The sequence below is a fragment of the Candidatus Woesearchaeota archaeon genome, assembly GCA_021734105.1.
Lineage (GTDB): Archaea > Nanobdellota > Nanobdellia > Woesearchaeales > SKGA01 > SKGA01.
The window spans coordinates 57,672-101,732 of record JAIPJP010000001.1 but is presented as its reverse complement, the minus strand read 5'-3'; the positions used below and the strand labels follow the sequence as shown (position 1 = coordinate 101,732).

Annotated in this window: 35 protein-coding genes (1 of these 35 cut by a window edge); 17 read left to right on the top strand and 18 right to left on the bottom strand. The window is 36.6% G+C overall.

The genetic code is table 11. From position 1 onward, the window contains the following. Positions 1-164: 164 nt before the first annotated feature. The gene (locus K9M74_00410) at positions 165-1,106 is read left to right on the top strand and encodes a DUF362 domain-containing protein (protein MCF7798345.1); all 942 of its coding nucleotides are present in this window, start codon (positions 165-167) and stop codon (positions 1,104-1,106) included. 98 nt (positions 1,107-1,204) lie between these two features. Next, the gene (locus K9M74_00405) at positions 1,205-1,399 is read left to right on the top strand and encodes a cold shock domain-containing protein (GenBank protein MCF7798344.1); all 195 of its coding nucleotides are present in this window, start codon (positions 1,205-1,207) and stop codon (positions 1,397-1,399) included. 234 nt (positions 1,400-1,633) lie between these two features. Here K9M74_00405 and K9M74_00400 read toward each other — a convergent pair whose 3' ends face one another. From K9M74_00400 to K9M74_00385, 4 genes are all read right to left on the bottom strand, one after another. Beyond that, a complete protein-coding gene (locus K9M74_00400; protein MCF7798343.1) occupies positions 1,634-3,262 on the bottom strand; it encodes a DEAD/DEAH box helicase in 1,629 nt (542 codons plus the stop codon). A gap of 373 nt (positions 3,263-3,635) precedes the next feature. Next, the gene (locus K9M74_00395; GenBank protein ID MCF7798342.1) at positions 3,636-4,664 is read right to left on the bottom strand and encodes a hypothetical protein; all 1,029 of its coding nucleotides are present in this window, start codon (positions 4,662-4,664) and stop codon (positions 3,636-3,638) included. Between the two features lie 36 nt (positions 4,665-4,700). Then, a complete protein-coding gene (locus K9M74_00390; protein MCF7798341.1) occupies positions 4,701-5,396 on the bottom strand; it encodes a hypothetical protein in 696 nt (231 codons plus the stop codon). A 7-nt stretch (positions 5,397-5,403) separates the two neighbouring features. Next, on the bottom strand, positions 5,404-6,054 hold the full coding sequence (locus K9M74_00385) for a hypothetical protein (protein MCF7798340.1): 651 nt from the start codon (positions 6,052-6,054) through the stop codon (positions 5,404-5,406). Positions 6,055-6,374: 320 nt separating this feature from the next. Between K9M74_00385 and K9M74_00380 the strand changes: the two genes are divergently transcribed. Together K9M74_00380 and K9M74_00375 are read left to right on the top strand one after the other, a co-directional pair. After that, a complete protein-coding gene (locus K9M74_00380; GenBank protein MCF7798339.1) occupies positions 6,375-6,746 on the top strand; it encodes a hypothetical protein in 372 nt (123 codons plus the stop codon). A 326-nt stretch (positions 6,747-7,072) separates the two neighbouring features. After that, on the top strand, positions 7,073-8,059 hold the full coding sequence (locus K9M74_00375) for a phosphatidate cytidylyltransferase (protein MCF7798338.1): 987 nt from the start codon (positions 7,073-7,075) through the stop codon (positions 8,057-8,059). A 455-nt stretch (positions 8,060-8,514) separates the two neighbouring features. Here K9M74_00375 and K9M74_00370 read toward each other — a convergent pair whose 3' ends face one another. Together K9M74_00370 and radC are read right to left on the bottom strand one after the other, a co-directional pair. Further along, complete coding sequence (locus K9M74_00370) at positions 8,515-9,228, bottom strand: type II toxin-antitoxin system RelE/ParE family toxin (GenBank protein MCF7798337.1); 714 nt, start codon at positions 9,226-9,228, stop codon at positions 8,515-8,517. Continuing rightward, entirely contained in the window at positions 9,225-9,893 is a 669-nt protein-coding gene (gene radC / locus K9M74_00365; protein ID MCF7798336.1) for a DNA repair protein RadC, read from the bottom strand. The genes K9M74_00370 and radC overlap by 4 nt, the downstream gene beginning before the upstream one ends. A gap of 458 nt (positions 9,894-10,351) precedes the next feature. Here radC and K9M74_00360 point away from each other — a divergent pair, with 458 nt between their 5' ends. From K9M74_00360 to K9M74_00340, 5 genes are all read left to right on the top strand, one after another. Further along, a complete protein-coding gene (locus K9M74_00360; protein ID MCF7798335.1) occupies positions 10,352-11,512 on the top strand; it encodes a Fic family protein in 1,161 nt (386 codons plus the stop codon). Positions 11,513-11,660: 148 nt separating this feature from the next. Next, the gene (locus K9M74_00355; GenBank protein MCF7798334.1) at positions 11,661-13,130 is read left to right on the top strand and encodes a DUF2779 domain-containing protein; all 1,470 of its coding nucleotides are present in this window, start codon (positions 11,661-11,663) and stop codon (positions 13,128-13,130) included. Next, a complete protein-coding gene (locus tag K9M74_00350) occupies positions 13,127-13,309 on the top strand; it encodes a hypothetical protein (protein MCF7798333.1) in 183 nt (60 codons plus the stop codon). The genes K9M74_00355 and K9M74_00350 overlap by 4 nt, the downstream gene beginning before the upstream one ends. A gap of 60 nt (positions 13,310-13,369) precedes the next feature. Further along, the gene (locus K9M74_00345) at positions 13,370-13,657 is read left to right on the top strand and encodes a hypothetical protein (GenBank protein ID MCF7798332.1); all 288 of its coding nucleotides are present in this window, start codon (positions 13,370-13,372) and stop codon (positions 13,655-13,657) included. A 201-nt stretch (positions 13,658-13,858) separates the two neighbouring features. Next, on the top strand, positions 13,859-14,023 hold the full coding sequence (locus tag K9M74_00340) for a hypothetical protein (GenBank protein ID MCF7798331.1): 165 nt from the start codon (positions 13,859-13,861) through the stop codon (positions 14,021-14,023). 39 nt (positions 14,024-14,062) lie between these two features. Here the strand turns inward: K9M74_00340 and K9M74_00335 are convergent, their stop codons facing one another. Both K9M74_00335 and K9M74_00330 read right to left on the bottom strand, forming a co-directional pair. Continuing rightward, complete coding sequence (locus tag K9M74_00335) at positions 14,063-14,941, bottom strand: NUDIX domain-containing protein (GenBank protein ID MCF7798330.1); 879 nt, start codon at positions 14,939-14,941, stop codon at positions 14,063-14,065. 47 nt (positions 14,942-14,988) lie between these two features. Beyond that, positions 14,989-15,303 (bottom strand): hypothetical protein, encoded by a 315-nt coding sequence (locus K9M74_00330; GenBank protein ID MCF7798329.1) that lies wholly within the window; start codon positions 15,301-15,303, stop codon positions 14,989-14,991. 198 nt (positions 15,304-15,501) lie between these two features. On the opposite strand from K9M74_00330, the gene K9M74_00325 reads away from it, so the two are divergent. Beyond that, positions 15,502-16,248, top strand: coding sequence for a hypothetical protein (locus K9M74_00325; GenBank protein MCF7798328.1), 747 nt, complete (start codon positions 15,502-15,504; stop codon positions 16,246-16,248). A 35-nt stretch (positions 16,249-16,283) separates the two neighbouring features. Here the strand turns inward: K9M74_00325 and metG are convergent, their stop codons facing one another. The 3 genes from metG to K9M74_00310 form a co-directional block, all read right to left on the bottom strand. Next, positions 16,284-18,593, bottom strand: a complete 2,310-nt coding sequence (metG, locus tag K9M74_00320; GenBank protein ID MCF7798327.1) for a methionine--tRNA ligase — start codon at positions 18,591-18,593, stop codon at positions 16,284-16,286. Between the two features lie 245 nt (positions 18,594-18,838). Continuing rightward, positions 18,839-19,075 (bottom strand): hypothetical protein, encoded by a 237-nt coding sequence (locus K9M74_00315; GenBank protein MCF7798326.1) that lies wholly within the window; start codon positions 19,073-19,075, stop codon positions 18,839-18,841. 16 nt (positions 19,076-19,091) lie between these two features. Further along, positions 19,092-20,081 carry a 50S ribosome-binding GTPase gene (locus tag K9M74_00310; protein ID MCF7798325.1) on the bottom strand — a complete coding sequence of 330 codons (990 nt, stop codon included), beginning with the start codon at positions 20,079-20,081 and terminating at the stop codon, positions 19,092-19,094. A gap of 54 nt (positions 20,082-20,135) precedes the next feature. Between K9M74_00310 and K9M74_00305 the strand changes: the two genes are divergently transcribed. Next, the gene (locus K9M74_00305; GenBank protein ID MCF7798324.1) at positions 20,136-20,660 is read left to right on the top strand and encodes a class I SAM-dependent methyltransferase; all 525 of its coding nucleotides are present in this window, start codon (positions 20,136-20,138) and stop codon (positions 20,658-20,660) included. A 211-nt stretch (positions 20,661-20,871) separates the two neighbouring features. On the opposite strand, the gene K9M74_00300 is transcribed toward K9M74_00305, so the two are convergent. After that, on the bottom strand, positions 20,872-21,585 hold the full coding sequence (locus K9M74_00300) for a hypothetical protein (GenBank protein MCF7798323.1): 714 nt from the start codon (positions 21,583-21,585) through the stop codon (positions 20,872-20,874). 210 nt (positions 21,586-21,795) lie between these two features. Between K9M74_00300 and K9M74_00295 the strand changes: the two genes are divergently transcribed. After that, positions 21,796-22,347 carry a cysteine hydrolase gene (locus K9M74_00295; GenBank protein MCF7798322.1) on the top strand — a complete coding sequence of 184 codons (552 nt, stop codon included), beginning with the start codon at positions 21,796-21,798 and terminating at the stop codon, positions 22,345-22,347. Here the strand turns inward: K9M74_00295 and K9M74_00290 are convergent. After that, a complete protein-coding gene (locus K9M74_00290; GenBank protein MCF7798321.1) occupies positions 22,344-25,070 on the bottom strand; it encodes a cation-transporting P-type ATPase in 2,727 nt (908 codons plus the stop codon). The two genes, K9M74_00295 and K9M74_00290, sit on opposite strands and share 4 nt — an antisense overlap. Positions 25,071-25,162: 92 nt before the next feature. On the opposite strand from K9M74_00290, the gene K9M74_00285 reads away from it, so the two are divergent. Next, positions 25,163-27,043, top strand: coding sequence for a hypothetical protein (locus K9M74_00285; protein MCF7798320.1), 1,881 nt, complete (start codon positions 25,163-25,165; stop codon positions 27,041-27,043). A gap of 23 nt (positions 27,044-27,066) precedes the next feature. Here the strand turns inward: K9M74_00285 and K9M74_00280 are convergent, their stop codons facing one another. Together K9M74_00280 and K9M74_00275 are read right to left on the bottom strand one after the other, a co-directional pair. Beyond that, positions 27,067-27,561 (bottom strand): CBS domain-containing protein, encoded by a 495-nt coding sequence (locus K9M74_00280; GenBank protein ID MCF7798319.1) that lies wholly within the window; start codon positions 27,559-27,561, stop codon positions 27,067-27,069. A gap of 214 nt (positions 27,562-27,775) precedes the next feature. After that, complete coding sequence (locus tag K9M74_00275; protein MCF7798318.1) at positions 27,776-29,791, bottom strand: nucleotidyltransferase domain-containing protein; 2,016 nt, start codon at positions 29,789-29,791, stop codon at positions 27,776-27,778. Between the two features lie 251 nt (positions 29,792-30,042). Here K9M74_00275 and K9M74_00270 point away from each other — a divergent pair, with 251 nt between their 5' ends. After that, positions 30,043-30,942 (top strand): hypothetical protein, encoded by a 900-nt coding sequence (locus tag K9M74_00270; GenBank protein ID MCF7798317.1) that lies wholly within the window; start codon positions 30,043-30,045, stop codon positions 30,940-30,942. A gap of 116 nt (positions 30,943-31,058) precedes the next feature. Here K9M74_00270 and K9M74_00265 read toward each other — a convergent pair whose 3' ends face one another. Continuing rightward, entirely contained in the window at positions 31,059-33,386 is a 2,328-nt protein-coding gene (locus K9M74_00265) for a hypothetical protein (protein ID MCF7798316.1), read from the bottom strand. A gap of 35 nt (positions 33,387-33,421) precedes the next feature. Then, positions 33,422-37,648 (bottom strand): hypothetical protein, encoded by a 4,227-nt coding sequence (locus K9M74_00260; protein ID MCF7798315.1) that lies wholly within the window; start codon positions 37,646-37,648, stop codon positions 33,422-33,424. 237 nt (positions 37,649-37,885) lie between these two features. Here K9M74_00260 and K9M74_00255 point away from each other — a divergent pair, with 237 nt between their 5' ends. Continuing rightward, positions 37,886-38,569 (top strand): 2-(3-amino-3-carboxypropyl)histidine synthase subunit, encoded by a 684-nt coding sequence (locus K9M74_00255; protein MCF7798314.1) that lies wholly within the window; start codon positions 37,886-37,888, stop codon positions 38,567-38,569. 131 nt (positions 38,570-38,700) lie between these two features. Here K9M74_00255 and K9M74_00250 read toward each other — a convergent pair whose 3' ends face one another. Next, positions 38,701-39,756: a hypothetical protein gene (locus tag K9M74_00250; protein ID MCF7798313.1), complete on the bottom strand. Its 1,056-nt coding sequence runs from the start codon at positions 39,754-39,756 to the stop codon at positions 38,701-38,703. Between the two features lie 423 nt (positions 39,757-40,179). On the opposite strand from K9M74_00250, the gene K9M74_00245 reads away from it, so the two are divergent. Then, positions 40,180-42,222, top strand: a complete 2,043-nt coding sequence (locus K9M74_00245; GenBank protein ID MCF7798312.1) for a T9SS type A sorting domain-containing protein — start codon at positions 40,180-40,182, stop codon at positions 42,220-42,222. Positions 42,223-42,257: 35 nt separating this feature from the next. Then, a protein-coding gene (locus tag K9M74_00240) for a hypothetical protein (protein ID MCF7798311.1) crosses the window boundary here: on the top strand, positions 42,258-44,061 show its 5' portion. The gene runs 857 nt beyond the window's last position; the window shows 1,804 of its 2,661 coding nt (coding positions 1-1,804); its start codon is at positions 42,258-42,260; its stop codon lies off the right edge, out of view.

Genomic DNA, 44,061 nt, shown 5'->3' with positions numbered 1-44,061 from the left:
AAAAGAGCATGACAGCATGAGCAACACTTGTGTTGCGAGTTCATTTGTTGATAAATTCTTTTGAGCAGAGCGAGAATAATTCTTCGCAGTATACAAATGTATTCCTTTCCGGACAAAGCCTAAAGAACAAAAACATTAAAAAGAATGACGCAGTACATATTTTTGTGGAATTTGCAAAAGAACTTACACCAACATTTCTTAGAACCCTTAAAAAAACACTCGCAGAAGAATTTAAAGATGCACAAACTATAGCGATTAAAATTCATTTCGGCGAAGTCGGCAATAGTAATGCGCTTAAACCAAAAGATGTGCAACCATTTACCGAGCTTCTTAGCGAGATGGGTAAAGAATTTTTCTTATACGATACATCCGTAGCTTATCCTGGACCGAGAAGCAACCCGCTAACCCATAAAGCATTAGCACTTGCAAAAGGCTGGGGAAAACTAGGAAAAATTTCTCTTGGCGACGATATTATTAAAGAAAAAGGAGCTTATATGACTTATGAAGTAGCAAAAAAACTTGCTGATGCTGATGGTGTCTTAGTTATTTCTCATGTGAAAGGACATACATGCACAGGATTTGGCGGCGCGATAAAAAATCTAGGCATGGGCGCGCTCTCTAAACAAAGCAAACGAGCAATACATAATGGCGGTAAGCCAAAACAAGAAGGAACGTGCACCGCATGTAAGGCCTGCGAAAAAGCATGTCCTGCGCACAGCATTAGAGTTCTAGATAAACCAAAAGTAGGCCTGTGCTATGGTTGTAGTGACTGCGGATATGTATGCCCAACAGGGTATATGGCGCCAAAAACGGAGTTTTTTGACAAAACCCTTGCAGATGGAGCGCTTGCTGCAGAAAAACATTTTAAAACAAAATATTACATCAATATTATCAAAGGGATTAGTAAACTTTGTGATTGCGTACCAACATCAGGTAAGAAACTTGCAAAAGATGCAGGATACCTGCATGATGGAAATATGGCTGCAATAGACAGAAAAAGTCACGAAATTCTCTTTAAACAAGAAGGAAAAGACGTTTTTAAAGAAGCAAATCTAAAAAGTGGCTTAGTGCATATAGAAGCCTGCGAACAGCTCCAAAATGCGTAAAATACCTTCAAAAAGAGTTTAATTTATATACTCTGAGTGTTTTTTAAGTGATAATCAAGGGAGAAATCCGTTGATAATAAAATGAGAGTAAAATTAAAATGAAAGGAAAAGTAAAATTTTTTAACGTAAGTAAAGGCTTTGGCTTTATTGTAGGCGAAGACGACAAAGAGTATTTTGTACATATGACCGGTTTAACACCTGGTATGAAACTAAACGAAAACGACGAAGTAAATTTTGAAGTAGTGGAAGGCGAACGAGGCCCAAAGGCTGAAAACGTCACACTAGTAGAATAAATCATACTCATACAGTATTCTTAGTTTACCACATTTTTTTTATTTTTTTTGTTTTACCTTCTAGTATTATTATACTATTGTAGATTGAATTACAACAGTTTCTTAAAAGTCCTTATTCTTCTTAGATAAAGTGTTGTACTGAACAAAAAAATTGCTCAGCAATTATCAAACGAACATTTTTCAAAAAGTAGAAAAAGCAAATAAACAAAAAAAAGAAGTAGAAAATAAAAAAAATTATCGTTGCGTGGTTCGTTGCCGACTTTTACCAGCACCGCGCGCACCGCCTCGATTGTTAAAAGAAGTTTTTGGTTTATCATTTGTTCGAAAACGACTACTTCCACGATTACCTTCGCGAGGACCATCTCGACCACCAAATTTATTTCCACGAGGTCTAGAACTACTGCCTTCGCTGCCTTCTCTTGGTTTATGGCTACTAAATTGTTTCTTAGGAGCAGAACTGCCAAAGCTGCTTCTTGGTTTATCGCCAAAGTTACTTCTAGGTCTATCACTACCACCTTCACGAGAACGATTACCAAAGCTACTTCGAGGTTTATCACCAAAACTGCTTCTAGATCTATCACTACCGCCTTCACGAGAACGACTACCAAAGTTACCTCTTGGTCTGTCATTTCCAGAGTCGCTACCAAAACGTCGTCGAGGACTTTCGTCTCGAGACTCTCGTTGACCATAGCTTCGTCTTTCTGGACGCTCACGAGCGCGACTATCCCCTCGGTCATATTGTCGAGGACCACGATGCTCTGGCTTTCTATCAGAACGAGTCATATCGGTTTTCACTTGGTCAATGAATGGTTTTTCCAATTTTGTTACTTCAAAATCATTCTCATACAAGACTCTTGAAAAGTTAGGATGATCTCGTTGCGATAATAAATTTACTACGCGACCTTCTTTTCCAGCTCGAGCTGTACGACCAATACGATGCACGTACGATTTTCCGTCAGCAGGAATATCATAATTGTAGACGTGCGTTACTTGCGGAATATCAAGACCACGAGCTGCAACATCAGTGCATACTAACACATCTGCTTTTTCACCATGAAATGAATCTAAAACACCGCTTCGTCTGTTTTGGGTTAAACCGCCGTGAATTGCCATAGCAGATATTCCTTGTTTTTTCAAATTCTTCTCAACCACGTCAACCATACGACGAGAGTTACAAAAAATCATGATAAGACCTGAGGTTCTCTCTTTTTTAAGCAAGTGAACGAGTAGTGAAAACTTTAAGGGTCCTGCAACTTCATAATAGACTTGCGTTAATTTTTTTGGATCAACATGCTCGATTGCTGAAATCTTTACCGGATCATGCATGAATTTTTTAGCTAGACTTGTAATTTCAGGATGAAGCGTTGCTGAAAAAAGTAAGGTTTGCTTCTCTTTAGGACATTGACCCATAATCTTTTTTACATCATCAATAAAACCCATGTCAAGCATTCTATCAGCTTCATCTAAAACAAGATGTTTTAATTTGCTAAAGTTAATATTACCGCGTTCCATGTGATCAAGAATTCTTCCTGGTGTTCCAACAATAATATCGCATTTTGCTAATGCTTGTTCTTGAGGTCCATAAGAGACACCACCATAAATAACACCAACTTTAAGTTTTTTCCAACGAGAAAAAATTTTGAGTGCTTCTGAGATTTGCTCAGCAAGTTCACGAGTTGGTGCTAAGACTAATGCTTGCATGCCATGACCAGATTCAGAGTTTTGAATAATACCAGCACCAAATGCTAACGTCTTTCCAGACCCAGTAGCACTGCCACCCATAACATCTTTACCTTCGACAACTAGAGGAATAGTCTTTAACTGAATCTCAGTTGGCTGTGTGAAATGTTGTTCTTTAATCATCTTGAGCATGCCTTCAGCAAGCCCTAAATTGTCAAAATTACTATTTTCTGTACTCATTTTGTTTACTATACGTTAGAAAAAGTTAACTCAGTTCTTGTCAAGGAGCGTTACGTTACGCACAAAAACCATCTGGTTTTTGGTGCAAAGAAGACCAAAGGACTTCTTGCACACAAATCCGCAATAAGGATTTGTTGCGCCCTAGAAATATAAGAATATATTTCTATGACTTTCTCACCAATCATAAATATTGTGTTTTTCTTTTTTTTCACTTATGCTGGAATGCAACGCTCTGGCAACTCATAAGTGACCATAAACACATACTATGCGTATACTAAACGTAAGAAAACAGGTTTGCTTTATAAATGTCGCTGTTTTATGTTTCAAATAAACTATCAACAGCTTGTGCTAGCTCCTTATTTGTCAACGTGCCATTTGGCGCTTTTTCTTTGTACTCATGATGCAATATAGTAAGATACTCTTTAGCTTCATTTCGAGAATATAGTTCTACATTAGAACCAACAAAACTATTTTTTTTATCATCAAAAAGCACACAAGGATAATTTTCCTTTACGCCGAGTCTATATGAAGGAACTTGTAATGAATACACCAACTCATTTGTTTTTGCATCATACTCAAATTCTTCGAAATCACCTACGTGTAATTCTTTTGGTTTTTTAAAAAAAGAACTAAAATATCCTTTTGTGATAAACACTGCATCATCAGGAGCTTGTGTGATGGTTTCATAAAGTTTTTTGAGTTCAGCTTCAATTCTAGGAAAAGAAGTTTCCTTTGGAATAGTATTAGTATACCACGCAAAATCTGCATCTCGCCACAACGCATGAGTGTATTGCTCAAAAAAAGCAGCTTGAAACTCTTCTACGGATTGCAAGGGTTGGCGCTCTTTAACACTGCCTAAAAGACTAGCATGAAAAAAAAGTTTTGCAAAATCAGCAACATCATATACCATTGTTTCCATAAGAGAACGTGAATGTTTTTCTTCGTAGGTGAAATGACCAAGATTGACCGAGGCCAATTTTTTTATCCATCTATCAGCATCTTCTAAATGCGTAATTGTTGCTTCTAATTGTGCTACACGCTCTTTAGCCTCAGCAAGAGAGGTAAATTTACCGCCTTCTTGAACAATTTCTTCATAAAAGCGAAGTGAACTAGATTCATCATATACTAGATATCTTCTATGGGCTTCAAATTCAGCTATAAGTTCTTGTCTTGCCTGCGCAAGCGATGGTGAAAGAAATGCGGAAGAACATCCCTTACTATCAGTCATAAAATTCCACGCAACGCTGAGTAAAGGCTCTTCTAAGGAAAGCGCAAGAATATCTTCAAGCGTCATATTGGGAAAATCAGCAGTTGCTGCTGTTGGAAACGGCCAAGGAGTATTCATCAAAAGAGAAGAATGAAACAAGCATTATAAATCTTATCACTCATACATCATTTTTTCAATTTGCTTAAATTTAGGCCAATTTACACAAGAATATAACTCACTAAAAAATTTATAGGTTTGTTTATACACTAGCGCAGGAGAATAAAATTGTTTCTTAAGATTTTGGTGTGCTCGCCTATTATATTTTTTAAATGTAGAAAAAGAAAGATCTTCGCTTTGCTCAATAAAATCAAAAAAATCTTCTAAAGCATTTAATACTTTAACATTATAACGTGCGCTAAACAACTCATGTAATAATTCCTTTTTAGTAGACTCATCACTAACTATTCCAACATCACTACTGTCTACAACTAAGTTATTATTGTTATAAGTTACAAACGCATCAATCGTTGACTTGCACCCATTTAAATTATTCTTTTTACCATTAATTTTTTCCTTAGAAAGAGACTTTTTAGTAGATTCATTACTTCTGTCAGAAGAAGAAAAACTATGTTCTAGTCCATTTGTAACCATATAATCTGTATAAGCATTTAAACCCTTAACAAGATTAACACAATATTGATAGGGACCTAAATAAGTTCTTATTGTTGTTTTCTGAGTATAACTAAAAAAAGTAACATATTTTTTCTTAGAAGGTAAATTTTTTATAAAATAAAATTTCGCAAATTCAATTAACCAAGATTTTTGTGTTGGAGATAAGTTAGGATACACAGTTGAAATATCTTTCCACAAATGTTCGTTAGATACGTAAAAAGGTATTTTTTTTATCTGGCGAGACGAGAATATCATTACCGAAGTTATTTGAATGATGCGTTTCTTTTTTAGTAAGACCTTCTTGTTTAATAGTTTTATGAAATAATTCTATCACCTCATCAATTACAGCGGGATTACTCGTTTGAATTCCCGATAACGTTAAAGGTTTAAAAATTTCTTTAGTACATTTAACAAATTTTAACACGCTAGAAAACGAAGGTAAGGTAGTGAGTAATTTCAAAGCATGATCATACCCGTCAAAAAAATTTAAAAAGTCACGTACGCCCATATCAACAAGAAAAGAATGAAAATTGTTCTTTGAAGGATTTTCTTCTTTTGCAAACCAATTTGCAAACAATTCTAATCTTTGTCGATGTTGTAGAGTGAACTGCCCATATTGTTCTGTAATTTCAGAAGCTAAATGCCGTCCTAAAACAACTTTTGAAACACTTTCTTCAAGAGGAGTCTCTGATATTCTTAAACTGAATTGATTATTGGCAATAAACTCCGTAATTTCATCTGAATGCATGGTTTTGTCAAAAAAGGCACGATAGGAACTTTTGCGCGTACTAACATCTTCTTCAAAGAAAAAGTTATCTGCGAAAACGTCATCTAACGAACAATTGTTCTTACCCATACAGAATCAAAATAATCAAGTATTTATAAAAATAAGTATTTAACAACTCAAGAAAAGGCTTTGCTTCATAGATAATATTTTTGCTTTAAAAAGAAATCATTTTCTCTACTCAAAATAATTATTTTTCCTCTAGACTAAATAACAAACAGCCAAATTTTACATAGCCAAAAAAAACAGCTGAACAAGTTTATTTTATCCACATAGCATAAATTTTTTTCCTTTGTTTATCTTAAGAAATCTTCAAGGCAGTATACCTCAACTATTCTAAACAGCTCCTAAGAAAGAGAATATTTAAAAAGTATTTTCAAAAAATAACTACTATGCCGCAAAAAAAGCGAAAACAAAAAATGTATCCTGTTCGAAAAAGAATATTTTTTGAAGGAATAATTTCAGGTTTATTTGTTGGCATGAGTGCTGTTTCTGGATTAACTATTGATCCATCAGACTTAACAGTTAGTATCCTTAATCAAGTATGCTCAAGAAAGGGGGGAGAATTTAATTGTAGCAAACTTGTTGCGGGAGCATCCCTTCTTTTCTTACTTTTATCTATATTCACACTTGGTCTTGAAATTCATAAACTCAAAAAACCAGTTATTTTTGCGAAATGGAGAATAATGCCTTGGGTGGAAGGACTCATTATTTATATTGTAGGAATACTTATCGCCTTTACAACAATAATTATTATTTTTTAAAAAGGTTTTACCTACAAAATCATAAGAACTGTCTTTAACAATATAGTTTTTTCTTGAAAATTAATTTTTGCTATGTTTTGATTACTTCGTGCTAAGTACATAACTTATAAACCCTTATATACTATAAGGTGAAGTGTTAAATAAGATATTCTAAGCAAGTCTATCTATGAACCACGTCATAATCAAACAACTCAACAAAATTATTGTTCGAAGCATAAAACAACTTATCATAATACTTATAGGACGAATATTACAGGCAAGTTGCAAGCGTATAAAAAGACAAATACGCAAACTTATAAAACGCCTTACATTTAGAAATTCACAAAATGATTGATCCCTTAGATATTATCACCGAATTCACGCCAGACTTTGCTATAGCATACGGTTCTGGAGCCATGGAACAACAAAACTATTCCATGAAACGAGGACCCATGATAGATTTTATCTTTGGTGTGCAAGAAGTAGCACAGTGGCATCTGCATAACATGGGACGACGACCACAAGATTACTCGTTATGGGCAAAACAACACGGCATAAACGCAGTAGAACAATTACAAGAAGAGTATACTGGCATCTATTACAACCCTTTTGTAAAATTTGAAGACAAGCTCATTAAGTACGGTGTTATCAGCGAAGAAGCACTCATTAAAGATTTAACAGAATGGAATTCACTCTATGTCGCAGGACGCATGCATAAACCATTTCTTAGCATAAAAACAAACGAGCTTGTTAATCAAGCACAAGAAAAAAATTTAGCACACGCAGTGAATACTGCGCTACTCGTTTTACCTGAAGCATTTAGCTACGAAGATTTATTCTTAACCATTGCAGGTTTATCGTATCACAAAGATAATCGCATGAAATTTGCAGAAAACAAAAATAAAGTACAACATATTGTAGAAAAAAATTATGATGCGTTTTACAAGCAATATATCCCCCTACTTAGCAATTACGATGTGAGTATCACTAATGAGATAATCCGACAAGACAAAAGTCCACAAACACTACAACACCTACTCTTAGAACTCCCCCAAGAACTCAAAAGACGCGTCAGCATAAAAACAACACTTTACCCAACAACATATCTACAAAACGAGAAATTAGCAACGCCAGACGAAATAGCAACAATTGTTCTAGAAAGCATAGGAACTATTGTGTATACAGCAAGCAAAGCACAAACCAAGAAAGGAATAAAAACAGCAGGCATACCTAAAGCAGTACGCTACGGCCTAGCAAAAGTTGGGAAAGGAATGAAATCAAAAATAGCAAAAGACATGCGACTTGCAAAGCGTGTAGAACGGCAATGGAAATAGCTCCCTGAAGCAAAGAAAGAAGAGTTGCGCTAGAGTTTGACGGACATGAGTTTATTAATTCCTAGAAATCTTTTGGACATCTACACAAAAACAGTATCCTCATAAATTTTCTTAAAATCATCCTCTAATAAAGACATATAGCCAACATATGTTAAAGAACATTTCTCCAACAACCACCTGATACCAGCAAACAAAGACATACGTAAAACATTGTCGCAGATAAAAAAACACGAGGTCGTTCGGATGGAAGGGTATCTTATTAGCGCAGAAAGCGAACGCTTACTACCCTGGACGTCAAGCCTGACCCGAGACGATACAGGCTGTGAAATCTTCTACGTGGAGAAAGTCTCCAGGATAGGAAAAGTTTATTGATGAAAATAAATAAAGAACCACCAGCACCATTATTCTGCACTTATGGCATGCAACGATATTCTTGGTAACACCACACCCTCATTTTACGAAGCAGTTTGATTTTCTGCAACAACAATAATAGTTTGTCTTAGTTCTTTGTAGGGTTCTAAGTTTTCCCATAAATCTTCAACTCTTTGAATAAACCTAGGTTCATCATCGCACAACGTATTTACTTCAGGATTAGCTTTAATGGCAGCACAATCATAAGCGAAAACTTCAATAGTGTATTCGCCTGGTTCTCTAAATGAAGTATAACCACTTCCCCCAGAACCTTTGCCTGCGCTAAATGCTCGAATAGTTTGCGCGTAAGGTGCAACTAGCTTTTTTCCATAAACCATTTGAGAAGACATATAATGTTCACCCTGTGAATATTTTCCAACAACAAGCCAGCCATCAGAAGATTTTTCATCCGGACAATCAATGTATAACTTACCATTGACTTGATCTTCTAACGTATACGTGTCTTGAAGATTGTCAAAGGTGAAGACGCAGTCACCTCCAGCTGCAGCGATGTCTTCTGGAACTTCTTGTGTTTTTTTATTACCACAATCCACCAATATCACCTTTTCATCATAAATAACATAATACACGCGATAACCCTTACTTTTTAACTCTCTGATAAATACATAACTCAACGGCCTCCCTTTAGTCGGATTATCTTTTAACTCCGCAATCTTCTTTTTAAACACATTTTTGACTTGAGGAGGAAATAATTTCTCAAATTTATCAGTAAACGATTTTGGCTCAATAATCTTCACAAATATCCCTCGTTGCTAAAACTAAAAAACCCCTCAGTTCCAATAATAATATGATCTAAAACAGTAATAGCTAACAATTTCCCTGCCTTTACGAGTATTTGAGTTACTTCTTTATCATTTTCAGAAGGTTCTGGATTTCCACTTGGATGATTGTGAACTACTATTACAGAATTAGCACTTTCTTTGATAGCTGATTTAAAGACTTCTCTTGGATGTATCAAAGAGCTGTTTAACGTACCAACAGACACTATTTCATCTTTAATCACTTTATTTTTAGAATCTAAATGCAAAATCATAAAATGTTCTTTATCTGCTCCTGCTAATTTAACAGAACAATACTCATACACATCTTTAGCAGATTTAATAGACTTACCATTTTGTTTAGATAAATTATGTCGTTTATTAAACTCAAATAACGCAAGAATCTGAGAAGCTTTAGCCACGCCTATACCGTTAATCTCTTGTAATTCATGTAAACTACAACATGAAAGCTTATTAAATCCATATTTAGAAATCAACCGATGCGACATATCAATAACATTTTCGTTTCTAGTTCCTTTCTGTAAAATAACAGCTAATAATTCAGCATCTGAAAGTACAACAGCACCTTCTCGTTGCATTCGCTCACGAGGACGATTTTCCAAAGAAATATCTTTTAATCGCATAAAGAAACAAGTCAAACAACCAATTAAAAAGCTCTTCTGCAGTAAATTCGAAGAATTTTCGGAAAGAAAAACCAAAAGACACTACGAAGAGTGCCGCTACCCTGGTTTGCCCTTCAGGACTTTAACCTGACGAACTCCCCAGCAGTTGGTTTGAATAAAAAGAGATTAGAAACTATTTAAGCTTTTTTGAGGGTTAAAAGCACTTAAATCTCACTAGACAATCTCTCGTAACGTATTTAAAAAATAGTACATCCTTAAAATCATTCAAAGAATGGCTTGCTCAATCAAGATGTGACTGAGTACAAACGAAAATTATAAAGGGATTTATAAAGGAACTTATAATAAAGCAACATGATCAACTTCGATTTATAATAAACGATGTAACTATAAGGGCGTTTATAAAGGAACTTATAATAAAGCAAACATTTATAAGGTGAAATTATAATACATAATCAACAATGAACGAAAAAGATTTTACTTCAGAAAGAGCGGGAAAAGCCGTTTGGGAGCCTCAAGGAGCATATTTTCGATTCGAACCACGCTTTTTACCTTTAGAATTTGAAGAACAAAAGGCATTAAGTTTCCAAGCTCAAAAAACAAGTCTAGCATTAGGGAGACTTGATGGACTAACAAAAAAATTCTCCGAACAAGAAATCAGTCTTTTCATGCTTCCGTTTATGATTAAAGAAGCACAACTTAGTTCAGAAATAGAAGGTACTCGTTCAACAATTTCAGATGTCTTTAAAGGAGAGAAAATTAAAGAACAAAATCTAGAAAAAAGACTAGATAACGAAGAAATTAGAAATTATCAAGAAGCACTGCTTCAGGCGTTAAAAACCAATGAAACAAAATTTTCAGAAGAGCTAATCAAAGAAATTCATAAAAAATTGTTGCAAGGCGTTCGAGGAGAGGATAAAGAACCAGGAAACTATAAGGAAAAACAAAACGCAATTGGAAAACGAGAGGACACCTTTGACTCGGCAAAATTTGTTCCGGCATCACCTGAAACAACACATCATTTAATGAAAAATTTAATTGAATATATGAATTCTGACGAAGATGTTATTCCATTATATAAAATAGCCCTTACTCATTATCAATTTGAAGCAATCCATCCATTTAGAGATGGTAATGGTAGAATTGGACGAATGTTTATAGTATTACAACTTTGCAAAGAAAAAATAATTAGTCAACCATTACTTTATATTAGCGAGTATTTAACAAGAAACAAAGATAGATATATCGAAGCACTCTACGAAGTTAGTGCAAAAGGAAAAATAGAAGACTGGTTAATATTTATCCTTAAAGCTCTAGAAGTGCAAGCAGAAAAATCATTTGAACTACTTAATAAAATAGACACATATAAGCAAGAACTTCATCAAAAAATTCAAGGATTTTCTCAAAGCCCAAAAATGCACGCAATAATTGATTCTTTATTTAAACAACCATTCTTTACAGTAGAAGATATAAGAGTCATATTAGAATCAACACAACCAACTGCATGGAATTTAGTACAAAAACTCATAGAAGCAAATATAGCTGAAGAAGTTGGCTCAGAAGGTAGGAAAAAAGTTTACGTTGCAGGAAAAATCATAGATTTACTTGAGGGAAAAATATGAAATTCGTAGTTGAACAAAGTATTAAAAAGTTTTGAACTACTGTAAAGGTCAGACTACAAAGTAGTTTATGATTCAAATAAGTATCCAAATTAAATTAAGAAGCATCATTAATAAAAAAATACAAAACAAATGTACAATAACCAACAAAATGACTCAAATAACCCTCACGAAATCACTTTATGTTACTGGCGTGTTTTGTCCTCGCTTGTTTTGGATGAAGCTCAATAGGCCTCGGCTCTTGCCTGAGACAGGCATTGATGGCGAGCTTCGGATGGCAGAGGGGCAGGTTGTTGGAGAGATGGCAACCTCGATGTGGCCAGATGGCATCATGCTACGCAATTATGATCAGGAAGCAAACGCTGCGAAGACCAAAGAATTGCTTGCCTCGGGGAAGCGAGTACCACTCTTTGAAGCGGGCTTTGCTGCCGTTGTTGAAGACACTCCTTGCTTTGCGCGAGTAGACATCCTTGTTCCTGTCGGGAAAGATAGTTGGGACTTGTATGAAGTCAAGTCATCAACAAGAGTAAAAGATGAACATTTGCATGACGTGGCGTTTCAAGCTCGCGTCTTAACCCAGAACGGACTACATCTTAATAGGATTCATATCGTGCACATCAACTCAGACTATATTCGAGGACCACAAACACAACCCATCGACGTAGCAGCATTTCTAGAAGTCGAAGACGTCACCGATAGATTAGCACCAGTATATGATGACGCTGAACATTTCATCCCCTTCCTTAAAGACTTACTGACGCAAAAACAATACCCAGAAACCATTTGCGAAAAACCACGAGACTGCGATGCCTGCAGTCAAGTCCTACCAGCACACTCCGTCTTTGAACTCGTAAGCCTACGCAATCAAAAAGCAAAAGCATTATGGGGCAATGGCTACAAACTTATAGAAAAAATCCCTAGAGAAACAAAACTATCCAGAAAACAAGCACTCCAAAGCGTTGCAGTTATGACCGGTCAAGCACACCTAGAAGAAGACGTTATTAACGAATTCTTATCTTCATTAACATTTCCACTCCATCACGTAGACTTTGAAACGTTTAACACCGGCATACCAAAATACGAAGGAACTAAACCCTACCAACAAATACCCTTCCAATATTCTTTAATAATACAACAAAACAATGGAGAAACTAAACACGTTGAATTTATTGCTGAGCCTGAACTTGATCCAAGACCAGCATTTTTAGCAAGTCTGAAAGCTGCACTTGCTAACACCTCTGGAACCATCCTCGCATTTAACGCACCATTTGAAATACGAATCTTACAAGAACTCATGAAAGCATATCCAGAACACGAAGCATGGATAACTGATGTATTAAGTAGATTTAAAGACTTAGCAGAACCATTTCGCAGCTTCGCCTACTACCATCCTGATCAGCACGGCAGTTACTCCATAAAAGCATTACTTCCTGTACTCACCAACACCTCCTACGAAGGCATGGACATAGCAGGAGGAGGCGTTGCCAGCGCATCGTTCTTAGCGTTAGACAACGCAACAGATGAGGATGCACAAGCCATTAGAACAGCACTCCTTGCCTACTGCAAGCAAGACACGCAGAGCATGATAGATGTTTTAGACGCGCTAAAAAAATTATCATGAAATACAACATCTCATTTGAAATACAAGGTGAAGCTAAAGCATATCTTGAGCATCTTCGAGCAATAGTAAGCGAAGCATTTGACGTGCACCGAGCCTTACTTCGAGCGCCACCACCACACCTCACACTCAAATATAGTTTTCATGCAACACCAGAACAACTCGTTAAAAAAACCAGCTGAGTGTTTTTTGAACGATTTCCGGAATCTTTATAAGAGCTTTACTACTTTTACGTGGCTATCATGGAACCAGAAACACTCACAGCAATTATTGCAGGCAGCATAGGTGCTGTATATACAGTCGGAAAAGGAATAGAAACTATGCATTCATATTATAATGCAAAACAAAAATATAAACAACTTCCATTACAAGACCAAGAAAATATATCTCGGCCAACCCTTAAAAACACCATTAACTACATCCTACAAACAAGCTTTCCAGAAAACCCTAGCGCAGGATTTAATGCATATAAAAACTCAATAATCGGTCAAATTGACGCCGCATATGAGGGGAAAAGAACCTCTGCGTAAAATTAGTTTTTATTTTTTGTATTTATTTCTTTAGTTCTTTTTGCAAGGCAGCAATAAATTAGTTTCAAACACCACCACCCATATACTTTTAAGTGTAAAAAAAGCAATAGTAACAGTTAAAAATATTTCTTGTCCACACCTTCATAAAATTTTTAAGGCTTAACCACTATCACCTTATTAACCAAAGGGGAGGTGTTATGTATGAAAAAATATCCAGAAAATATGGAAGAATTTATGGACCAACCTCTTTATGAAGAAGAAGAATGGAACATCTATAATGCAGATGTTGTTGAAGAAATGCTTGAAGCAGACGGTATCGAGCCACATGAAGAGGGATTTATTAAAGGCTACGTCGAAGCTGAATAATACAAATAATAACTAAAGAGGTGAAACTCACGGAGGTGATTACTTTGCCGCTTTACTTTTTTTCTTTTTCTTTTTTTCAGCAAACCACTCTTGCGCAAGATGCACTAATTCTTGACCAATAAAACCCCATTTCAAATAAGTATTTAATTCATCAAGAGGAATAAACTTTCTCTCCCACACATCGCCAGTATCAGGATTAGGTGTTAACTCTTTATATTTTTTAATCATTGCAACAAAACGAAGTTGAAAAGCATCATCATCTTCCTTATCAAGAAATTCTACTTGTTGCACACCAAGAAGTGTTGGCTTTGTTATCGTAATAGAAATTTCTTCATCAACTTCGCGATGCAGAGTCTTTATGGGATCTTTACCATACTCAACAATACCACCTGGCAAAATCCATTTTCCACCATGTACCTTTTTACAACGACCAATAAGCACTTCGCCAGCATCATTTAAACATATACCATAACATTGCGTAATAGGAATATATTTTTTGAAATCAACTGTAGGATGCCACGTAAATAATACTTTTTTAAAATGAGGATCATACCACATCCCTTGCAGAATTTTCTCTTTAGCGAACTCAATACCAATAACACCAAGACGCTGCACATCAGGAGGATAATACAACGTGTTCATTTTAGCCAAATAATCTTCTTTAGAAAGCGTCTTTGCACCACCCAATTTAACAGAACCATAATAATCAAAGAGTTCGCCAAAATCTTTTCCGGAACGAATAGCTGCAATAGTAACTTTCACAAGCGAAGTCTTTTTTTCACTATCAAAAAGAACTATCGTATCGCCAACCACCAATTTTCGTCTGCGTTGATCAAATAAACGCGCTTCTACAACTTGTTTGCCCGTTATAATTCGCTTTAAAGTTTCTAAGGGCAAATGCATCTTCTGTTCTGCCATCTAATCTCGTATAAGAAATACACCTTTATAAGCTTATAGCGTCTTAACTACTCTTTCTTCTCAGTTGAAGCGCCTTTAGCATTGTTACTATCTGCTTTTGATTCAGTAGAATCTATTTTTGCTGTATTTGCTGCTTCCCCCGTTTCATTCATTTCTATTGCGTTTGCAGCTTCTTGAGCAGCCTCTGTTGCTGCTTTTTTCGCATCAACTGCTGCCGCAGCAAGATTTTCTCTTCGTTGTTCAACTGCCGCATCCATAATAGCGTGCGCTTTTGGGTCTTTCCCGCAACGTTTACATAAACCCATAAAATTAAGAAATTTAGATTGACCACATAATTTACATCTATCATACATTTTTGCCATGTTTAATATCCTCGTCTCAACACTGTATAATAGACCTAAGACGCAAGGGTTTTTAAGCGTTACGCAAGAGAAAGCACCATTTATACAGCAGGAATTGTACTTGCACTCGACGTATTTTTAACACATTTATGTCTATTTGTCACTTTATAGTAGTTATTTATAGAAAAGTTTATATATATTAAAATCAAACAATAAGGTATGAATAAGATTAATGAACCTCATCAAGTAATGTCCTTTGAAGATATGCTCAGAATTTTAGAACCTGAAACAATTTTGAGAAATGACTCTATAAGTACTATTTGCAACGGGTTTAACGAAGCGTTTGCTTGGAATATAGGATGTTCTTTTGAAGATTCTAAAAAATATCTTGATAAAACACTGTTTGAAAAAAAACTCAAAGAGTATGAAGAAGCAATTAATTCAAAACGTCCTTTTGCCGAATATGGAATTAATCCTCATAACGAAATTAAGAAATACGAGTCACTTCAAAAATTTAAAAATCAAATTGTTTTTGACTTAGGAGCAGGAGAATTTCCAGGATCAGTATATAAATTATTAAGTAAAGTAAAGGCTAAAGGATATATCGGTGTTGAAGCACTCAATTTTGAAGTCGCTAAAGAAAATTTAGAAGAGGATGTAAACTATTACAAACAAGAAAAATATTTTGACTACGAATTACCTTTACACATTATTGATTCAGATATGAAAACAGTGCTTAAAAAAATTCCAGATAATTCTGCAAGTTTTATAACATCGGGCATTGACTGGGCAATAATTACAGACGATAACTATTTCAACGAGTGTATGTCTTTAATTGCTCAAAAACTTCATCCAAAAGGAATTCATATTGACAATTGTTCAGACTTTCATTATAGAGCAAGAAGTAATCCACAAGTTAATACAGTAAAACTAGATACTCAACTTTACGCTATAACAAAAAAATAAGTACCATTTATTTATTTTAAATAAGCAACAAATACTTAACGAATTTTTCCTTCAAGTACTCCTTTATCAGCAAGGAGATGTTTACCTTCAGCAAGCAATTCTTGATTATTCATGTACGGCTTGCCGTTTTTTAATTCCATAACTAAGATAAAAAATTCTTCAATGCCAATTTGCTCTTTTGACGCGCCATTCATATCTTTAGGTAAAACCCTATCGCCTAATTGCGCATCGGGAGCCTCTATGAGCGCAACTGTTCCTTCTTTATCTTCAGCTGCTAAAAGCATACCATGACTTAGCTCGCCACGAAGCTTTGCAGGCTTAAGATTACGCACCACAACAATATGTTTTCCTTCTAGTTCTTTAGGCGTGTAATGACCGACCAAACCAGAAACAATTTGTACCGGATCGCCATCACCAAAATCAACTTTTTCAATAAACAATTTTTCAGCATTAGAATGCTTGATAACATGCACAATTTTTCCCACGCGCAAATCCAAGTCAGTCACAGATAATTGCTTAGCAGGGTTTTTATTAGCAGCAGTAACGTTCCGGGGTTCAGTAGCCATATTAGCTTTCTGTTTAGCAGCAGTAGCTTTCAGGGGTTCAGTAGCAGTAGTGATTTTCTGCGTATCAGACTTTAATTGCTTTTCTTCTTTCCCACCAGCAAATTGTGCTCGAAGTAATTCAACAGTTTCATCTTCAATTTTTTGGAAGAGAATTTCAGGAGTGCCTATCACATGATTTTGCACAGAAAGTTCGCCTGCATCAACCAGACCTTCAACATCCCAATTTAATTGTTTGAAAATCTTCTCACTCGTTTCTGGCATGAAGGGCTCTGCAAGAATTGCTAAGTCTTTTACAAAATTAATGAGAATTGCAACATCTTGTTTAGCTTTAGTTGGATCGTCATCTTTTGTTTTCCACGGCGCAGCATCTTGAAAGAAACCATTACCCATACTGCATAGTTTCATGAAGTGCGCAAGCGCATCACGAATGTTCACTTCGTCAAGCAGTTGCAAATATGTATCAATTTCAGCACGCCAATTCAAAACGCGAAGCGACGTATCACTATCAAACGCATTCTCATCAAGCGAGGAAATTTTACCCTCAAAAAATCGTTGCGTGAATGTTAGTGTGCGATTAACAAAATTACCAAAATTAGCAACGAGCTCATTATTCAAACGCTCTTGTAAACCCTTCCACGTAAACTGCGTATCGGCATTCTCAGGACGATAATAACATAAGACATAGCGAAACACATCAGCAGGAATTCCTGTTTCTTTTGCATCATTACCAAACACGCCCGTACCACGACTCTTAGAGAATTTGGTATGCTCATAGTTTAGATATTCTGTTGCATCTAAATGGTGCACCAAATTATGCTTGTTACCTGCAGCAATAAGTGTTGCTGGAAAAATAATACTGTGAAAGGGAATATTATCCTTGCCCATGAATTGATACAAATCAACATCTGCTTTTCCTGCAATCCACCAATCTTGCCAAGCATCACCGAGTAATTGCTCTGTTAAAGAAATATAACCAATAGGCGCATCAAACCACACATAGAATACTTTGTCTTTATACTGCCCGTCATATACAGACTCAGGTAAACTAATGCCCCATTTTAAGTCTCGCGTAATTGCGCGCTGTTTAAGACCCTCTTTAAACCACGCTTTGGTTGTACGAATAGCATTCTGTGTCCAAAAGCCTTTCTTGCTTTGTTCATGCACCCACGTTTCAAGTTCTGGTTGGAGCTGATCAAGCTGTAAGAATAAATGTTTCGTCTCGCGAAATTCGGGCGTCGAACCATCGGATTTACAACGAGGATTTTGTAAGTCCTGAGGATTTAATAATTTTCCGCAATGATCGCATTGATCGCCACGAGCCTCTTCATAGCCGCAATGAGGACAGGTACCTTCAATAAAGCGGTCGGCTAAAAAAGAGTTACAGATTGTGCAAAACGGTTGCGTAATCGTATCTTCTTTAATAAAACCATTCGTAAGCACGTCTTTGAATAAATCTCTAGTAATTTTAGCGTGATTCTCTTTACTCGTCCTGCCAAAGACATCAAAGGAAATGTTAAACCAGTCATAAATATCCTTATGAATTGCATAATACTTATCACAAAGTTCCTGCGGCGTGACACCATCTTCTTTTGCTTTTGTCTCCGTAGCCGTACCATGCTCATCAGCACCACAAACATAGAGCACGTGATCTTTACCGTGCTTAAGACGCATATAGCGAGCAAACACATCAGCACTTAAAGTTGAGCCGATAAGATTGCCTAAATGAGGAATATTATTCACGTAAGGAAGAGCACTTGTGATAAGGATTTTCTTTGTCATAAGACAAGAATAAAGGCAGTTGATTTATATATATTGTGGCATTGTGGCGTAAGAGGGCAGCACATAAGTATTTCTTGCTGCGCAGACCCCTTGTACGCAACGCGTAACAAAATACTACCATTCAGCACAATAATTTCTCAAAGCAACTTTTCGAAATGCGATGAATTTGTTAACGACTGCAAGGCAGCACTACATGAGTTCTTAGTAAAAAATAGTTTTGTAAAAAAAAAACGTCGAATCCTTAATTATTTCTTATCTATAACGTCTTCTTTAAATTGCAAACCTTTTAAGATAAATGAAAGAAAAATATGCGCTTCTTTTTCTGGAAGAGAAAATTCTTCTGCAAAATCAGAAACAGAAACCAATCCTTGCGGATGACTAAACATGAAATCAGCAATCTTACCTGCAGTTACTTCATCATCTAAATTATACGTAGTAACAATACGTTCAAAATCTTTTTTATGATTTAATAATTCATCCATAATACTCATCTCTTGTTTATGCAAAAAAATCTTTATGAAGTAAATACAAAGCGGCAAGTAATTGTTCTTGATTAAGGTAAAGAGGAATCTTCTTTTTGACAAATGTTTCTTGGAAATCAGTAATGACAGATGAATCCAGAATATCAGTTTTAGAAAGATAACAGAGCATCGTCTTATCTAAATCTTTTAATCGTTTGAAAAGTTTTTGTTGATCAGCAAGCGGATAGGAATCCTCTGTTAAGTCAAACACATATACTAACACATCGCCCACATATTTCATCGCTAAGAACGCTTGTTTTTCAATCTCATTCATTTTTTCTAAACGATTCAGCGCGCCAGGCGTATCAATAAATTGTATTTTTTTACCATCATCTGCACTATAACCCATATTAAGTTTTTTTGTAGTGAATGCATAACGATTAATCTCAGGTTTTGCAGGGGTGAGTTTACTTAATAGCGTTGATTTGCCCACATTTGGAAATCCTGCAATACACACGGTGAATAATCCTTCTTTAATACTAGGAAATTCCCTAAGTTGTTGTCGAGCACCATGTAACGATTGTAATTCGCCTTTAATTTGTTTTAACGAAGAACTTACTCGCCCATAATACTCGCCCATAAACATATCAACTTGATTAGCAGATGTTGCTGAACGAACAAGCCGACCATATTTTTTAGAAAGCAAAGCAAGTTGTTTTACAAACCAATCAATACTACCTAACGATTTCTTAAGTTTCTTATAATCAAGCAGTACTTTAAGAAGTTGGGTGTAAAACTCTGTTAAATTATCAAAATTAGGGTATTTGGCAATAATCGATCTAAAACTCTCACTAAGATAATCTTTAATTGTCCCTATCTTTAGGAGTGCGAGTGTTCGTGTTCTTGCTAGCGCTGACTTTTCAGATTCTTTAAGCACGTATTTTCGAGCATTGGTTCTCGCTCGCTTAAAAGCCGAGTCTAAGTACACGTCCAGCTTCTCAATTGGAGGTAAATCATTAAATGCCATATTTATAAAGGAAAAACCCATAGTATATAAATCTGTATTCCAATTATGCCCTTTATGCAAGACATACTCAACTATTTTGCAAAACTAGATACCGAAAAAAAAGAAAAAGGTACCTACGTGCACGATACAACTAAAGGTATTTTTGGCGTGAGCGATACAACAACGCTTCTTGAATTCTTTAAAAAAATTAAATTAGAAGAAGCAGAACACGTCGTTGATTTGGGTAGCGGCGATGGACGAGTAGCGATTATAGCTAGTTTTTTCACTCGGGCAAGCGGCGTAGAATTCGACCCCGCACTTATTGCAGAAAGTAAAACACATGCCAAGAAACTTAATAGCACAGCACGTTTCTTTCAGCGAGATTTTGAAGAATTTGACTTTCATGATGTTGATGTCCTATTTAGCTATGCAGACCAACCGTTCAGTGATACATTTCTTAAAAAACTACATAACGAATTTACAGGCACACTCTACGTCTATCAAGGTATTTTTCTTCCTGAAGCCAACAAAGCAAAAAAAGGTAAGACTGAATGGGTTGCGCAAACACCGTTTATTAGCTATACCTTTGGAAAGAAATAAACAAAGAAAGCAGTGCCACCTTGAAGAAAAGTTAAGCAAGACAGAAAAAAATCCTGTAAACGCAAGACGGCCTTGAAGATTTCTTTTGTTCAGCGTATTTTGTGTTGCGCAAGCAAGGCAAAATACTCACGATGAATATTAACTCATTGCGAGTTGACGAGCAACAATTCTTCGCCGTTGTTTACAAAAGTATTTTTGGACGATACACTACTCATTTAGAATAACGCTTATGCTCACGTAATTTCGCAGCCTTTGCATAATAACACTTAGCACGATTATGCTCGCCCTCATCAAACAATTTTTTTGCATGACGATGAAACCGTTTCGCACGTTGAGAGGCATTCTGCCACGGCATATCAAGAAATCTAATATTAATAAGAAGTGAAAGCAATAATACCACTATAAACACTATAACCCATTGAGCAATTGAAAAATTTTCTGCGCCAATAACTGCGCCAGTAAGTTTATTTCTAAATGATATTTTTGATTGCGGTACAACAATTTCTGCAGGCAAGGGAGATTTATTAGAAGCAACTTTTTCTACAACGACTGTTGAGGACTCAATGGAGTCTATAGATGGTTCTTCTAATAAGGATGCATCTTCGTTATCAACAGCAACAAGCGTATACACATATGTTTTTGGCGGTCCTTGCAAACTCTTCAAAGTTACTTCTAAGCTATCTTCACAAATACACTCCCACAGTTGTTTAGATTCATTAATAAGCTCACATTCATGAAGCACATATTCTTGGGTATACATTTCATGAAGTGGCGTGACCACAATATTAATAATGGAATGATTGCAGTTAGTGAATGTATACACTGGAATAGTCTGATTTTGTTGCTCTGCAAAAACAAAAGAAGATGGTGTTAAAACTAGTAGAATTATTGCACTTAAACAAACAGCCTGTAAACGCATACCCATCTCCTCTCAAAATTATGCTTTTGAAGATATTTAAATCTTTTTTAATATATATAGCTCAGTATATAAATAACATTTAAAACTATCACTTCCTAGTCAAAAAAAGTGTTATTTGCAAAGAAACAGTTATTGTTCTAGTAGGGAAAAAAGCCAGTCTAATCCAATTTGAAAGAAAGAACACTTATTTAAACTGAAATAAAATTTACTTTTTACATGAATAAGAATCATCCTGTCTGGGGAGCACTTGTTATCGATATGCAAGAAGACCTCGTCTATGGCAATAAGCACAACGTAGAAGACCCGCGAGAAGGACTCTTAAAAGAAGACCAACAACAACTTATCAACAACCACAAAGAATTTCTTACCTATCTTAGCAATTGCAGTATTCCTTTTTTTGCTGTGGAACTACGACCAAAAAAACATGGTCCCACCATAAACCCTATCAAAACATTTTTTTCAAATCAAAAACAACATATTATTCCAAAATACAGAAATAACGGATTTAGCACATTTTATTTGGAACAAACACTACAACAATTTAACCTCACACACCTTATGCTTACAGGAATTAATGCAAACGTCTGCGTGTTAGCAACAGCACAAGCAGGTAAGGAAAAAGGCTATCACCTATATACATCATGTGATCTTATAGGAAGTGAAGCTGATCAAAAACACGAACACCCAGAGGCAATAACAAACCTTGCTCAAATAGCAACTATAACCACAACAAAACAAGAATTATACGCACTTATCCAACAACATTAATACACGCCGAAGCGACCAGTCTTTCTAAAAATATACTTTCGTAATTCTTCAGTACCCAGAATAAAAAGTCCGCCAACAAGAGCAATCCACAAAAATTCTAGAGGGAACGGACCGGTTCCAAAAATCTTTTGCATAAATGGCGCGTGCATCATGAGCATTAAGACAGTAAACTGCACAACAAGACCAAGTAAGAAAATCTTATTTTTGATGAAGCCCTTATTCAATGTTGAAAGACGAATAGTGCGACAACTTCTATTATCAAAAAACTGCGTGACTAAAATTGCAGCAAAAAAACCAGTAACAGCAGAGAAATACAACGGATCAGCAACGCCGATAGGTGTGCCAAACGTCCAGCCACCACTATATAATATCATGAAGAAAACAACAAACGATGTTGCTGCCTGGACAGGACCAACAAAGCCATACGAGCGAGCGAGCATTCTTCCTGTTAAGAGTTTTGCCTTAGGATTTCGCGGAGGTAATTTCATGACATCAGCATCAGGTTTTTCCATACCCAGCGCGATAGCCGGCAAGATATCAGTAAACACATCTATTGCTAAAATTAATAGTACAGGAAGAGCCAGCGGCCAACCTAAAAGCACAAAGAAGAGGAAGGGTAAAAGTTCAGGAATATTACTTGTTAAGATATACAGAATGAATTTTTTAACATTATCAAATACTGTTCGACCAGTTTTAATTGCTTTTACAATTGTTGCAAAATTATCATCTAAAAGTACAATGTTTGCAGCATCCTTTGCAACATCAGTTCCAGCAACACCCATAGCAACACCAACATCTGCTTGCTTAAGTGCAGGCGCGTCATTCACCCCATCACCAGTAACTGCAATCATTTCACCAAGTTCTTGAAGCGCTTTAACCACGCGAAGTTTATCTTCAGGAAGTGCTCGAGCAAAAATAATAGGCTCTTTTTTGCGCAATAATTTTTTTAGCTCTGCATCAGACATTTTTCCTAACGCATCACTTTCAATAACATCATACGTATCCCCGTCCTTAATAATTTCTGTTTGGCGAGCAATAGCTTCAACAGTTAATGCTTGATCGCCCGAAATAACAATAATTCTAATACCTGCAGTATAACATTGCTCAACAGCATGCTTCACTTCTTCTCGAGGAGGATCTTGCATCGCAACAAGACCGAGATAGACATAAGTATCTTCTTCTAAACTGTTTTTATCAAGGGCATTCTTTGTAACATCTTTATAGGCAATTGCTAATAAACGCATACCACTACTGGCAAGATGATCATTATGCTGAAGAATTTTTTTCTGCAACGCAGCAGTGAGTGAAACGACTTTACCATTTACCACCAGAGAAGAACATTTATCAAGCACGATACCAGGAGAACCTTTCATAAACGCGTAAGAATTATCACCTACTTTGTTTGCTGTAATCATATATTTTTTTTCAGAATCAAAAGGAATTTCTTCTAAACGATGTTCTTCTAAAGCGTGTTTTTGCGAAAGCACCATTTCTTTTAATGCAATCTCCGTTGGATCACCCTTAGCACCATCCTTCGTCATCGTTGCATTATTACAAAAAAAAGCAGCATCAAGTAGTTTATCAAAAAACTTATCTTCAGATGCATGCAAATAACTCACATTAGATTCATCACAAAATACTTTATGTGTATCCTCAAATTCATAATAGTTGTTATCATAATACAAGGATGCAACTTTAAGTTTGTTCATCGTGAGCGTTCCTGTTTTATCCGTGCAAATGGTTGTGACGCTACCAATCGTTTCAATGGACTCGATGTCTTTTACGAGCGCTTTATTCTTTGCCATTTTTTTTGCTGCAAGTGAAAGTGTTAATGTGACTGTTGGCAAAAGACCTTCAGGAACATTTGCAACAATAATACCAATGCTAAAAATAATACTTTCCCAAACTGAGATACCTATGAGTTGCCCTATGCCAAAGAACAGAATACCAAGGCCGACAGCAATACTAGAAATTAATTTTACAAACACATTAAGTTCGCGCTTAATTTTTGAATCATGTTTTTCAACACTACTTGTGAGTTTTGCAATTTTACCCATTTCAGTAGCATCAGCTGTGCGCACCACCAGCATGCGACCAGAACCAGAATTAATCAATGTTCCTGAAAATACCATGTTGCGCGAATTAAGCATTTTATTACTTGTTTTTTCTAAACTTCTTAATTGCGGTTCGGACTCGCCTGTGAGCATGGAATGATCAACCTTTAAATCATGACATTCTATGAGTCGTCCATCAGCCGGCACCTTATCACCTTCACGCAAAATAACAATGTCACCTGGAACAATAAACCTACTTTCAATTTCTTCTTGATTTCCATCACGAAGCACCATGATTTTCTGAGGTAATAAATTCTTAAAACTCTTCATGGCCTGCTCGGCTTTGTATTCCTGAATGAACGTAAAGATAGCATTAATACACGTGACGCCAATAAGGACATAGCCAACAAATTTACTACCATCGCCAGGCGAGAAATATTCTCCTACAAAAGCAAGAAGAGCACCAAATAACAACAGCAGGGAAAAGAAGTTTTTGAATTGGAGAAAGAAACGAAAAATGAGCGGCGTTGATTTTGCCTCAGTAAGCTGATTAAACCCGTATTTTTGGCGAAGTCTTTCCACACCTTGTTCGGTTAGACCTGTTTTATCGCTTCCAAACAAGGAAAATACTGATTCAAGGCTCGCTTCATGAAAGTCATCACCACCCATATACATGCACCAGAGCCGCCTAGCCTTTTAAAATCTTAGTCTCACTGTCTGATAGCGACAAATATTTAAGCGCGGGGCGATTTTTGACCTCTATGGGGGCTGAACAAGACTTAGAACTAAAGCTAGCAGCAGCGAATAATGAGCCGTGGGACCCTGAAAAGTTTTCTCGTTTGCAATCGCAATTCGGCGAGGTGCAAGAACTTATTCTTCCAGAACAAATGCTCAGGGAACATGAAGAACAGATAAGGAATAATTTTGGCAATAATAAACTTTACCATAATCACGATATTGAACTAGAAGAAATGGAGCGTGTTGTTGATGAAACACAACTTCGCGCGCAGAAAAGTTATCAGCAAATGCTTGATGCAAAAGAAAGAACAAAAAAAGTCAAAGAAGAAAAAGGACAATTGACCTATGAGAATAACCAGCTTAAACTCAAACTTGGCCAACAAAGACCAACAGCACAAGAACAATTCAGTACAACATATTATGGAAAATTTCCTCCACAAGCAATGGATGTTGAAGAAAAAATTCTGAGCACGTATCTCCAACAACCAGAGTTAATGCAAGAACAAAGCCAGCCATGGATTAACTTGCAATGGTACCAAGAAAGTCATAAACTCATTCATCAAGCCATGATGCACATTCAAGGCAAATTAACACCTACAACACTCATTGAGCACTTAAGAAAAAAAGAAAGACTAGAAGAAGTTGGCGGAGCAAGACGCCTTAAAGAGCTTGAGAAATCAGCACAAAAACAAGATTTTGCAGCCCTACAAGATTATTTGGCAATCCTTGAGCGAAAATACTTAGGACGAGAAGTTATTCGATACGCAACCGATGTTGCAAACGCTATGTTTCAAGAAGAACCATTTATTCCCTACGCAGACCCAGAAATTACTAAGCGACAAGAACAAGTGGAAAATCTCCGTCAAAAACTAAAGCGAAACCCACCAAAACAATATCATGAGATGTCAGATATTATCAGAGAAATATCCTTCCAATTCCTTGAACTTCTTCCCTATAAAGATAGACGACGAACAAGTGTTGCCGATATTGTTGATGAAGTCAGTGAAGATTTAGAAGCATTACTCGCAAGAAAAGGAGCACCACGCATTAGCACAGGATATAAAGAACTCGATGCAGTAACACACGGCATACGAGGAAATAAACTCATCCTCTTCGGCGGTCGAGGAAAACAAGGAAAAACAACATTGTCCACAGTCATTGCAGACAATGTCGCGCAACAAACACCAGTCGTTATCTTCACCTATGAATCAACCAAAACTGAACTCGTACAAAAACTTATTGCGAAACGAGCAAAAATAGATTTAGAAAAATTTGAATATTACGATCCTGAAAAAAATAATTTTACCGCAACTGAACTCAAGCGATATCGCAAAGCAGCACAAGAAGTAAAAAAACTACCCCTCTATATTGAAGGAGGAAAACCAGACCTTAATTATCTGACTAAAGTTGTTAAACGATACAAAATACTACATCCAAATTTACAACTTGTTGTTGTTGACGGACTCCAAGCATTTGACTATGAACGAGATAAAAGTAGAGAAATTAAATCATATCATCTAGATAATGTCTTAACCACGCTGAAAAAGGATGTTGCAGAAGAATACCATATGACCGTTATTGTTAACGCACAACTCAAAGGAACTGTTGAAACATACAAAGGTAAAAAGCCACGAGGCGTTGGCGACTTCTCTGATTCTAAAAGCATTACCGAAGTTGCAGACTTAGCATTACTGTTGTATCGACCAGAACATTATTATCCAGAAAATCCTGATTTCCACGGATGGATGAATATACAACCAGTCGCCATGCGATCAGGAGATACAAAAGAAGTCCAGAAAGAGAAAATAGGTAATGAAGAACGAGAAATTATCAAACTTCGACAATTCAGACTGGGCATAGATATTAAACATGCAGATATAACTCAGTACAAAAAATCTGAGTAAAAAAAACAGCCGAATAATAATTCTTACTCAAATAAATCATCATCAAGAATTTCTTGACTAGCTAATTTCTCGATTTTAGACTGACGAGCATCTTCTTCATTACGCACACGTTCAGCCATCAAATCCATAAGCGCAGGTTCAATACGAATAATATCTTTAAGCGTAATAAAACCAACAAGCTCACCATCTTGCATAACAGGTAATTGGCGAATATCATTTGCATTGAGTTCTCGCATTGCATCATCTAACGTTGCTGTTGGAGAAATTGTAATTAAATCAGTTGACATGATGTCATCAACAAGCGTTTCTGCAGAACGCTTCATGTTTGCAGTGACGCGATACACAATATCATCAGCAGCAATAATTCCTACTGCTTGTTTATCATCCATAACCAGGACACTACTCACACTATAACGTTTCATCAGAATTGCTGCATCGGTAACAGTCTTACCTTTGCGTATGACAACAGGACGCCTCGTCATCACTTCGGAAACTTGTAGAAAATCACTCTGAACCATTGTATTTAACCCTCTGCTTAAAAGGTAGATTAACTTATTTATAAGGATTTGGAAAAAGACATCTCGGTGATAACTACGCATCCAAAACAGCCAGGAGAAACGTTTTAAACACCATCCAAAACAAGGGTTTTTATCTGTTACATAAGCAAACAATCAAAACCCTGCAAAAAGTTACTGGGTCCGGCCTGCATAACACATAACTAAATAAAAAAACCTAGGAAAGAATTATCTCGCAATCCTGACCAAAGAGGACTTTCAGCTCGTCAAAAAGCGCGATTTTCATCGGTGACTTTGGCGGAATCTTCGTTGACATTAAGACTTCTTCAAATGCTTCAAGTGTTAAATCTTCTTTGTCAATTAATTTGCCAAACTTTGTTAATTTTGCTTTAGTTACCATTCGATCTTCACTTTCTAAATCAGTAATAATAAAAATAGTATCCCCAAGCACTAACACTTCAGCAAACTGTTCACCATATTTCACCCGAAGTTTTGTTTTCTCCAGTTCAATACCACGTTTTCTTTGAATGTGATCAATAAGTAAATTCATCACTTCACGACCATCTTTAATAACGGTAATGACTTCTTGCTTAGAAAGTTTTTTTGCATCATAATCTTTTTTACCTTGACAAATCTCATCAATTTTGCGTTTTGCACTCTCAGGCAAAAAACCTTTCTTAATAACGTGTTCATCAAATAACTCTTGCACTTTTTTCTCATCAACCTTTTCAAAACCCTCAAGACGAAGCGAATCGCGCATAGCAGTTACCATAGACTCATACGTTTCAAGCACTTGTTCTTCTTGCTTGCGAGTCTCAATTTCTTTAAAGAGTTTTTCAAGACGCTGTAAGAACGCATTACTACCTTTAATTAAATCATCCATTTCTTTGCCAGTTACGTCTTTTTTAGTACCATGCTCAAATTCCTTTCGAACACGCAAAACATCCTCAAGAGTTTTCACGTATTTATCTTCAAGAAGTTTTTCTTTCTTTACGAGGATGTCACGCATGGCAATAGGCGTCTCTTTAGGTGTTGTAGGCGGAATACCATACATCATGAGAGCTGCTTGCGATGGAGTAATTAAAGCCCAGAACAAATCATCCATAACAATATCTCGAATCTTTGCTTGGATACGCTCCATGAATTGACTACCTGAACTCATAAACATATCAATTGCTTCAGGACTAGGCTTGACCCGACCCATTTGGAGAAGCTGTTTCCACGGCATGAATACACCGCGGTCATAGAACGGCACGCCATCTCGAAGGAAAGTGAAAATGGTAGGACTAGCATCTTTAATGCTTTCCCAAAAGTCAGTAAGAATATACACTTGAATATTAATTTTATTTTGAATACCGGTTGCTTGACCTGCCTCAGCACCCATACCCAGAATTATTGCGCGCAGTTTATCGCGAAGCTCAACGCGCGTCATTTTCTTTACATCAGTATCATCAATAACTACAAAAACATCAATGTCGCTTTCAGGAGTTGCTTTACCTTGCGTTAAACTTCCTGCAAGAACATATGAAACAATATATTTCTCAAACTTCTTAAGCACCATTGTTTTATGCACTTCAGAAATTTTAATTGCTGCAAGCATACCTGTGTCATATACAGATGCACCCATTGCAATCATTTGCAGCATATCATGCTTTGCATCATAACATTGTTGCCAAAGGTCAGTAAGCAAAAGTGCCTGTACAACAAGATGTTTATCAATACCACCTGCTACTTCATCAACAACTTTTTGCACCTTTTCAGCAAGCTCGTGCTTTGGCAGCTTATGAGAATCTTGATCATCAATTAACACTAACGCATTAATTCTGTCTTTGGGCGGAATATCACTTTTTGGTTGCTGCATCTCACCTTCTACATCTTCACCTTCTTGACCTTGCGGTTGTTCTTGACTAGGTGGTAGAAGCGTAATTCCCATAATGTAGCCTTCAAGGCGCACAAGAATTTTTTCTTTAAACTTATCAAGTGAAGTTTTAATTTGCTCAAGTTTTGCTTTTTGATCATCAGGAATTTGCGCGAGCACTTTATCAAGCTCAGTAGGACCGGTCGCAGCAACTTTTTGGACGGGATTGCCCTTAGCAGTTTGTTTTTTGCTGGTTGTTTTTTTTACAGACGTTTTGTTCGTAGATTTTTTAACACCTGCTTTTTGTGCAGCAGATTTTTTTATCGTTGCCTTTTTTTTCGTTGATTTTGAAGATGAAGATACGTTCTTAGCCATAATTATACCTCTCTACCTCTTTTTGAAGAAGAGTTATAAAGTTGTAAAGGCTGAAAGTCTTTATAAATATTATGCTCATAGAGAGCCACAACAGCAAACTAACACTATTTTAGTTGTTTCCATGTAGAAGTTGTGTATGAGTTAGTTATCAGTTGTTTGTCTTAAGAATACGTTTAAGATAGCATGATTTAGTTTTGCAACACATTATTAGTAACAGAAACCTTAAAAAGAAGCACCTCTAAGTCATACTTATGAAAGAAGAAGATATGTATCGCACTAAAGAACAACAAAAGCAAGCCCTTACCCAGGAAGCGACACCTCCCTCAGCCTTAACGCCAGAACAAGCAGAGCAATACAAAACAGAAGCAAACGAAATTGTTAAAGAAGTACAAGGACTCGGAGAAAAATTACAACCTCATCAAGCACATATGCACGCAAGACATATTGATGGACTTCACAAGTTATACACTGAAAAACTAGGATATAAAGGACCTGCAGATTTAGAATCAATGAAAGAATTCAAACATAATTATTTCTCAGATAAAACGAATTATCAAGAAACCATAGATTTTCTTACTGATCATCACGTGCATAACGCATTATTAACCTATGGCATGATAAAAGATAAAAAACCACTTACTCAACTTGATGAAAAAACATATACAAAACTAGTGCATAAAGCAAAAACAGAAGCACAACGACTACGCAAAGAAGACAAAGGAATGTATAACACCTTACTTAAGGAATATGCAGGCGTTACTTCAAAAAAACTCTTGCAAACAATTATCGAAAGCGAACACCAATTCATAGAAGCATATACACAACAATTACTCCCCAAAACAATGGAACAATATGTTCAAAAAATAGCAGATATACACCTCGCAGATATTATGAAAAAAATTAAACCACAACACGAACACGTCGTTCCTGAATTAAAACGTTGGAAACAACAATACGAACAAGAACGTCAAAAAATAGCCTATCAACGAGCAATGGAAGGCGATTTGGAAGAAGAAAATTATCAACTCCCCGAACAAAAAATACTTGAACCAACGCCAGGATCAGGACCCGCACAAAAAGATGCTACGCCCCAGGGTGGCAGTGGAGCACCTGTTCAAGGAGGAGCGCCTGGACCCGGACCTGGAGCATAAACTCATTCTTTAATTTAAAGCGAGAAAAAATACTGAAATGCGAGATAATAATAATAAAAAAAATCTAATTAAATAATAATACTACCAATAATATACTAATAATAATACCGCCACATTTAGATAATAGGTTCCACTAAACGCTCTTTACCCACTTGATATTCTTCAGGATCTTGATACTCTTGAAGCATAGACCAGTTTCTTGGCAACGGTTGCTCAAGCACATAGAACGTCAGTGGACGATCTGTTAATGTGTAAAGCATCGTTGGCGTTAACTCAAAGTCAAGAAACGCGCCGCCACTTGGCCACGAAGATAAATTAAGTTCAGGAAGCTCAACAACATCATTATTATCACCAAACGTAATCCAACGACCATCATCAATAGCCATTGTCGCATTAGGAATAGTAAATGATGTATCATCAATAAGATGAGCCTCAACAGAATAATTACCAGGAACTAATTCAAGATAATAATGCTCAGGAATTTCTACAGCATAGTCTTGCGTGAGATCAGCTGATGCAAGAAGTGATTCAACCACTTCATTATATACTGATTTATTAATATCGCCATTCTCATAAAGTCTTTGAACAGATGTTAATTGCAAGTCAATATCTAAAGGTACGCTTGGCGCAACGCGATACTGCAAGAAACTTAATTGCGGCACGTCTTCATCATACGGTGAAGTCTTTATTCTTTTCGTGTTAAAATACACTGATTGATTATCAGAAAGATTCGCTGCGTTAGATGCATAAGAAAATATTGTATCAGTGCCTAAATTACTTGCGCCCCCAAGTATATCAGGTGTTCTTCGCAGAATAATAACTTCTTTTTTGACAATAGGCCATAAGTCAAACTCAAAGTATTGATCAGACTTACCTTCATAATTATCATAAGGATACGATTCTCCTAAATAAGCAACAGCATCATATTTAATATAACCACCAAGCTCGCAATAGGGCATGGATGTTGTAAGAATTGCTTTTGCACCTTCTTTTTTTGTTTGCCCAAGCACATATTCATCACCACATACATAACTAATAATCACATCTTCTAAAGGCTCGCCAGTAAGTTTATCAAACGTTGCAATAGTTATTTCTTGTTCGGGACGGAATGCATAATCGCCTAAAGAAATATCAAGCGATTCTGAGAAATCAACATAGGTAAAGTTTTGATAAGCAGGCTCGTTGTTGCGCACATTAATTTCAATGGCAAATTGAAAATCATACCCTTCGCCATCAAATGCTTCAGGATCATGAATTTGAATAACTAAAGGATAAGAAATATGATATTTAAAACTATAATCTTTCAAACCAGGAATAAAACTTTTTATTACATCAAATAACGGTGTACCAGCTAATAAGTCATCAGGACGAATGAGCATAGACCCATCATTAATAGAGAAGAAAATATCCTCATACAAATAATGATGCGTAACTTCATAAGGATAAGGTGTGTTTGAGGTTGCAGGAAACATCATATCATAAATACCTTGAGCAAATAACGTATACTCACCTAAATCTTCTTTTTGATACAGGCGCTGAGCATTCTCCATATTACTAAATCTAATCAAACCCATAAAAGGCAATACGTCATATTGCATTATTTCTTTAACTTCAGGTAACACCCATAATTCCTCAGTACCAACCAATTCCATTTGAGCAACAGGAGGTAATAACTCGCTATCAATACCAGAATAATAAGAAACTAAATTCATTGTTTGTCGTTCATAATAATTGTATTCTTTTTCAAACGTAATGATTTCTTGAGCAACATCATACATACCCAAAAGATTCACATCAAAAGAAGTAATATAATCATCAACAAGTTTCACATCAGCATTGCTTTGCGAAGTAATACGCGTTGGATATGAAAGCGTGAATGTTGTTTTACCATTACCAAAAAGCACATCAGCCGATGGTTCTCCAATCATTTCTAAATTATAAACTTCATTAAGACCAACAAAATCATTAACACAGCTATCAACATGAGTAATAACATATTCTTCTAATTGTTCTTCAATACTATTATCACCAGCAAGCACGCCAAAACAGTTATCACTTGCAGGATCGCATAACGGATATTGCTTTGATTGTTCACAACCAGAAGGATTATCACAATTTGCTAAATAACGCCAAAAAGGAATGGTGTTCGGTGCAAAACTCACTGACTCACCACGATACGAAGGCTCGGCTAAAACAGGCGATACTGTTAACGCACCACCTCGCTTTCCAACGTTAACTAAAGCTTCTTTTGCTGTTTGCTCTAAACAACGCTCAATAAGCTCCATTGCAGGACGAGCTTCTAAAGATACTTCGGGCTCTTTTACACCAGGCCTATCTTCAGTTACTTGCCGACTCACAAAAAATACCAATGCTGCAGCCAATAAAATAATTGCTCCGACTATAACAAACAAAGTCACTTGTCCTCTTTTTTCTTTACCTAACATTCTTATAAACCTAAACTTTGTTAATCTTAACTTAATTAATTGTTACCCACATTAAATTGTATATCGCCATAATTTTCAAACTGAAAATTCTTGTTTAAATTAAAACCGGAATCGCCATCTGTAGTCGATCCTTCATTTTGCGCTTCGGCTAATGCTTTTTGCACATAATCTTTTGGAACAGGAGCGCCTGTATCAAAAGCAGATTCTCTACCACCATCAGCTAAGACAATGTCCCGACAATATTCTTTCTTACGAGCAAGAACACCATCTCCTGGCGGAAATGCATGTTTAAAACTAATACATAATTCATCAAATGCTTCTTTGTGAGGAACTAATTGCTTAAACTTAGCAACATCGCCATACGCAAGTTTCCTATATTTTCCATCAACAGGTTCAAAAAGGGCTTCTGAATCGCCACCAGATTTTTTGAAGAAAACCTGGTATTCGATAACATCCTCGGTTGGTTCGCTATTTGGCGGAATAACATTACCTACATAATACACCACAGTGTATAAGTACATCTCTTCTTCTTTACCATCAATAAGTGCGGGGAACTTTGTTCGCTCAACAGCTTGTGTTAACACCGGTCGACATAATTCATCATAACATTGTAATGCGCTGCCTTGCACCGCTTGATTTTGGAAAGCAGTGTATCCTCCACTACAAATAGCTTGTTTTTCATTATCAGGATATTCGGAAATAGAATTAACAACATTAACAAAACCATTATCTTCTTCAAACCAATCAGATGTTTTCATCCAATCCAACCAACCTTGTCGCATCAACAAAGAAACAGCCTGATTAACAGCAAAGTCAGACATGTAATTAAGACGTTCCTCACGAATTTTTTTATCCTCTTCTGAGAGTTTATTAGCTAAACCGGGTTTCTTTTTTGCATCTTCATACTCTTTGACAACATCTAGCAATTCAGCTTCAAGATTAAGGACTTCTGCGAGGTCATCAGGAGATCCTCCTTCCTCAACTTTTTGACGAGCTCTTGCTAAATCAGACTCCAAACGAGATATTTTACTTTGATAATTATCAGTTATGTCATTTGTAGATCTTGGCTGGAAAATTTCGCCAGCAAGATTTTCAGAGATTAATAAATTACCACCTTTAAGATCATCAAGATTAGCTTTCACACCATCAGTAGATAGAGCAGACTTAAAATCAACAAAGCTTTGATCATTACTATCATCCGTTTTATAGCCAGAAGCACCATATAATTCATTTAATAAAACATCTTGAAAAACATACGTTCTTTGCATATCCGGGGTGAAATCAAGATTCTTTTTTGTTGCTCGACCATCAGGAGTGTCTTTATATAATAACCCGGGATTAGTTGGATCATACTTGTATCCGTCTTCGGTTTCATCGAATTTAATTTTTGATTCGATAGCAGCCCATTCATCTTGAACTTCTTTATATTTTTCCCACGTTTTGGAAATATCCTTTGTTTTGTAATGAGGCTGCACTTCGTTAGGTTCGGTTTCAATTAAATTCCAGTAATAGTACAAAGGCTTTTTTGTATCCGTTTGAAAATAAGAAGTATCATAACCGCACGTTTCTAAATCACCATTACAACTTGCCGTGTTACACGTGTTAGTAACCGGAGGATAATAAAATGTATTTTGTGATTTCTCAGACTGATACATTATATCACCAAGAGATTTAGGGATTTTACAGGCAAGAACATTAATAATTTTAGCGGCCTTCCAATCGGGAAGACCATTTTCTGGAAGGCCATCATCATTTGCCCATTTTTTACAAAACGCATTATCAAAAACAATTTGCAACATTTTTGGCGCCCCGGCTTCAATCATCGCACCAGTATTCTCCAAAAGATTATCACGAATTCTTGTGTAAGGAACTGCTTCATACAATTCGCCCACAACATTCATACAAATAGAACTTGAGCGACCTTCATCACATGTGGACACATCAACACCATACAAAGATGCTTGTTTGTAACACGTTAAGGTTTCGCATTCAATCGTACGATATTTATTCACATTATAAATAACACCAGGAAGACATTTATTCATCACCGCACCAACAATACTATCTTGAGAGCTAGGCACCGTGACGCCATCAAGCAATTCTGAAGAAAAATCATTAGCAACACCTGAAAGGAAACCTTTCTTGCTAGCCGGTGAAGCCATATCAGTTAAAAAAGTATTTACCCCATCACCACCATCAGCAAACCAACCATTAGCTAAACCAACATCTTTGAATAATTCGTCATTAGAACACGTCCCAACTTCACAAGCAATACCCAAGAACTGCGAAACCTTAGGAGGCATACCTAAACTATCAAACACGCTTAGCGGCTCTGAACCAATACTATTTACAAAACTACCGCCTTTTGCAACAGCTTCTCCTGTGGGCTCATCATATAATTCAATAGTATATCCTAATGCTTCAATACCTGCGCCTGTTGCTTCAATTTGCGATAATCCTTGCGCATAACTACACCACTTAAATAATTCGGCAGTAATTTTATCAAGCGCACCTAAGGCAGTATTCCATTTTTCAACAGCTAATTCCTGCTCAATAATTTTATCAGCAAACGCTTTACCCGGCGTTCCAGTAAGCGCACTATTGCGAAGTTTAAGAGGAATTTCTATGGTGAACACTGCAGGTTCTTGATACACTTTTTCTTGACTTTGCCGCACAATAACACTCATATTACAATGCAAACTAAACTGGTCGGGAAGATTATTAACTTCTTCATTAATTTTTATTAACAGCAAACTTTTCTCATTAACGCGGCTGTTGGGATTTAAGGAGAATTTAAAATTTGCAGGCGTAATTTGCGCAACTTTTTCTTTATCAGCACTCGTAATAGTGCACATATAACTATCTGCTTCATCAATAAACGTATGAATTGCTTCAATATCGCCACCAATACTTGAACGTTGTAAGGTGTATTCTACATAGAGCGGATAGTCTAAACCATTTTCTTGCGCAAGACCAAGCGAGACTCGATTATACCCACCTGCAGATAACGGTTTTGCAACAATATCTTTAAAGAATTTTGGTGTCGGGCCAGCATCAGCGAGCACCACATCATCAACAGAAATTGTTATGGGAAGCCAAGAAGATTTTTCGCCAGAAGACAATAGAAATTTTGACGGGTGACCGGCATTATCGGTGAAATATAAATACACTTGATGATCTCCTGGTTGAATATCAGTTATTGCCCACGTACAATTAAACACGCCATTTGTTATTTCTTCGCACGTCCCCTGTTGTAAATTATTATCATTATTAAGTTCTGAAGTGTTCACAAATGCGTTAATACCAGAAATATCTTCAGTGACTAAAGACCATAAAATAATAGTTTCGCTTTTTACAGGATTTGTAAGTCGTTTGTTATGCTCTACATCAACAAACACTCCTTGTTGCTCGCGATACTGTAATGCTTCACTTGGCAATCGATGCTCACCATCAACAGTTAAAAGCTCAGTAGGTAATGCAACATCCCCTGGTGAGAACTCATCACAATAAAAAATTGTTTCAGTAACACCTGTCACGGGATTACCCGCATCATCACCACTCGGACGACCTGCACCACCACTTGTTAATTTAAAAGTAATCGGCGCGCCTGATTCGCAAGTATCATAATAATAACCATAACAAATGGCGTCTTGGCAACGAAAAACTTTACTAATACCGCTATTGCCCGTTTTATAATATATATTATTTAAGTGCATCGTACCAATGTCATTAACAACGCCAATTTGCACTTCAGTTGAAGAGCCAGAAGAAAGATAACATAACGTTCCCTCACAAAATTCTGTTTTGATATCAGAAATGTGTGGACCTTGCGCGTCCTCTAAAAACGTTATTTCACTACTAAGTTCTTGGGAGTTATCATCTAGTGTTACAAAGAAGTTTATTTGTGCAGCAAGCGAATTCATATGAATTTCAACAGTGGAATAGGTACATGCCGCCCCAAGAATAGCATCTGTTTCATTATCTTTAATACTCGTGCAAACAAAATCTACATCTTTATAAGAGGGAGAAATCATAGGATTTTCTGAGAGTGCTGAAAGATCTGCTGTGACCTGTTGTATAGCTTCATCACTAGAAAAATTCACGTGAATAGAAGCCACAATGGGATGTTTAAGCGCAATATGTTCTAAAGGATACGTAGACGTGCCTAAAGTAACCTCTAAACTAGAAATTTCAAGGGCACTGGCGAATCCTGATAAGAAGAAAAGCAGCAGAACAAACAATAATACTTGACGACCCTTCACAACCTCTCACCTATTATATAATAGTATAACCAAATTCTATTTAAAGGCGTTTATAAAAGTTTCGTCGACCAGCCCAGCTGTGCAGAGTAAGCGAAGCTGACTGGCATGCCAAAAATATTCTCTTTTTCACAGGTGAGCGGGGTCGCATGCATCTACAACTTAGCACCTAGATAAAACATAACCTTTGCAAAGAAAAAATTGTCAATATTTAAAAACAACTACCTCGTTCTTGTATTTATGGACGTCCTGCATGTTGAAGCACGATACAACAAACAAATAGCTTTACCACAAGAATTAGTACATACGCTGCCAAACCAAATCATTCTTTTTACGACCGTGCAATTTTTAGATTCGCTTCCTATTATTAAAAAACAACTTACTGATGCTGGTAAAGAAGTGTCCTTAGAAAAACCACGACATACGCCCTATGAAGGACAATTACTTGGCTGTTCTACAAACATAACACTTACACCTGATGCGCTCTATATTGGCACAGGACTTTTTCATCCCAAAGCATTGCTCTTACGAAATGATATTGCTGTGTATACCTACGATCCTATAACAGGAAAAGATGCTGTATATACTAAAGAACTTGTTCAAACTATTCGCAAAAAAGTTAAGGGAGCGTATGCAAAATTTATCATGTCCAAAAACATTGGCGTGCTTATCACTCTAAAGCTAGGACAACAAAAAGCATATATGGCAGCAAAGCTAGAAGAGCAATATCCAGATAAAACATTCTATTATTTTGTCGATAACACTATCAACCTCGCAGGACTGCTAGATTTCCCCTTCATCGATATGTATCTTAACACGATGTGTGAGCGTATGGGTTATGATGATATGGATGTAGAAGGTCTGAGCATGCTAAATTTAGAAGATTTATGGGCTCTACGCGACGGCACGCTTGAGGATATTTAGAAACATAACATTCAACAAAATAACTTCGAGTTCTAATTGAATATTTGATGGAATAAAAGAAATAAAAAATAAATAAGAAAAAAATAAGAAATAAAAAAAAAGAAAAAAAAAGAAAAAAACTTACTAAGAAGTTATTTTCCTGAAAAATTAAACACTTTGGAAAGATCGCAGTCTTCTTTGAGTTTACGTTCTTCAGGCGTCCACAAATCTCGTTTCTGCTCAGGAGCCGACTGAGAAGTAGGTTGAGAAGCAGACTCAGAATCTGACTGCGGAGCAGGTGTTTGTTGCTGAGGAAAACCCGTAGCAAGACCTTCTTGTGAAGCTGGATTTGATATTTTTTCTTGAGATAATTCTTGCGGCGCTTCAGAAGATGATTCTTGCGATGCAAGCGAAGATTCAGGCTGCAAAGACGCAGAAGAGAATTGTTGCGTAGCATATTGTGGCTGTGGCTGCGACTCCGGCTTTTGCTGCGGTGGCTGCGGTGGCTGCGGAACTGCTTGTTGCAATTCTTCTTGAGGTTGCGGCCGTGGTTGGACTTCAGCTTGCAGACGAGATGTTGTCTGCTCGCTAGAAGCCTCTAATCTCACCGATATAAAATCGTCTTTTTCCCGAGTTGGCACTTCGACCGCTTGAGGCGTGTGTGATGCGCCACTAAGATCAAAAGAATTAAGGGGTTGATTTGTATCAACACCCGGAATATTTACTTGAAAATTAGCCGCTAGATCTTCTGTTAGAGATGACGCTGGTAATTGGTCGACGCGTTCTTGTTGGTCTACCTGGTCTGATTGTTCTACTTGATTTGAGTGGTTTGGTTGATTTAGCTGGTCTAATTGTTCTGATGGTCCCGCATCATATTCAGAAACTGGCGCTGCTACTTGCGATGCAATTTCTTGTCGAGCGTCAAATTGCGGCGTTTGAAAATCAACTTGCACAGCAACTGGTTGAGGATGAATTGCCCGCGCACGTAATGCTTCAATATTATGTTGCAAAACATCATTGTTTCTTGGAGCCGTTGGTTGTAACTCGGGTAAACCGGTGTTTTCTGCTTCTACTTCAGCTTCAACTACAGAGGATACTTGCTCTACAACCTCCTCTCGCGGCGTAAAATTACGAATCATATATGTATGATTTTCTTTCTTAAAAGAATCTTGTACTTTATTGCTTGTGCCAATCATTTCTTCAGCCATTCTACGTGCCTCTGACGGGCTTGAAGCCAGATTATTACCTAAAAGGGTATTTACCAATGTCGTGAATTGTTCATTCTCCATATTTTGTGTCACCTTACGCTGTTTGTATAGAGATAAATATCTCCCAGTTTACAAAAACCACTACTAACATACTTTATGTGATATTTAAAACTTGTGTTTTGAGGGTGTTGTTCAAAATCGTTTGCCTAACTCCTTTGAAGTTTTTTTGAGTTAGGAGCTACACGAGCAAAAACAAGCAAAAACAAGCAAAAAAAAGTACTCCTAAAGCAATTTATGTAGCCCCAAACACCAGATATAGAAACGTTTATATATAATATCTCACTTCATAGTGACAACAGGGCAGTGTTCGTTGTGGAAGCGAAGAGAATAACCAAGAAAAAAAATAATAAGAGGGAGTTACACATGGTATCAACATTAAAAAATATTATTGGAGCAGCACTCATCACAGTAGGCCTTGCAACAGGAACAACAGCTCAGGCTCAAACGCTTACTTTAAACAATCCAAACGTCCAAACAACAACTGATTCGCTCATGACAGCGAATAATTTTACCGAACAAAATACACAAACCTTAGTTGGCAACGGATTTGTTAAAGACACTGATTCAACCTTATTCTACAAAAACGTCGGCGTTAATGAAACAAACATGCTACCAGGTAATGCGTATGTTGCAATCGCAGAAGATAGTGCAAAAATTAGCAACGATGCACTCGCTGGATTTGAAAACAACGAACAATTCAAACTCGCAATACTCCCCGATACCATTACTACACAAAAAGGATTACGACGAGCATTACATGAAATTGTTTTTGACAATTATACCTTTAGTGCAGTAATTAACGTTACTGACTCAGCAGGAAACCCAATACCTGTAACAAGCGCAAAACTAAATACAGGAAATAATCAACTTTTTACGCCAGAGATTACAGACAATAACATTGTCTTTAATGACTTCACAAAAAAAGTTTCATCATTTAATGCAGAATTAGAAATTCTAGCAGAAAACTACGAACCAATCAAAAAAACAATTTCCTTTGTTAAAGGAGATACCACCTTTACAGAAATAACAAATAAACTCATGGAAACATACGGCGTTAATGTCCAAGCAACGAGTGCTGAAAATGGAAATCTTATCCCGTTTAACGCAATACTACTTAATGGCACCGATACATTAGACCACGTAACTAGTGAACAAGGTCAAGCAAACATGAGTTTTACTACAGAAGCAGGAAACAACTATGATTCGCTAGTATTAACTGTAAATGGAAATCCAGATAGTTTATTTGTTGGACAAAACATTAATTTTAGCGGCGTTGCAAATGGAACCGTCGGTATTAACGCAGTACTGGATAGAATTCGAGAACACGGATTCACCGCTACATATCGTTATGCAGATGACAACCAACCAGCAGCATACATCCCTATAAAAATAAATAATGGAAACGAAATTGTTCAAAAAGTTACTGATGAAAACGGTATGATAACGCATATCCAAGAAGCACTAAATATGCCAACATATTCATTTATTCTTAATCAAAACAATCAAGGTATTGTTCCAAGTACAAATGAAATAGTAACAACTGACAACGGAGAAAGAATCGATGCAGATTCAATATTTACCATAGATAGAATACTTGGAGATTATGGTGTAAACTTTTTAGTTCGTAGCGCAGAAGATAGCGCGGCAATTCCATTTACTGTTCAATTTATTAATTCAACAACACAAGATGTTATAGGACAATATACCAGCAGTGTTGCAAATGATACCGTTTTTACTAGTTTTAACCAACCAGAAAATGAAGCTGTCGATAGTATTGATTTTAACATCATAGGAATGCCTGAAGAAAACTACCAAGCACTTGTTGCACAAGCTTTAGTTGCTAAAGGAGATACCACAGAAGTTACTGCATACCTAAATAGAAATCGACAACATGGATTCCAAGTAACGTATCTTAATAGCGCAACAAACGAGCCAATAACGAATTTACCTGTTAATATTCAAGATGGCAAAGAAACTATTCAACGAACTACCGATAGTTTTGGACAAATTAGTTATAGCGCAGATACTATTAATGTGCTTGCAAGAACATTTATTCTTGACCAACAAGATGAAAATTATGAAGCAACAACAAACGAATTATTTGTTACTGATAATGGTCAAGCAATTGATATGGACACAACCATTTTAGTGACACCCGCAACAGGAATTGAAACAAAACTTCAAAAAAATAATAAGCTACTTCCTTATCCAAACCCAGCAACACAATACGTGCAAATGGGTTTGCCAGGAGTGTATCACATCATGAACATACAAGGACAAGTCCTTAAACAAGGCGACTATCAAGTTAATGAACAAATCGATGTGACTGATTTAAACAAAGGCACATACATTATCCGTGTGCAACAAGATAACGAATCTAAAATAGGAAAATTCATTAAAGAATAAATAATTAATTGAACAACAGGAGGTTGTGATAAAAAATGAAAAATAATAAATTTCCAACAATAATGGTTTTGATGAGTTTATTATTACTAGGAATGGTAAGTGCAGCAGCAGACATTAGCGTTACTACACTTGCAGAAAACCCTTCAAATCCATTTTACACCGACGTTGCAGGTATGCTCGATATTATAGTTGAAAACGTTGGTAATGAAACATACACCGGCGGTACAAACGTACTTCTTATTGATTATGGTAATAGTAATACTGAAACAATCAATTTGCCAACACTTGCAAGCGCAGAAACTATGGCCGTGCCAAGAACACACACCTATACCGCAGCAGGAGATTACACTGTTCTTGTCTCGTATACAGGCGGTGATGAAGACGCAACTAATGATAACAAAACACTTAATCTACATATTATTGACGCAGTTAACGATATTAGTTTAGATAGCTTAACTCATGCCCCAACACAAGCAATTGAAGGACAAGATGAAATAACATTCACCCTAAGAGTAAACAATAATGGTAATCAACATTTCGCAGGCGCAGCTGACGCAATCAGTTTTGACTTTGCTGATGGTAGCGCAGTAGAAACTGCCGACATGCCAGCACTTGCTGTAGGCGAAAGCCAAAACATTATTTTTGAACATACATACAATGGCGCAGGAAGTTATGTTGCGCAAGCAGAATACACCACAAACGATGATGATTTAGCTAATAATTTAATTACTACAACTACAAGTATTGGTGCTAAAACATACAATGTGAACGCACCACAAGTTAACATCAATGTTGCTCGAGGTACAAGCGATACTACAGTTATAAGCCTTACTTCAAGTGGAAATGTTCCAACAAGCGCAACCATTAGTCTCACTGAAGACCTTACGCTTACAACCGATGGAACAAAAACCATTAATCGAGGCAGCGTTAGTATTGGCCCAAGTTCATTTACACTAAACCCAAGCAGTAGTCGAGAGGTAACTTTTGGACTTGCTCAAGTCGGCCTTGATGTCGCTTTAGGAACCTACACTGCAGATTACATTGTAACCTACGGACCTGCAGGAGCAGAGAGTACAACAGGAAATCTACGAGTCGTTGTTACCAACAACGCACCAACAATAAGTGCAATCCCTGATCAACAAGTGCTTATCGGAGAAGAATTTACTTACCCTGTAAGTGCAACTGATTTAGAAACACCGAACAATGAACTCAGCTACAGTATTTCAGGCGTTCCTGGCATGATGATTAATGAAAGCACAGGAATTATTTCTTGGACTCCAACAAGTTTGTATTCTGGAATGGCGACAGTAAGTGTGAACGATGGTGAAAGCACCACGACAACTTCATTTAGCATTGCAGCAAGAATGGATGCGCCAGAAATTAGCTTCGTTGTTGACGAACTTAATTTAGGAGGAAGAAGTGCTAGTAGAGGTACAACTGACGGTGGCTCGCTTCAAGTAAAAAATACTGGAACACGAACATTAACTAACGTTCAAGTAACCCTCACTAATAGTTATGGCAGTGATTTACACGAAAAATTTAATGGCATTGTTGGTATTAACAAAAACACTCTTGCTCCTGGTGAAGAAGCAACCGTTACCGTGCAACTAACCATCCCAGAAGATACAGATGCAGAACAAACTACAGTTGCAGAAATTTATCTCTCAGGACTTGATGGCACAACAACAGTAACTGATGAAGCAACCATTAATCTAGAAGCAGAAAGTGAACTAGAAATAACTGATATCGATATCGAAATTAATAATAATAATGATGAAGATGATCTTAATGACGGAAGCACATACAATGATGTTGTTGAAGGTGATAAAGTAACTCTAC

Bases quoted from the DNA above. Each gene is read 5' to 3' on its own strand.
- K9M74_00360 (MCF7798335.1), top strand. From the start codon at position 10,352: ATGAACGAAAAAGATTTTACTTCAGAAAGAGCGGGAAAAGCCGTTTGG.
- K9M74_00315 (MCF7798326.1), bottom strand. From the start codon at position 19,075: ATGGATGAATTATTAAATCATAAAAAAGATTTTGAACGTATTGTTACT.
- K9M74_00275 (MCF7798318.1), bottom strand. From the start codon at position 29,791: ATGGCTAAGAACGTATCTTCATCTTCAAAATCAACGAAAAAAAAGGCA.
- K9M74_00280 (MCF7798319.1), bottom strand. From the start codon at position 27,561: ATGGTTCAGAGTGATTTTCTACAAGTTTCCGAAGTGATGACGAGGCGT.
- K9M74_00250 (MCF7798313.1), bottom strand. From the start codon at position 39,756: ATGGCTGAAGAAATGATTGGCACAAGCAATAAAGTACAAGATTCTTTT.
- K9M74_00325 (MCF7798328.1), top strand. From the start codon at position 15,502: ATGAATAAGATTAATGAACCTCATCAAGTAATGTCCTTTGAAGATATG.
- K9M74_00290 (MCF7798321.1), bottom strand. From the start codon at position 25,070: ATGGGTGGTGATGACTTTCATGAAGCGAGCCTTGAATCAGTATTTTCC.
- K9M74_00285 (MCF7798320.1), top strand. From the start codon at position 25,163: ATGGGGGCTGAACAAGACTTAGAACTAAAGCTAGCAGCAGCGAATAAT.
- K9M74_00330 (MCF7798329.1), bottom strand. From the start codon at position 15,303: ATGGCAAAAATGTATGATAGATGTAAATTATGTGGTCAATCTAAATTT.
- K9M74_00305 (MCF7798324.1), top strand. From the start codon at position 20,136: ATGCAAGACATACTCAACTATTTTGCAAAACTAGATACCGAAAAAAAA.
- K9M74_00265 (MCF7798316.1), bottom strand. From the start codon at position 33,386: ATGTTAGGTAAAGAAAAAAGAGGACAAGTGACTTTGTTTGTTATAGTC.
- K9M74_00355 (MCF7798334.1), top strand. From the start codon at position 11,661: ATGACTCAAATAACCCTCACGAAATCACTTTATGTTACTGGCGTGTTT.
- K9M74_00335 (MCF7798330.1), bottom strand. From the start codon at position 14,941: ATGGCAGAACAGAAGATGCATTTGCCCTTAGAAACTTTAAAGCGAATT.
- K9M74_00270 (MCF7798317.1), top strand. From the start codon at position 30,043: ATGAAAGAAGAAGATATGTATCGCACTAAAGAACAACAAAAGCAAGCC.
- K9M74_00405 (MCF7798344.1), top strand. From the start codon at position 1,205: ATGAAAGGAAAAGTAAAATTTTTTAACGTAAGTAAAGGCTTTGGCTTT.
- radC (MCF7798336.1), bottom strand. From the start codon at position 9,893: ATGCGATTAAAAGATATTTCTTTGGAAAATCGTCCTCGTGAGCGAATG.
- K9M74_00400 (MCF7798343.1), bottom strand. From the start codon at position 3,262: ATGATTAAAGAACAACATTTCACACAGCCAACTGAGATTCAGTTAAAG.
- K9M74_00350 (MCF7798333.1), top strand. From the start codon at position 13,127: ATGAAATACAACATCTCATTTGAAATACAAGGTGAAGCTAAAGCATAT.
- K9M74_00255 (MCF7798314.1), top strand. From the start codon at position 37,886: ATGGACGTCCTGCATGTTGAAGCACGATACAACAAACAAATAGCTTTA.
- K9M74_00395 (MCF7798342.1), bottom strand. From the start codon at position 4,664: ATGAATACTCCTTGGCCGTTTCCAACAGCAGCAACTGCTGATTTTCCC.
- K9M74_00310 (MCF7798325.1), bottom strand. From the start codon at position 20,081: ATGGCATTTAATGATTTACCTCCAATTGAGAAGCTGGACGTGTACTTA.
- metG (MCF7798327.1), bottom strand. From the start codon at position 18,593: ATGACAAAGAAAATCCTTATCACAAGTGCTCTTCCTTACGTGAATAAT.
- K9M74_00340 (MCF7798331.1), top strand. From the start codon at position 13,859: ATGAAAAAATATCCAGAAAATATGGAAGAATTTATGGACCAACCTCTT.
- K9M74_00375 (MCF7798338.1), top strand. From the start codon at position 7,073: ATGATTGATCCCTTAGATATTATCACCGAATTCACGCCAGACTTTGCT.
- K9M74_00245 (MCF7798312.1), top strand. From the start codon at position 40,180: ATGGTATCAACATTAAAAAATATTATTGGAGCAGCACTCATCACAGTA.
- K9M74_00385 (MCF7798340.1), bottom strand. From the start codon at position 6,054: ATGGGTAAGAACAATTGTTCGTTAGATGACGTTTTCGCAGATAACTTT.
- K9M74_00380 (MCF7798339.1), top strand. From the start codon at position 6,375: ATGCCGCAAAAAAAGCGAAAACAAAAAATGTATCCTGTTCGAAAAAGA.
- K9M74_00295 (MCF7798322.1), top strand. From the start codon at position 21,796: ATGAATAAGAATCATCCTGTCTGGGGAGCACTTGTTATCGATATGCAA.
- K9M74_00300 (MCF7798323.1), bottom strand. From the start codon at position 21,585: ATGGGTATGCGTTTACAGGCTGTTTGTTTAAGTGCAATAATTCTACTA.
- K9M74_00345 (MCF7798332.1), top strand. From the start codon at position 13,370: ATGGAACCAGAAACACTCACAGCAATTATTGCAGGCAGCATAGGTGCT.